This window comes from Leisingera sp. ANG-S5, assembly GCF_000813925.1.
GTDB lineage: Bacteria > Pseudomonadota > Alphaproteobacteria > Rhodobacterales > Rhodobacteraceae > Leisingera.
This window is the reverse complement of sequence record NZ_JWLH01000005.1, coordinates 492,803-548,683: the sequence shown is the minus strand read 5'-3', so window position 1 is coordinate 548,683 and position 55,881 is coordinate 492,803. Positions and strand designations below refer to the sequence as shown.

General features: G+C 59.0%; 56 protein-coding genes, 3 tRNA genes and 1 pseudogene (1 of these 60 running past the window's edge). 32 read left to right on the top strand and 28 right to left on the bottom strand.

Annotation, left to right across the window (positions count from 1 at the left end):
* Positions 1 to 62: 62 nt before the first annotated feature.
* Together RA25_RS10945 and RA25_RS10940 are read left to right on the top strand one after the other, a co-directional pair.
* Entirely contained in the window at positions 63 to 755 is a 693-nt protein-coding gene (locus RA25_RS10945) for a helix-turn-helix transcriptional regulator (RefSeq protein ID WP_019295192.1), read from the top strand.
* A 98-nt stretch (positions 756 to 853) separates the two neighbouring features.
* Entirely contained in the window at positions 854 to 2,182 is a 1,329-nt protein-coding gene (locus tag RA25_RS10940; protein ID WP_039172164.1) for a lytic murein transglycosylase, read from the top strand.
* A 94-nt stretch (positions 2,183 to 2,276) separates the two neighbouring features.
* On the opposite strand, the pseudogene RA25_RS10935 reads toward RA25_RS10940, so the two are convergent.
* The 6 genes and pseudogenes from RA25_RS10935 to RA25_RS10910 form a co-directional block, all read right to left on the bottom strand.
* Positions 2,277 to 3,122: pseudogene (locus tag RA25_RS10935) on the bottom strand (ABC transporter permease); the annotation flags it as partial.
* Between the two features lie 14 nt (positions 3,123 to 3,136).
* Entirely contained in the window at positions 3,137 to 4,408 is a 1,272-nt protein-coding gene (locus tag RA25_RS10930) for an ABC transporter permease (protein ID WP_019295195.1), read from the bottom strand.
* An 80-nt stretch (positions 4,409 to 4,488) separates the two neighbouring features.
* Positions 4,489 to 5,589, bottom strand: coding sequence for an extracellular solute-binding protein (locus RA25_RS10925; RefSeq protein WP_019295196.1), 1,101 nt, complete (start codon positions 5,587 to 5,589; stop codon positions 4,489 to 4,491).
* An 80-nt stretch (positions 5,590 to 5,669) separates the two neighbouring features.
* Positions 5,670 to 6,770: an ABC transporter ATP-binding protein gene (locus RA25_RS10920; protein WP_019295197.1), complete on the bottom strand. Its 1,101-nt coding sequence runs from the start codon at positions 6,768 to 6,770 to the stop codon at positions 5,670 to 5,672.
* 353 nt (positions 6,771 to 7,123) lie between these two features.
* Positions 7,124 to 8,518 carry an aspartate aminotransferase family protein gene (locus RA25_RS10915; RefSeq protein ID WP_039172162.1) on the bottom strand — a complete coding sequence of 465 codons (1,395 nt, stop codon included), beginning with the start codon at positions 8,516 to 8,518 and terminating at the stop codon, positions 7,124 to 7,126.
* A gap of 66 nt (positions 8,519 to 8,584) precedes the next feature.
* Positions 8,585 to 9,271, bottom strand: a complete 687-nt coding sequence (locus tag RA25_RS10910; RefSeq protein ID WP_019295199.1) for a GntR family transcriptional regulator — start codon at positions 9,269 to 9,271, stop codon at positions 8,585 to 8,587.
* A 142-nt stretch (positions 9,272 to 9,413) separates the two neighbouring features.
* On the opposite strand from RA25_RS10910, the gene RA25_RS10905 reads away from it, so the two are divergent.
* The 5 genes from RA25_RS10905 (at position 9,414) to RA25_RS10885 (ending at position 14,761) form a co-directional block, all read left to right on the top strand.
* Complete coding sequence (locus tag RA25_RS10905) at positions 9,414 to 10,502, top strand: polyamine ABC transporter substrate-binding protein (protein ID WP_029204720.1); 1,089 nt, start codon at positions 9,414 to 9,416, stop codon at positions 10,500 to 10,502.
* Between the two features lie 119 nt (positions 10,503 to 10,621).
* Positions 10,622 to 11,749, top strand: a complete 1,128-nt coding sequence (locus tag RA25_RS10900) for an ABC transporter ATP-binding protein (protein ID WP_039136963.1) — start codon at positions 10,622 to 10,624, stop codon at positions 11,747 to 11,749.
* Positions 11,749 to 12,630, top strand: coding sequence for an ABC transporter permease subunit (locus RA25_RS10895; RefSeq protein ID WP_019295202.1), 882 nt, complete (start codon positions 11,749 to 11,751; stop codon positions 12,628 to 12,630). Before RA25_RS10900 ends, RA25_RS10895 begins: the two co-directional genes overlap by 1 nt.
* Positions 12,627 to 13,442, top strand: coding sequence for an ABC transporter permease (locus RA25_RS10890; RefSeq protein ID WP_019295203.1), 816 nt, complete (start codon positions 12,627 to 12,629; stop codon positions 13,440 to 13,442). Before RA25_RS10895 ends, RA25_RS10890 begins: the two co-directional genes overlap by 4 nt.
* Positions 13,442 to 14,761, top strand: a complete 1,320-nt coding sequence (locus tag RA25_RS10885) for an NAD(P)/FAD-dependent oxidoreductase (RefSeq protein WP_193747972.1) — start codon at positions 13,442 to 13,444, stop codon at positions 14,759 to 14,761. The genes RA25_RS10890 and RA25_RS10885 overlap by 1 nt, the downstream gene beginning before the upstream one ends.
* Here RA25_RS10885 and RA25_RS10880 read toward each other — a convergent pair.
* From RA25_RS10880 to RA25_RS10870, 3 genes are all read right to left on the bottom strand, one after another.
* Positions 14,734 to 15,510 carry an aminoglycoside phosphotransferase family protein gene (locus tag RA25_RS10880; RefSeq protein ID WP_082023060.1) on the bottom strand — a complete coding sequence of 259 codons (777 nt, stop codon included), beginning with the start codon at positions 15,508 to 15,510 and terminating at the stop codon, positions 14,734 to 14,736. The genes RA25_RS10885 and RA25_RS10880 overlap by 28 nt on opposite strands.
* A gap of 148 nt (positions 15,511 to 15,658) precedes the next feature.
* A complete protein-coding gene (locus tag RA25_RS10875) occupies positions 15,659 to 16,336 on the bottom strand; it encodes a flagellar hook capping FlgD N-terminal domain-containing protein (RefSeq protein WP_019295206.1) in 678 nt (225 codons plus the stop codon).
* Positions 16,337 to 16,340: 4 nt separating this feature from the next.
* Entirely contained in the window at positions 16,341 to 18,083 is a 1,743-nt protein-coding gene (locus RA25_RS10870) for a flagellar hook-length control protein FliK (RefSeq protein WP_082023059.1), read from the bottom strand.
* A 106-nt stretch (positions 18,084 to 18,189) separates the two neighbouring features.
* On the opposite strand from RA25_RS10870, the gene RA25_RS10865 reads away from it, so the two are divergent.
* From RA25_RS10865 to flbT, 5 genes are all read left to right on the top strand, one after another.
* Positions 18,190 to 18,504, top strand: coding sequence for a rod-binding protein (locus tag RA25_RS10865; RefSeq protein WP_019295208.1), 315 nt, complete (start codon positions 18,190 to 18,192; stop codon positions 18,502 to 18,504).
* Positions 18,497 to 18,856: a flagellar export chaperone FlgN gene (locus RA25_RS10860; RefSeq protein ID WP_039147648.1), complete on the top strand. Its 360-nt coding sequence runs from the start codon at positions 18,497 to 18,499 to the stop codon at positions 18,854 to 18,856. The genes RA25_RS10865 and RA25_RS10860 overlap by 8 nt, the downstream gene beginning before the upstream one ends.
* Positions 18,857 to 19,059: 203 nt before the next feature.
* The gene (locus RA25_RS10855; protein WP_039172153.1) at positions 19,060 to 19,869 is read left to right on the top strand and encodes a flagellin N-terminal helical domain-containing protein; all 810 of its coding nucleotides are present in this window, start codon (positions 19,060 to 19,062) and stop codon (positions 19,867 to 19,869) included.
* A 78-nt stretch (positions 19,870 to 19,947) separates the two neighbouring features.
* Positions 19,948 to 20,319, top strand: coding sequence for a flagellar biosynthesis regulator FlaF (gene flaF / locus RA25_RS10850; protein ID WP_039172149.1), 372 nt, complete (start codon positions 19,948 to 19,950; stop codon positions 20,317 to 20,319).
* A gap of 2 nt (positions 20,320 to 20,321) precedes the next feature.
* Positions 20,322 to 20,726, top strand: coding sequence for a flagellar biosynthesis repressor FlbT (gene flbT, locus RA25_RS10845; RefSeq protein ID WP_019295212.1), 405 nt, complete (start codon positions 20,322 to 20,324; stop codon positions 20,724 to 20,726).
* Between the two features lie 799 nt (positions 20,727 to 21,525).
* On the opposite strand, the gene RA25_RS10840 is transcribed toward flbT, so the two are convergent.
* Positions 21,526 to 22,854 carry a FliI/YscN family ATPase gene (locus RA25_RS10840; protein WP_039172148.1) on the bottom strand — a complete coding sequence of 443 codons (1,329 nt, stop codon included), beginning with the start codon at positions 22,852 to 22,854 and terminating at the stop codon, positions 21,526 to 21,528.
* An 88-nt stretch (positions 22,855 to 22,942) separates the two neighbouring features.
* On the opposite strand from RA25_RS10840, the gene RA25_RS10835 reads away from it, so the two are divergent.
* Genes RA25_RS10835 through RA25_RS10795 form a run of 9 tightly spaced genes read left to right on the top strand, consistent with a single transcriptional unit; the run spans position 22,943 to position 27,518 of the window.
* Positions 22,943 to 23,332, top strand: coding sequence for a FlgB family protein (locus RA25_RS10835; RefSeq protein ID WP_039147821.1), 390 nt, complete (start codon positions 22,943 to 22,945; stop codon positions 23,330 to 23,332).
* A gap of 12 nt (positions 23,333 to 23,344) precedes the next feature.
* A complete protein-coding gene (flgC, locus tag RA25_RS10830; protein WP_019295215.1) occupies positions 23,345 to 23,737 on the top strand; it encodes a flagellar basal body rod protein FlgC in 393 nt (130 codons plus the stop codon).
* A 22-nt stretch (positions 23,738 to 23,759) separates the two neighbouring features.
* A complete protein-coding gene (gene fliE, locus RA25_RS10825) occupies positions 23,760 to 24,062 on the top strand; it encodes a flagellar hook-basal body complex protein FliE (protein ID WP_019295216.1) in 303 nt (100 codons plus the stop codon).
* A 3-nt stretch (positions 24,063 to 24,065) separates the two neighbouring features.
* Positions 24,066 to 24,338 (top strand): flagellar biosynthetic protein FliQ, encoded by a 273-nt coding sequence (locus RA25_RS10820; RefSeq protein WP_019295217.1) that lies wholly within the window; start codon positions 24,066 to 24,068, stop codon positions 24,336 to 24,338.
* Positions 24,338 to 25,054, top strand: coding sequence for a flagellar hook-basal body complex protein (locus RA25_RS10815; protein WP_039172145.1), 717 nt, complete (start codon positions 24,338 to 24,340; stop codon positions 25,052 to 25,054). Before RA25_RS10820 ends, RA25_RS10815 begins: the two co-directional genes overlap by 1 nt.
* Before the next feature lie 10 nt (positions 25,055 to 25,064).
* Positions 25,065 to 25,850, top strand: a complete 786-nt coding sequence (gene flgG / locus RA25_RS10810; protein WP_019295219.1) for a flagellar basal-body rod protein FlgG — start codon at positions 25,065 to 25,067, stop codon at positions 25,848 to 25,850.
* A complete protein-coding gene (gene flgA / locus RA25_RS10805; protein ID WP_019295220.1) occupies positions 25,850 to 26,272 on the top strand; it encodes a flagellar basal body P-ring formation chaperone FlgA in 423 nt (140 codons plus the stop codon). Before flgG ends, flgA begins: the two co-directional genes overlap by 1 nt.
* On the top strand, positions 26,272 to 27,012 hold the full coding sequence (flgH, locus tag RA25_RS10800; RefSeq protein ID WP_019295221.1) for a flagellar basal body L-ring protein FlgH: 741 nt from the start codon (positions 26,272 to 26,274) through the stop codon (positions 27,010 to 27,012). The genes flgA and flgH overlap by 1 nt, the downstream gene beginning before the upstream one ends.
* A gap of 8 nt (positions 27,013 to 27,020) precedes the next feature.
* Complete coding sequence (locus RA25_RS10795; protein ID WP_039147646.1) at positions 27,021 to 27,518, top strand: flagellar basal body-associated FliL family protein; 498 nt, start codon at positions 27,021 to 27,023, stop codon at positions 27,516 to 27,518.
* A gap of 75 nt (positions 27,519 to 27,593) precedes the next feature.
* On the opposite strand, the gene RA25_RS10790 is transcribed toward RA25_RS10795, so the two are convergent.
* From RA25_RS10790 to RA25_RS10750, 9 genes are all read right to left on the bottom strand, one after another.
* Positions 27,594 to 27,992, bottom strand: a complete 399-nt coding sequence (locus RA25_RS10790) for a hypothetical protein (RefSeq protein ID WP_019295223.1) — start codon at positions 27,990 to 27,992, stop codon at positions 27,594 to 27,596.
* Positions 27,989 to 29,080, bottom strand: a complete 1,092-nt coding sequence (gene flhB, locus RA25_RS10785; protein ID WP_039172142.1) for a flagellar type III secretion system protein FlhB — start codon at positions 29,078 to 29,080, stop codon at positions 27,989 to 27,991. Before flhB ends, RA25_RS10790 begins: the two co-directional genes overlap by 4 nt.
* A complete protein-coding gene (locus RA25_RS10780) occupies positions 29,077 to 29,856 on the bottom strand; it encodes a flagellar biosynthetic protein FliR (RefSeq protein WP_039172139.1) in 780 nt (259 codons plus the stop codon). Before RA25_RS10780 ends, flhB begins: the two co-directional genes overlap by 4 nt.
* On the bottom strand, positions 29,853 to 31,886 hold the full coding sequence (gene flhA / locus RA25_RS10775; protein WP_446720193.1) for a flagellar biosynthesis protein FlhA: 2,034 nt from the start codon (positions 31,884 to 31,886) through the stop codon (positions 29,853 to 29,855). Before flhA ends, RA25_RS10780 begins: the two co-directional genes overlap by 4 nt.
* Positions 31,887 to 32,379: 493 nt before the next feature.
* On the bottom strand, positions 32,380 to 34,863 hold the full coding sequence (locus RA25_RS10770) for a hypothetical protein (RefSeq protein ID WP_193747971.1): 2,484 nt from the start codon (positions 34,861 to 34,863) through the stop codon (positions 32,380 to 32,382).
* Positions 34,860 to 35,729, bottom strand: coding sequence for a flagellar motor stator protein MotA (gene motA, locus RA25_RS10765; protein ID WP_019295228.1), 870 nt, complete (start codon positions 35,727 to 35,729; stop codon positions 34,860 to 34,862). Before motA ends, RA25_RS10770 begins: the two co-directional genes overlap by 4 nt.
* 78 nt (positions 35,730 to 35,807) lie before the next feature.
* On the bottom strand, positions 35,808 to 36,422 hold the full coding sequence (locus tag RA25_RS10760; protein WP_019295229.1) for a MotE family protein: 615 nt from the start codon (positions 36,420 to 36,422) through the stop codon (positions 35,808 to 35,810).
* Positions 36,422 to 36,868, bottom strand: a complete 447-nt coding sequence (locus RA25_RS10755) for a hypothetical protein (RefSeq protein ID WP_019295230.1) — start codon at positions 36,866 to 36,868, stop codon at positions 36,422 to 36,424. Before RA25_RS10755 ends, RA25_RS10760 begins: the two co-directional genes overlap by 1 nt.
* A 9-nt stretch (positions 36,869 to 36,877) precedes the next feature.
* A complete protein-coding gene (locus RA25_RS10750) occupies positions 36,878 to 37,402 on the bottom strand; it encodes a flagellar basal body-associated FliL family protein (RefSeq protein WP_019295231.1) in 525 nt (174 codons plus the stop codon).
* Positions 37,403 to 37,521: 119 nt separating this feature from the next.
* On the opposite strand from RA25_RS10750, the gene fliF reads away from it, so the two are divergent.
* The 4 genes from fliF to fliP are packed head-to-tail and all read left to right on the top strand — an operon-like array spanning position 37,522 to position 40,826.
* Positions 37,522 to 39,198 carry a flagellar basal-body MS-ring/collar protein FliF gene (gene fliF, locus RA25_RS10745; protein WP_029204724.1) on the top strand — a complete coding sequence of 559 codons (1,677 nt, stop codon included), beginning with the start codon at positions 37,522 to 37,524 and terminating at the stop codon, positions 39,196 to 39,198.
* Entirely contained in the window at positions 39,198 to 39,797 is a 600-nt protein-coding gene (locus RA25_RS10740) for a hypothetical protein (RefSeq protein ID WP_019295233.1), read from the top strand. The genes fliF and RA25_RS10740 overlap by 1 nt, the downstream gene beginning before the upstream one ends.
* The gene (locus RA25_RS10735; RefSeq protein ID WP_019295234.1) at positions 39,790 to 40,086 is read left to right on the top strand and encodes a FliM/FliN family flagellar motor switch protein; all 297 of its coding nucleotides are present in this window, start codon (positions 39,790 to 39,792) and stop codon (positions 40,084 to 40,086) included. Before RA25_RS10740 ends, RA25_RS10735 begins: the two co-directional genes overlap by 8 nt.
* Positions 40,083 to 40,826, top strand: a complete 744-nt coding sequence (gene fliP / locus RA25_RS10730; RefSeq protein ID WP_019295235.1) for a flagellar type III secretion system pore protein FliP — start codon at positions 40,083 to 40,085, stop codon at positions 40,824 to 40,826. The genes RA25_RS10735 and fliP overlap by 4 nt, the downstream gene beginning before the upstream one ends.
* Before the next feature lie 404 nt (positions 40,827 to 41,230).
* On the opposite strand, the gene RA25_RS10725 is transcribed toward fliP, so the two are convergent.
* From RA25_RS10725 to RA25_RS10705, 5 genes are all read right to left on the bottom strand, one after another.
* On the bottom strand, positions 41,231 to 42,337 hold the full coding sequence (locus RA25_RS10725; protein ID WP_019295236.1) for a flagellar basal body P-ring protein FlgI: 1,107 nt from the start codon (positions 42,335 to 42,337) through the stop codon (positions 41,231 to 41,233).
* A complete protein-coding gene (locus RA25_RS10720; protein ID WP_019295237.1) occupies positions 42,334 to 43,341 on the bottom strand; it encodes a flagellin in 1,008 nt (335 codons plus the stop codon). Before RA25_RS10720 ends, RA25_RS10725 begins: the two co-directional genes overlap by 4 nt.
* 3 nt (positions 43,342 to 43,344) lie before the next feature.
* Complete coding sequence (gene flgK, locus RA25_RS10715) at positions 43,345 to 44,793, bottom strand: flagellar hook-associated protein FlgK (protein WP_039147637.1); 1,449 nt, start codon at positions 44,791 to 44,793, stop codon at positions 43,345 to 43,347.
* 48 nt (positions 44,794 to 44,841) lie between these two features.
* Positions 44,842 to 46,149 (bottom strand): flagellar hook protein FlgE, encoded by a 1,308-nt coding sequence (locus RA25_RS10710; protein WP_019295239.1) that lies wholly within the window; start codon positions 46,147 to 46,149, stop codon positions 44,842 to 44,844.
* 124 nt (positions 46,150 to 46,273) lie between these two features.
* Positions 46,274 to 47,110, bottom strand: coding sequence for a flagellar motor protein MotB (locus tag RA25_RS10705; RefSeq protein WP_039172136.1), 837 nt, complete (start codon positions 47,108 to 47,110; stop codon positions 46,274 to 46,276).
* Here RA25_RS10705 and RA25_RS23100 point away from each other — a divergent pair.
* The 3 genes from RA25_RS23100 (at position 47,109) to RA25_RS10695 (ending at position 49,401) form a co-directional block, all read left to right on the top strand.
* Positions 47,109 to 47,321, top strand: a complete 213-nt coding sequence (locus RA25_RS23100; RefSeq protein ID WP_206539686.1) for a hypothetical protein — start codon at positions 47,109 to 47,111, stop codon at positions 47,319 to 47,321. The two genes, RA25_RS10705 and RA25_RS23100, sit on opposite strands and share 2 nt — an antisense overlap.
* 85 nt (positions 47,322 to 47,406) lie before the next feature.
* Positions 47,407 to 48,531: a copper-containing nitrite reductase gene (gene nirK / locus RA25_RS10700; protein WP_019295241.1), complete on the top strand. Its 1,125-nt coding sequence runs from the start codon at positions 47,407 to 47,409 to the stop codon at positions 48,529 to 48,531.
* Between the two features lie 75 nt (positions 48,532 to 48,606).
* On the top strand, positions 48,607 to 49,401 hold the full coding sequence (locus RA25_RS10695; RefSeq protein ID WP_039147632.1) for an SUMF1/EgtB/PvdO family nonheme iron enzyme: 795 nt from the start codon (positions 48,607 to 48,609) through the stop codon (positions 49,399 to 49,401).
* Positions 49,402 to 49,724: 323 nt separating this feature from the next.
* On the opposite strand, the gene hemN is transcribed toward RA25_RS10695, so the two are convergent.
* Positions 49,725 to 51,080, bottom strand: a complete 1,356-nt coding sequence (gene hemN / locus RA25_RS10690) for an oxygen-independent coproporphyrinogen III oxidase (protein WP_039172134.1) — start codon at positions 51,078 to 51,080, stop codon at positions 49,725 to 49,727.
* A gap of 217 nt (positions 51,081 to 51,297) precedes the next feature.
* Between hemN and RA25_RS10685 the strand changes: the two genes are divergently transcribed.
* Positions 51,298 to 51,384 (top strand) — tRNA-Leu (locus tag RA25_RS10685).
* Positions 51,385 to 51,479: 95 nt separating this feature from the next.
* On the opposite strand, the gene RA25_RS10680 is transcribed toward RA25_RS10685, so the two are convergent.
* Entirely contained in the window at positions 51,480 to 52,967 is a 1,488-nt protein-coding gene (locus RA25_RS10680) for a flavin-containing monooxygenase (protein WP_039172132.1), read from the bottom strand.
* Positions 52,968 to 52,978: 11 nt separating this feature from the next.
* Entirely contained in the window at positions 52,979 to 53,422 is a 444-nt protein-coding gene (locus RA25_RS10675; protein ID WP_039172131.1) for a cupin domain-containing protein, read from the bottom strand.
* Positions 53,423 to 53,548: 126 nt separating this feature from the next.
* Between RA25_RS10675 and RA25_RS10670 the strand changes: the two genes are divergently transcribed.
* Together RA25_RS10670 and RA25_RS10665 are read left to right on the top strand one after the other, a co-directional pair.
* Positions 53,549 to 54,556: an AraC-like ligand-binding domain-containing protein gene (locus RA25_RS10670; protein ID WP_039172128.1), complete on the top strand. Its 1,008-nt coding sequence runs from the start codon at positions 53,549 to 53,551 to the stop codon at positions 54,554 to 54,556.
* Between the two features lie 71 nt (positions 54,557 to 54,627).
* A tRNA-Thr gene (locus RA25_RS10665) sits at positions 54,628 to 54,703 on the top strand.
* Between the two features lie 165 nt (positions 54,704 to 54,868).
* Here RA25_RS10665 and RA25_RS10660 read toward each other — a convergent pair.
* A tRNA-Arg gene (locus RA25_RS10660) sits at positions 54,869 to 54,945 on the bottom strand.
* A 145-nt stretch (positions 54,946 to 55,090) separates the two neighbouring features.
* Here RA25_RS10660 and RA25_RS10655 point away from each other — a divergent pair.
* A protein-coding gene (locus RA25_RS10655) for a LacI family DNA-binding transcriptional regulator (RefSeq protein WP_019295247.1) crosses the window boundary here: on the top strand, positions 55,091 to 55,881 show its 5' portion. Its footprint extends 235 nt past the window's final position; the window shows 791 of its 1,026 coding nt (coding positions 1–791); its start codon is at positions 55,091 to 55,093; the stop codon falls past the right edge of the window.

The window sequence follows — 55,881 nt, the reverse complement described above, 5'->3', positions numbered from 1 at the left end:
CTCGCCTTTCTCTAAACCCGCCTGATGACAGATAGTGTCATCAGGGCATAGGATGATCAGGCATGTCCCGAACTCACCGCCTCTTTCAGCTGATGCAGGCCCTGCGCCTGGGGCCCGGCCCGCATACCGCGGCGCGGCTGGGGGAGGAATTGGGCGTGTCAGCCCGCAGCATCCACCGCGACATCGCGACTCTGCGCGAGATGGGGGCGGTGATTGATGGCGAGGCGGGGTACGGCTTTACCCTGATTGAGGACAATGCGCTGCCGCCGATGGGTTTCCGGGACACGGAACTGGAGGCACTGGTGCTTGGCCTGCGCGAGGTTGAGCTGATCGGCGACCCGGAGCTGGCCACCGCAGCCTCTGAAGCATTACGCAAGCTGCAGGCGCGACTGCCTCCAAGGCAGGCACACCGGCTGCGCCACGCGGTGCTGGCACCTTACCGGTTTGAGCGCCCGATCCCGCCAGCAATCTCGGCGCAGGACCTGCGCCAGGCTGCCTGGGACGAGGTCGAGGTGCGTTTCGGCTATACAGACGGGTATGGCGCGGTGACCGAGCGGCAGGTGAAACCGCTGAGCGTGGTGTACTTCGACCGCTCGACCGTGCTGATCGCCTGGTGCTGCCTGCGTCAGGCGGTGCGGGTGTTCCGGCTGGACCGGATGCGCGGCCTGCAAGTGACGGATCAAAGCTTTCGTCCGCACCGGGTGCCCATGCTGCGCGACGCCCTGGACCAGCTGCGCCAGGAGCACCGGCAGTAGCGATGGCAGGCGGCGCCCCGCACACGCCGGGACTGACCTCTTTACCCGGTTCGCGCTGCCGCTAAACTGGAGCTGGGCAGTGAATAACGAGGTGCATCATGCGCAAATGGATGGCTGTATCGCTGGTAGCAGGCAGCGCAATGGCGGCAGAGGCCGCGACGGACAACTCCTTGAGGCCCGCCGAGCGGCCCGGGGCCGCGAAACAGGAGGGGCTAGGTGAAAGCTATTTGCTGGCGTCTGCCACAACTTTGAGACCGGTCGCTAGGCCAGCCGCGCTCCAGCAGGCCGCGGTGGAACAGGCAGCAGCCGAAGTAAGCTTCAAAGACTGGATTGCGGCATTCAAAGACCGCGCAGGGGCACAAGGGATCAGCGTGCCGGTGCTGGACAGTGCCTTTGACGGTGTGAGCTATGACCCCGAAGTGATCCGCCGCGACCGCAACCAGTCGGAGTTCACCAAGACGATCTGGGACTACCTGGACAGCGCGGCGTCGGACCTGCGGGTGAAGAACGGCAAGGCAGCGCTGCGCGACCAGCAGGCGCGGCTGGATCAGATCGAGGGCAAATACGGCGTCGAGAAAGAGATCGTGGTGGCGATCTGGGGGCTGGAAAGCAGCTATGGCACCTTCCGCGGAAAGATGGATGTGGTCCGCTCGCTTGCGACCCTCGCCTTTGACGGGCGGCGCGGAGAGTTCTTTGAGGGTCAGCTGTTTGCGGCGCTGAAGATCCTGCAGGCAGGCGATGTTGCCGCCCGCAAGATGACCGGCAGCTGGGCCGGGGCGATGGGACATACCCAATTCATCCCTACGTCCTATCTGGACTATGCGGTGGATTTCACCGGTGACGGCAAGCGGGACATCTGGTCGGACAACCCGGCTGATGCGCTGGCCTCAACCGCCGCGTATCTGAAGCAGTTTGGCTGGGTGAAAGGGCAGCCTTGGGGGGTGGAGGTGACCCTGCCCAAGGGGTTTGATTACACCCTGGCTGATCGCGACATTGAGAAATCGCCCGCCGACTGGGCGGCTTTAGGCATCAAGGGGCTGGATGGGCGTGCGGTGAAGGATCACGGGCCCGCCTCAATCCTGCTGCCTGCGGGCAGCGAGGGTGCTGCGTTTATGATCTTCCAAAACTTCGCTGTACTGGAACGCTATAACACGGCAGATGCCTATGTGATCGGCGTCGGGCATTTGGCGGACCGGATCAAGGGTGGTTCGCCGATCAAGGCGAATTGGCCGCGCGGTGACCGGGCGCTGACGCTGTCCGAACGGGAGGAAATGCAAGAGCGGCTGACAAGCGCTGGTTTCGACACAGACGGTATCGACGGCAAGATCGGGCCCAAGACCATCGGGGCAGTGCGCGCCTATCAGGTGGCAAACGGGCTGACGCCGGATGGCTATGCCTCGCTGCATCTGTTGCAGCGGCTGCGGTAGAACCAAGGGAGCGAGCCGTCTCCCTTTTGACCCGGCTTCAAGCAAAAGGCCCCGCAACGCGGGGCCTCTTTGTGTCTGGCAAAGCGGGTACTGTTTAGCCAGGAGACATCCCGCGCAGGCGCTCGGAGCGGCGGCGCAGCATTTCCACCGTCGCCAGCAGCATGATGGAGATCGCTACCAGGATTGTCGCCACCGCCAGGATGGTCGGCGAGATCTGCTCGCGCAGGCCGATGAACATCTGCCAAGGCAGCGTCTTTTGCCCGGCCGAGCCGACGAACAGCACCACAACCACTTCGTCGAAGGACGTGATGAAGGCGAACAGGCCACCCGAGATCACCCCCGGCAGGATCAGCGGCATCTGCACCCGGAAGAAGGTGGTCACAGGGTCTGCCCCCATGTTGGCCGCGGCGCGGGTCAGCGAGCGGTCAAAGCCCACCAGCGTCGCCGTCACCGTGATGATCACGAAGGGAATGCCCAGCGCGGCATGCGCCAGAACCACGCCAATGTAGGTCCCCTGCAGGCCGATGCGGCTGTAAAAGAAGTACATGCCCGCCGCGGAGATGATGAGCGGCACGATCATCGGCGAAATCAGGATCGCCATGATCGCACGGCGGAACGGCACATGCGGCTGGCTGAGGCCGATGGCGGCCAGCGTGCCGAAGGTGACTGAAACGATAGTCGCCATCGGCGCGATCTTGAGCGAGTTCCACATCGCAGACTGCCAGGAGTCATTGTTGAAGAAATCGCGGTAGTGCTTCAGCGAGTAGCCTTCCGGGTCCAGCCGCAGCATTTCCGGCGTAAAGGTGAAGAAGTCCTGCGCGTTGAAGCTGAGCGGGATAATCACCACGATCGGTGCGATCAGGAAGAAGAAGACCAGACCGCAGATCACCCGGAAGGTATAGTGCCAGGTGCGCTGGCCAACGGTCGCATAAGGAGGAAGTGCGCTCATATCGGTTATCCCAGCTTAACGTTGTCGATGCCGACGACCTTGTCGTAGACCCAGTAGAGGAGCAGGACGACCGCCAGAAGAATTGCGCCCAGCGCCGCACCCAGGCCCCAGTTGCCCGACGTCGAGATGTGGTAGGCAATCAGGTTGGAGATGAAGGTGCCTTTGGTGCCGCCGACAAGGGCCGGAGTGATGTAGTAACCAACGGCCAGTATGAAGACGAGGATCGAGCCAGCGCCGATGCCCGGCACGGTCTGCGGGAAGTAGACCCGCCAGAAGGCGGTCCAGTCGGTGGCGCCCAGTGACTTGGCGGCGCGCAGATAGGACGGGTTGATGGTCTGCATCACCGAGTACATCGGCAGGATCATGAACGGCAGCAGGATGTGCGTCATCGCGATGATGGTGCCCAGCTCGTTGTTGATCAGAACCAATCGGTTGGCATCATCCACAAGGCCGATCCAGACAAGGGTGTCGTTGATCACGCCCTGCTGCTGCAGCAGGATTTTCCAGGCTGATGTCCGCACCAGCAGAGAGGTCCAGAAGGGCAGCAGCACCAGGATCAGCAGCAGGTTCGCCTTGCGTGCCGGCAGGTTGGCCAGAATCCACGCCACCGGATAGCCCAGCAGAATGCAGCTGAAGGTGATGATCAAGGACATCCGCATCGTGCGGACAAGCATGGTGTTGTAGATCCGCTCATTCTCGGGCCGGATCTCCGGGCCTTCCGCGCCCAGCTGCATGTCAACGGCGTTCAGGAAGTAACCGGACGTGAAGGACCCGGAGTAAGTCTTGATGGTGCGCCACAGTTCAACGTCGCCCCAGCCATCGTCAATTTCGATTAGTTTTTCCCGGAACGGACCGTCGGTCGCGAGGTCCCATTTGCCGACTTTGCGGCCCGATTTACGGAACACAGAGGACACGCCCGGGTTTTCATAGTTCAGGCGCTTGGCGACTCTAGTGTGTGTCTTTTCTTTGGCGGCAATCTGGAGGTCCGCGGCCATCGCGGCAAACACGGCCTCTTCGGGCAGTTGCCCCGAAGCGGGATCCCAATCCGCCAGCGCTTCAACCGTTCGGGGCAGCGTGTCCTGGACAATCCGGTTCTCCACCGAGCGGAACAGCATGTCCGCCACCGGCAAGATGAAGGTCACAAGGATGAACAGCAGAAGCGGCGCAATCAGCATCAGCGCGCGCAATTTCTGCATCCGCAATGCCCGCGACAGGCTGCGCTTCAGCGGTGTGCCGTCCGCGGCCAGCACAGGGCCGGATTGGCTAATGTCAGTCATAGGGTTCCCCGTCGGGTCTTTATATTTTTGGGCAGGGGGCCTGGACGCAGCAGGCCCCCTGCAATCTTGGAAGGGTCAGATTAGTTTGCCAGCCATGCCTGGAACTTGGCGTCCAGATCATCGCGGTTGTCTGCCCACCATTCGTAGTCATAGACATGCACGTTGCCGGCGTTGGCCGGATCGGTCGGCATGTGCGGGGCCATGTCGATGCCCAGTTCGGCGTGCTTGCCAACCAGCGGTGCCGAGGAGGCACGGGCAGGGCCATAGGAGATATAGGCAGCTTGGTCAGCCAGACGCTGGGTGTCGGTGGCGAACTTCAGGAAGTCCATCACGCGCGCCTTGCGGTCCGCGGGCAGGCCTGCCGGAACAACCCAGCCGTCGAGGTCAAAGGACTGCATGTCCCAGAGCATGCCGATCGGCTGGCCCTGTTCGGCAATTGCAGAGAACAGGCGGCCGTTGAAAGTCGAGCCCATAACCACTTCGCCGTCAGCCAGCAACTGCGGAGTTTCCGCGCCAGCAGTCCACCAGACCACCTGGTCCTTGATGGTGTCGAGCTTGGCCAGAGCTTGCGCCACACCTTCGTCGGTGCCCAGAACGTCGTAGATCTCATCCTTTGCCACGCCGTCGCAGTAGAGGGCCCACTCCATGTTGTCGATCGGACGTTTCTGCAGCGAGCGCTTGCCCGGGTACTTCTCGGTGTCGAAGATCGCGCAAACCGAATCCGGCTGGTCGATCAGGTCGGTGCGGTAGCCGAAGGTGGTCGAGTAAACGATCTGCGGCACGAAGCAGTCGCTGACGATCAGGTCGCCGAAGTCTTCGGTGGCCGCAGTGCCATCCGGTGCCGCTGCCAGGTCCTCGTCATGGTTGATTTCTTCCGCCAGACCTTCGTCGCAAAGACGCATGGAGTCGGAGGCCACAACGTCAACCAGGTCCCAGGTGACATTGCCGGCTTCGTTCATGGCGCGGATCTTAGCCACGGCTTCTGCCGAGCTTTCATCCCAAACCACTTTCACATCAGGGTTGGCCGCAATATAGGGCTCAACATAAGCCTTGTGCTGGCTGGTCTGATAGGCACCGCCCCAGGACACCAGAGTCAGCTCATTGGCCATTTCTTCGGCAAAGGCCGAAGGGGCGCAAAGGGCGGTGGTCATCGCCAGTGCAGACAGTTTGCTGAGTTTCATAGAGAGTCTCTCCTTGTTGAAATTCACAGATGTGAGATTCCCCCCGGTCGTTCTTCTGCCGGGGGTTCGGCGCGCGCGGATCAGGCGTCCAGCGCGCGGCAGTCTTCCGGCAGCCAGCCGATTTCGATCTGCTGACCGGGCTGAAGACGGACTTGGTCCGGGGCATTCCGGGTCTTGATGATGAATTCATCATTGCCGGCCACCCGCAGACGGGTGCGGAAGATGTCGCCCATGTAGATGAACTCCAGAACTTCCGCCTTGAGCGTATGGACGCCTGCTTGCAGGCGGTCCTTGTTGTATTCCACCCGTTCGGGGCGGATTGAAACGCGGGTGCGCTCGCCGGGTTGCGAGACATTGACCGGTTTGCAGTCAATCAGCTCGCCATCGTCCAACTGCACCAGCGCGATACCGTTGTTGATTTCCTTGACGGTGCCTTCGAGCGTGTTGTTTTCGCCGATGAACTGGGCCACGAAGCTGTTTTCCGGGCTTTCATACAGCTGGTCCGGCGGCGCGATCTGCTGGATGCGGCCGTCGTCAAAGACCGCAACACGGTCGGACATGGTGAGCGCTTCGGTCTGGTCGTGGGTCACATAAACCACGGTGATCCCCAGACGGTGTGCCAGATGGGTGATCTCGAACTGCATCTTCTCGCGCAGCTGCTTGTCGAGCGCGCCCAGCGGTTCGTCCATCAGAACCAGCTCGGGCTCGAACACCAGCGCGCGGGCCAGCGCGATCCGCTGCTGCTGACCGCCCGAAAGCTGCGCCGGGCGGCGGCCGCCGAAGGCGCCCATTTCCACCATGTCCAGCGCCCGTTTCACTTTTTCCTCGCGCTCGGATTTGCCCATCTTGCGGACTTCCAGCGGGAAAGAGAGGTTTTCCGCAATCGTCATATGCGGAAACAGCGCGTAGTTCTGAAACACCATGCCGATGCCGCGCTTGTGCGGCGGGATGTTGTTGATCGACGTCCCGTCCAGACGGATATCGCCATGGGTCGCGGTCTCGAAACCAGCCAGCATCATCAGGCAGGTTGTCTTCCCGGACCCGGACGGGCCAAGCATTGTCAGGAATTCACCTTTGGGCATGGTGAGGTTGAGGTCTTTGACAACGAGATTTTCGCCATCATAGCTCTTTTGGACACGTTCGAATTCAACGAACGCATCAACGTTTGACGCATCAGCCAAAGCAGGCTCCCCGTAGTTTTGTCATTCCGGCAGATTTGCTCTGCACTTGTTTGAAGTTAATCACACCAACGCTATCCTGCGCTAGATATGAAAAAAATATTCTTTCACCGGTGAACGTACGAAATTCATACTTCGAACCACTTCAAGCGGACAAAGAATACCTTGATTGAACCCTAGTCATGTTCCGCGTCCTTTGATCGGACTTTTTGCGACGCCTCTATGACATTTTGCGCCGCAGAGTTTGTATTCCCAGCCAAAAACCGACTCTTTCACCTCCGGAAACGAAGAAAAGGCCCGGCAATATTATTGCCGGACCTTGGTGAGTCGCCCCATGCCGGGGTGGGAAAATGGAATCAGGCGCTGTGCAGCAGATCCTTTTCTTTCAGTTCAGCGTAGCACTCATCCAGCGACTTCACGGCGCGCTCGATCAGCACGTCGATCTGTTCCGGCGTGATCACCAGCGGCGGTGAGATGATCATCCGGTCGCCGACATGGCGCATCACCAGATTATTGGCAAAGCACCGCTCGCGGCAGATGTAGCCGACGGTGCCTGCATCGGAGGCAAAAGCAGCGCGAGTTTCCTTGTTGGGAGTCAGCGCAATCGATCCCATCATGCCGACGATCTTGGCTTCGCCGACCAGCGGGTGGTCGGTCAGTGCTTCCCATTTCTGTTTCAGATAGGGGGCCGCCACGTCGCGCACATGGCCAAGGATGTTTTCCTCTTCCAGAATGCGCAGGTTTTCCAAGGCAACCGCCGCTGCGACCGGGTGGCCGGAATAGGTGTAACCGTGGTTGAACTCATCACTTGCGATAACCGAAGCGACCTCATCACTCACAATCGACCCGCCGATCGGTGCATAGCCGGAGCTGAGGCCCTTGGCGATTGTCATGATGTCAGGCCGGATGTTCAGGGTTTCGCTGCCAAACCAATTGCCGGTGCGCCCAAAACCGCAAATGACTTCGTCCGCGATAAGCAGGATTTCATACTTGTCGCAGATGCGCTGGATTTCCGGCCAGTAGCTGTCCGGCGGCACGATTACCCCGCCTGCTCCCTGCACCGGCTCAGCGATGAAAGCCGCAACGCGCTCCTCGCCCAGTTCCAGGATCGCCTCTTCCAGCTCACGCGCGCGCTGCAGTCCGAATTCTTCCGGCGGCATGTCGCCGCCCTCCGCCCACCAGTTCGGCTGATTGATATGGTGGATATCCGGGATCGGCATTCCGCCCTGGGCATGCATGCCGCTCATGCCGCCCAGCGAGCCGCTGCCGACCGAAGACCCGTGATACGCGTTCTTTCGGCTGATGATGACGGATTTGGTCGACTTGCCCTTCAGCGCCCAATAGTGGCGCACCATACGGATGTTGGTGTCATTTGCTTCAGACCCGGAACCGGCAAAGAACACATTGTTCAGGTCGCCCGGCGCCAGCTCTGCAATTTTGGCCGCCAGCGCGATGGCCGGCACATGGGTGGTCTGGAAGAAGGTGTTGTAATAGGGCAGCTCACGCATCTGGCGGGCGGCGACTTCCGCCAGCTCCTCGCGGCCGTAACCGATGTTGACGCACCAGAGGCCCGCCATCGCGTCGAGAATCTGGTGACCTTCGCTGTCGGTCAGGTGCACGCCATCTGCGCGGGTGATGATGCGTGCGCCTTTCTGCGACAACTCACCATTTGCGGTGAACGGATGCATGTGGTGGGCGGCGTCCAGCGCCTGCAACTCGGCCGTCGGCATGTGATTGGTGATAACGGTCATGAGACTCGCTCCTGAGAATGACTGATTGGCACCAGAATATGATCAAATTCTCAGGTGTCAATCGAATCAGTTAGCGGCCTTCAATCCCTGAACCACATGTTCCATGCCCTCAAAAACATCGCGCTCCATTGCCAAAGCAGCCATTTCCGGGTCCTGACGCCGCAGCGCATCAAGGATGTCCTTGTGGCGGTCCGGAAAGCTTTGAGTGCCAAGACGACCGCTGACCACCCTCAGCGAAGGTCCGAAACGCAGCCACAGACGGTCGGCAATGTCGCTGAGAATCGGCGCGTTTGCGTGCGCGTACAGAGCTGTGTGAAAGCTGTAGTTCTGCACCAGATACCCTGCGACATCGCCGGTCGAGATCGCTTTGTCCAGCGCGTTATCGATAGTCACAAGCTCCTCGATATCTGTTGCACAGATCTGCAAAGTTGCCCGGCGTGCAAGCTCGCATTCTATTGTTTTTCTTGCGAAAATCAACTCTTCAAGTTCCTGCGGGCCAAGCAGAGGCACCGACACACGGCGGTTGCCCTGGAACATCAGAGCTCCGTCCGAGATCAGCCGCCGGATCGCCTCTCGTACCGGTGTCATGCCGGCCTCCAGCGCCTCGACCAAGCCTTGGATCGTTACCGCCTGCCCGGGCACCAGCTCGCCGAACAGAACCTGTGCCCTCAGCTTCTGGTAAACGATCTCATGCGCAGGCAATTTTGCGGGGTTTTCCTGCGCCGCTGCGGGGGGCGAAGTGGTCTCTGTCACCTGGGGTTTTCCTCCTCGATTTTGGCCAGCTTGCACCATCCTGAGCCAAGTGAAAACATAAAGAGTATTGCCGAACGCCTCAAAACTTGATCAAATCTATTTGCAGCCGGACCTGGAAGCCGGCACCCACAGGGAGAAATTCATGACACTTAAAACGTTGACCATGACCGCTGTCGTCGCTCTTGGTACCGCTGCGGCCGCAACCGCGGAAGAAGTGCGCGTCTATAACTGGTCGGACTATATCGACGAAGGCCTGCTGGAGAAATTCGAGAAAGAAACCGGCATCGACCTGATCTATGACGTCTTCGACAGCAACGAGGTTTTGGAAACCAAAATGCTAGCAGGCGGTTCCGGCTATGATGTGGTGGTGCCGACCGGCTCATTCATGGCGCGCCAGATCCAGGCCGGTGCCTTCCAGAAGCTGGACCCGTCGAAACTTCCAAACAAAGGAAACATGTGGGACGCAATCGAGGAGCGTACCGGAAAATATGACCCCGGCAACGAATACTCCATCAACTACATGTGGGGCACCACCGGCATCGGCGTGAACGTCGCCAAAGTGAAGGAAGTCCTGGGTGATGACGCCCCGATCGACTCGCTGGAGCTAGTGTTCAACCCAGCCAACATGGAAAAGCTCTCAAGCTGCGGTGTGCATTTCCTCGATGCCCCGGATGAAATGATCCCGGCAGCGCTCAAGTACATCGGCGAAGATCCCAACAGCATGGACGCGGATGTGGTCGCCAAGGCTGAGCCGGTTCTGTTGGGTGTTCGCCCCTATATCACCAAGTTCCACAGCTCCGAATACATTAACGCCCTGGCCAACGGCGATATCTGCGTGGCCTTCGGCTGGTCCGGCGACATTCTGCAGGCGCGTGACCGCGCGGCGGAAGCCGAGAACGGTGTCGAGATCGAATACAACGCGCCCAAGGAAGGCGCGCTGATGTGGTTCGACCAGATGACGATTCCGGTTGATGCCCCGAACCCGGAAGGCGCCCACAAGTTCCTGAACTTCATCATGGACGCGCAGAACATGGCCGCCGCGTCCAACTACGTCTATTACGCCAACGGCAACAAGGCCTCCCAGGAATTCCTCGAAGAGGATGTGATTGGCGATCCCGCTATCTATCCGAACGAAGAAACCGTCCAGAACCTGTACATCAAGGAAGGCTACCCGCCGAAAGTACAGCGCAAGGCCACCCGCATGTGGACCAAGGTCAAGTCCGGCACCTGATCAGCCGTTGCCTGACCCGCGGGGCGCGCTCCAGCCGCCCCGCCTATCGTAACGCGCCTGGGTCCTCCAAGCGCGCCCATCCCATACATCCGCGTGATATTTCGCAGAAGAGGCCCGGCTTGACTGCTTCCGTATTCGAACCCTGGAACGATCCTGAGGCTAAGCCCTTGATCCACTTCCAGAACGTCACCAAACGCTATGGTGAGTTCACCGCCATCGACAATCTGACCATCGACATCTACGAGCGGGAATTCTACGCGCTTCTGGGCCCATCCGGCTGTGGCAAGACCACGCTGATGCGGATGCTGGCCGGGTTCGAAACCCCGACCGAGGGCAAGATCTTTCTTGCCGGACAAGACATTGCGCCGGTTCCGCCGAACAAGCGCGCGGTGAACATGATGTTCCAATCCTATGCGCTGTTCCCGCATCTGTCGATCTGGGAGAACATCGCCTTTGGCCTGAAGCGCGAAAAGATGCCCAAGCACGACATCAACGACCGCGTTGAAGAAATGCTACGGCTGACCCGGCTGGAGAAATTCGCCCGCCGCAAGCCGCATCAGATTTCCGGCGGCCAGCGCCAGCGCGTTGCCCTCGCCCGTTCGCTTGCGAAACACCCGAAGCTGCTGCTACTCGACGAACCTCTGGGCGCGCTGGACAAAAAGCTGCGCCAGGAAACCCAGTTCGAACTGATGGACATTCAGGAAAAGACTGGCACTACCTTTGTGATCGTAACCCACGATCAGGAAGAGGCGATGACTGTCGCGTCTCGCGTGGCAGTTATGGACCACGGCAAGATCATCCAGGTGGCGACGCCCGACCGGATCTATGAAAGCCCGAACTCCGTCTATGTGGCTGATTTCATTGGCGACGTGAACCTGATTGAAGGCACCGCCAAGCTCAATGGCAGCGAAGCCTACGCCATGTCCTGGCACGAGGGCCACGAACCGTTGACTGTCAAATCGCCGAACGCGTTTTCCGACGGGCAAAAGTGCCATCTGGCGATCCGGCCAGAGAAAGTGGCGATCAGCGCCGAAAAGCCGGCCGACGCGGACAACGCCGTTCAGGGCCGCATTCTGGATATCGCCTATCTCGGCAATATTTCCACCTATCATGTGGAACTGCCAACCGGTGCAGTGATCAAGGCGCAGACCGCCAACCCCCGCCGCATCGCCCGCCGTGCCTATACTTGGGAAGACACTGTCTGGCTGTCCTGGACCGCCACGGCAGGCGTTCTGCTGGCTGACTGATGCGCCGCTTTGTCCTGATCGCCATCCCCTATGTCTGGCTGCTGGCCCTGTTCCTGGTGCCATTTGCCATCGTTCTGAAAATCTCGCTGTCGGACGCAGCGATTGCCCGCCCGCCCTATTTCCCGCAGTTCGACTGGGCTGAGGGCATCGCCGCCTTCATCGCAGAGCTGGATTTCGAGAACTTTGTCTGGCTGACTGAAGATGACCTCTATTGGAAGGCCTACCTCAGTTCCCTGAAAATTGCGGTCATCTCGACCTTCTTTACACTGCTGGCCGGCTACCCCATTGCCTATGGCATGGCCCGCGCACCTGAGGAGTGGCGCCCGACCCTGATGATGCTGGTGATCCTACCTTTCTGGACGTCCTTCCTGATCCGCGTCTATGCGTGGATGGGGATCTTGTCGAACGAGGGGTTCCTGAACCAGTTCCTGATGTGGATAGGAGTGATCTCTGAACCGCTCATCATCCTGAACACCAATTCCGCAGTCTATATCGGCATCGTCTACACCTACCTGCCGTTCATGATCCTGCCGGTTTATTCGGCGCTGGAACGGCTGGACGGCTCGTTGATTGAAGCGGCAGAGGATCTTGGCTGCTCGCGCCTCACGGCCTTTTGGCTGGTGACCATTCCGCTGTCTAGAACCGGCATCATTGCAGGCAGCTTCCTGGTTTTCATCCCGGTGCTCGGTGAATTCGTGATCCCGTCGCTGCTGGGCGGCTCTGACACGCTGATGATCGGCAAGGTTCTGTGGGAGGAGTTCTTCTCCAACCGCGACTGGCCCGTGGCATCCGCAGTGGCAGTGGTTCTGCTGCTGCTCCTAGTGATCCCGATCGTGCTGTTCCAACGCAACCAGCAAAAACAGCAGGAGGCAGAGCAATGAACCGCATGAGCTGGTTTAACGCCGTATCGCTGACCCTTGGCTTCGCCTTCCTCTATATCCCGATGGTGATCCTAGTGATTTTCAGCTTCAACGAAAGCAAGCTGGTCACCGTTTGGGCCGGGTTCTCGACCAAGTGGTACGGCGAATTGCTCCAGAATGAGGCGTTCCTGAACGCCGCCTGGGTGACCATCAAGGTGGCGGTGTTCTCCTCAACCATGGCCACCGTTCTGGGCACCATTGCGGCCTATGTGCTGGTGCGCGGCGGGCGGTTCATGGGGCGGACGCTGTTCTCCGGCATGATCTATGCGCCGCTGGTGATGCCCGAGGTGATCACCGGCCTGTCACTGCTCCTGCTATTCATCGGCATCGGTCTGGACCGCGGTGTATTCACCATCGTTCTGGCCCATACCACATTCGCGATGTGCTATGTCTCGGTGGTGGTGTCCTCTCGTCTGGTGACATTCGACCGCTCGCTGGAGGAAGCCGCACTGGACCTGGGCTGTTCACCCGCTGAAGCGTTCCGGCTGGTGACCCTGCCGATCATTGCTCCCGCGGTGATTTCCGGCTGGCTGCTGGCCTTCACCCTGTCGCTGGATGATCTGGTGATTGCCTCCTTCACTTCCGGTCCTTCGGCCACCACCCTGCCGATCAAGATCTTCTCCGCCGTGCGCCTGGGCGTCAGCCCTGAGATCAACGCTCTGTCGACGATCATGATCTCGATCGTCACCGTGGGCGTCATCACCGCCTCGCTGGTGACCAAGCACCAGGTGGCCCGCCAGAAGCGCGAGGAACAGGCCGCGGAGCGGGCCTGATGCGCCGGATCTTCTCCGGCTACGCCTATGGTCCCGGCCCGCGCAGCAACTGCTGGTGGGACGAAACCGCCTCAGCACCGGACTGGCCGGTTTTTGAAGGGGAAGCTTCTGCCGATGTAGCAATCATCGGCGGCGGCTTCACTGGAATGTCAGCGGCCCTGCATTTGGCTGAAAGCGGTGCCTCAGTAGTCCTGCTGGAAGCAGAAACTCCCGGCTGGGGCGCCTCCGGGCGCAATGGCGGGTTCTGCTGTCTAGGCGGTTCTAAATTGTCCAGCGGCACGATGCGCAGGGTATTCGGCAAGCCCGCCGCTGACACCTATGACGCCAGCGAAGTGGCCGCCGTGCGCCTTGTGAAGGAACTGCTGGAAACACACGGTATCGGCGCCGACACCCATTCGCGCGGGGAAACCCAACTGGCCCACAATGAGAAAGCCGCGCGCCGTCTGTCAGCCCTCGCAGAGGAGTTGCGGAAAACTGGTGAAGAACCGGAGTTCCTCTCTCGTCATCAGCTGGCGGAACACGGGCTGAACGGCCGTTTTCAGGCCGCGCTGACAACGCCGGCGGGCTTTGCGCTGAACCCGCGCAAATACCTGTTCGGCTTGGCATCCGCCGCGGCAGATGCCGGAGCAAGACTGTACCAGCGGAGCCCGGCCCTCTCTGTTCGGCATGTGGGTGGCGGGCATGAAATAGAGACTAATAAGGGTCATCTGAAAGCATCCAAGATCATCATTGCCACCAACGGCTATTCCTCTGAGGATTTGCCAGATTGGCTGGCCGGGCGGTACATGCCGGCACAATCCACAGTCATGGTAACCCGCCCCCTGACGGACCAGGAACTGCAAGCACAAGGCTGGTTTTCGCATCAGATGGCCTATGATACCCGCAACCTGCTGCATTACTTCCGGTTGATGCCGGACAGGCGCTTCCTGTTCGGCATGCGCGGCGGGCTGCTGGCCTCACCCCGGGCCGAGGCCGGAATCCGGGCCAAGCTGCGGCAAGACTTCGAGGCCATGTTCCCGAAGTGGCGGAATGTGGAAACCACCCATTGCTGGTCCGGCATGGTCTGCCTGTCGCGCAACCTGGTGCCTTTCATCGGGCCGGTGCCCGATCATCCGGGCCTGTTTGCAGGTCTCTGCTATCACGGCAACGGCGTTGCAATGGGCAGCTATGCCGGGCGCCTGCTCAGCGATCTGGTGCAAGGGCGCAGGCCAGAATTGCCCTATTCGCCTGCAGTGCAAAAAATGCCGCGCTTCCCATTTGGCCGCGCCCGGCGGGTATTGATGCCGCCGGCTTATGCAGTTCTGGGCCTGATGGACTGAAGCGCTGCACGCTCCAGTTCAAAAGCCTGCCAGTCCCTTTCCCCGCCGCGTTCCGCCCGCCACAGGCAATACGCTGCCATTCGCCAGTGGAACCACGGTTTCAAGGCCAAAGTTCTGCCCGCAATCCGCGGATCGGGATAGGCCTGCAAAAAGCTGTCTTCCTCCGGCTGCGTCAGCGGCGCACCGCGGTACATCAGCTGCATCGCGGGCGAAAGAAACAGCGACAAGTCTTCTGCCGGATCGCCGATCTGCGGGCATTGCCAGTCGATCAGTGTCAATGTGCCATCATGCGCCAGAAGGTTGCCTGGCACCGGGTCACCATGAATAAGCTGCAGTTGCGACGACGGCGGAACCCGGCCCAAAGGACGCAAGTCGGCCAGCTGCTCGCCATTTTTGCATTCTTGAATAATTGCCTGTGTTTGCGCTTCCAAGGCTATGCTGCCGTTCACGCCTTCCGGCAATCCGGACGGGGCTGCCAGATCATGCAGCCGCCCCAAAAGCCGCGCCACATGGCTGGTGTCTTCCTGCCAGGGGCTGCCATTGACATGAGCATAGCTCAGCCAGCTATGCCCCTCGAAGGTTCCGGTTTGAACCAGCGGCGGCACCATGCCCGTGCCGGACAATGCCGCAAGGATCACTCCTTCCCTCGCCGGGTCATTAGCAAACAGCGGGTTAGCCCCATCTGAGGCATAAAGCTTGATCACCAGCCCCCCAGACCGCCAGACATGATTTGACCGCCCGCCGGTCAAACGCCGGGGGGCGGGCACATGCAGCCCTTTTGCGGATAAATTCGCAAAGAAACGGGCTACAAAGTGATCAGGCAACGGTTGCAGAGCGGTCTCCAGAGTTAAGCCGCCCCGTTCTTAGACAGTTTTTCTGCCTGTTGATACAGCCGGGTTATCCCGCGGGGTCACGCAACGCACTGACGGACGACGCCAAAACGACCGAACCACCTTTTGTGATCAGCCCCACTTCACCGCCTTGCATCCTGGTTTCGTTCACCTTGAAGTAAACTTCGGCATATTCTTCCAGCAGAAGTTCATCGCCTTTCCGGCTTTCAACAACAAAGGAATACTCACCAGCCTCTACTGGGTTTCCATCACCATCCAGCCCATTCCATTCATAAGGCTCAGCCGAGACAGGCAGGGTGACGCGCTGAACTTCAGTACCGCTTGCATTCTTCACAACCAATGTCACCGAATCTGCGGCGGCGGCCGGGTTAGGTGCAATAGTGACAGTGTTACTGCCATCGAAGTAACCAGGAGCCACAGCACGGGCTTCCATCCCCACCCAGCCTGATAGTGCTGCCATGTTCGCCAGCCCAAGCTGCGATTGCAGCCCCTCCAGCAGCGTGTTGCTCTTTGTCTGCTGTTCGACCATCGAGAATTGCGCAAGCTGCGCTGCATACTCCGTCGAATCCATTGGCTCCAGAGGATCCTGGTTTGTTGCCTGGGCTGTCAGCATCTTCACAAATGTCTCGAAATCCGACGTCAGCCCGGACGTTTTCTGGGAGGCCGCCGGCGCTGTATTGGATTGTACTGCCGGGCTGGTCGCGGAGGTAACTGCTGTTGTCATTTGATCAGACCCTCATGTCCACACCGGCGGTTCCGAGCCGGAGATTCTGTGTTGCTTGTTCTGCGACAGGTTCAGTTCCGGTTTGCGAATTTGCCATACTGCCTGCTTGTCCGGTTCCGTCCTCGCCACCGTCTCCTGTGCCGCCACTGCCCGTCTGACCGCCGCTAAATTCGAACGAGATGTCCTCATAGCCCATTCGGCGGAACTCCTCAGCCAGCTCATTGATATGGCGGCGCATCAGATCCCCCGTTTCCGGGCGTTCTGTTTGGATAATCATCGTTATACCCGTCTCGCTGGTCACGACGCGCATTTTTACATGCCCCAGCTCCTGCGGATTCAGGCTCACCTCAACCTTCTGTTCGCCCTTGGCAGCAAATGCCTCTGCTATCTGTGCTGCAATCATTCGCGGCATTTCCGGCCGGTGTGCTGCCTGCGTGCCGATGGAGGCTTCAGTCAAAAGCTGGCTTAGCCCTGGCGCTTCGCCGGTCAGGCCAAGAGCCTGAGAAATCGGATTTGCCTCGCCGGCTGCTTCGGCGAGCCCCGCCGCCAGCAATGGCTGGAACATCGCCGCACCCTGTTGGGCCGCCTGAGGAATTTGCGCGGCTTGAAAATCCCCATTCCGAACCGCTCCTGAACCAGACTTTCCCGCGGCAAAATCTTTGGCCGAATCCTCTTCGGGGACCGTTACGCTGACCGTACCGAGCTCTGCTTTCCCAGCTCCTTCACGAGAGGCCGGCTGACCCGCTGCAAGCACCTGCGCTGCGCCTTGCGTACCAGCTGCAATCGCGCGCGTAACGCCTTCCGGCTGCCGTGAGACAATCTGCTCGACTGCTTTCTCATTTGGAAAACCCGAAACTGTTGTGCCTGCGCCAGGGGCTTTTGTGCTCATTGCTGCCGAAACGCTGCCCTTCGAACCCAAAGCCGCTTGTCCTGCAAACTCCGGCTTGGTGCTGGCGCCGGCGCCTGTTGCAGACCTTTTACCGGCCTCAGCTTCCGGCGCCGCCACCGCACTTTCTGACACGGATTCTGGCGTAGCCTGAAGAGGCTGCCGTTGCGCACCTTGTTCGTTCGTGCCGACCCGTTCATTTCCCTGCCCCCCAACCGTTCCAGCGGGCGAGGCTAGTTTGGACGTATCCCCAAACATGCTTTTCTTGGGAAGGCCGCTTTCGGCTGGGGTCTTGCTCCGGTCCAAAGGCATACCTTGCGTTCCAGACTCCGGTTCGCTGGCAGGCAGTGCCGTTGTCTTGGGTATCTCCTGCGCCCCTGTGACATCTGCAGCCTCTTTGACGCTTGCGTCCTCGTCTGCATCAGCACCGTCCATAGATTGCTTGGCGCTGCCACCGGTGCCTTGACCACCAGTTTTCACCTGTGTTGTTCCGTCTAGTTCGGATTCATCCGTTCCTGCTGTTTCAACCGCTTCCTGACCCAGTAGGGAAACATCCGGTTCTGCTTCAACAGCACTTTCCGGCAACACAGTTTCTTCCGTCGTAGCGTCCGCGCCGGCTGCGTTTCCGTTTTCTCCCGCAATCACGGAAGGGCTCACCGAATCTTCCGTCTCCGCTTTCGGCACGGCAGATTCGCTATCGGTTGAGGAAGGATCACCGGTCACAGTTTCGCGTCCGGCCTCTGCAGCCAAGAAATCCGAAAAGTCATTGGAATTATTCATTTTATTTTGAAGCCTTACGGACGCAGGCGGTGCCTTTCCGCCAGCAGTAGGCTCAATACCAAGGATCGGATTCATCATCATGTTCTGTTCCAGACATTCTATCTCGACCCGGTCAGAGTTACCCCAAAGCGGTTACGGCAATTTTAACCGGTTGCAGGGCAGTCTCGGAAAAGTCGATGGAATTCGAATGCAAACCGGAGAACCGGACATGTCAGATCTATTACCGATCCCGCTTCAGACCACGTCTGCATCCACCCCGGTGCGGCCAGCAAAAAGCGACCCGTTGCGGGAGGCTGCAATCGAACTGGAAGCCTCTTTTCTTGCGGAAATGCTGAAATCAGCTGGCCTGGGTGACGCCAGCGAGGCCTTTGGCGGCGGTGCCGGCGAAGAACAATTCTCCAGTTTTCTCATCCGCGAACAAGCCAACCAGATCGCCCGCGCGGGCGGCATCGGCCTGGCCGAATCACTTTATCACGCACTGAAGGAGACCCAAGGTGAGTAAACCTGAACCGCAGCAGCTCATTGATGAGCTGGATGAGATCCTGGACAAAGAACGCACCGCCCTGATGGCCGGCGACCTTGGTAAGCTGGAAAGTTTGCTTACCAAGAAAGAGAAAATCATCGGCAAGCTGAATTCTGTTTCTGAGCTGGAACGCGAGGCGCTGGAACAGGTGCAGACCAAATTGTCCCGTAATCAGAATCTTCTGGACAGCGCAATGGACGGGATCCGCACCGTTGCCGCCCGGATGGCGGAATTGCGCCGTATCCGCAAAGGCTTGGACGTATATGACCAATCCGGCCGCAGAACCCGCTACGGCACCCGCAACGGCGCCAAGCTGGAAAAACGGGCGTAAAATAAATTTGGGGAAAATTCTAAAAAACCAAATCCGGTCATTAGCACTCCCTTAGCAACTCCTGCGCCAAAGTCGCCTTGCACCTGATGAAGGGTGGCGCGGAAACCGGACGGTGGAACGCACAGTCAGAAAGACGTCACACAGCGCCCCGGAGGGGCAAGTAATTCAGGGGCCAAAGCGCCCCGCAGCTAAAGGAAAAAGCTATGACCAGCATTCTGACCAACAACGGCGCAATGGTTGCACTGCAGACCCTGAAGTCCGTGAACAACAATCTGGAAGAAACCCAGAACCAGATCTCGACCGGTAAAGAGGTCGGCATGGCGAAGGACAACTCCGCTGTCTGGGCCATCTCCAAGACCATGGAATCCGACATCCAGGCTTACGAAGCGGTGGGCGACGCCCTGAACTTCGGCGAAGCAACCGTGGCTGTTGCCTCCTCCGGCATGGAGCAGATCGTTGAAACCCTGAAGGAAATGCGTGAACTGGCAGTTGCCGGCGTTTCGCAGAACGTCGACCACGCCAAGATCGAGGCTGACCTGGCCAAGAAGAAAGAGCAGATCGATTCGATCATCGACTCGGCCAGCTTCAACGGCGCCAACCTGCTGGATACAGCAGTAACCTCGCAGCTCGACGTCCTGGGCGGCATCAGTGCAACTGCCGACGTGATCACCGTTTCCGCGATCGACACCGGCGCTTCCCTGAGCACCGGCACCATCTCAGCGCTGACTTCGGCCAACGCTGACGACGTTCTGACCCAGATCGAAGCGCTGCTGACCTTTGCAATCGACTCCGCTGCCCAGCTGGGTGCGGACAGCAACCGTCTGTCTGACCAGAACGACTTTGTGTCGAAACTGACAGACTCGCTGAAATCCGGTGTCAGCACCATGGCCGACACCAATATGGAAGAAGCGTCGGCCCGGCTGAAGGCATTGCAGACCCAGCAGCAGCTGGCGGTGCAATCGCTCTCGATCGCAAACCAGGCGCCGCAGACCCTGCAGCAGCTGTTCCGTTAACAGCCCTTACCGGGGCGCTGATGGCGCCCCGGTCTTCCCCTCTCAGAGAACCTGAAGAATAATACGTTAGGAAAACACGTGAATGCCCTTCTGAAGGCGAAGAGTGCCTATTCGGCGGCAAAGTCCCCGACCCGGACAGCAAAGAATTTCGAATATGAAGTGATTGCCCGCATTACCCGCAGGATGATCACGGCGACGCAAAAGGGCCGTGGCGGCTTCAATGAACTCGCAACAGCCTTGAATGACAACCGGAAGCTTTGGTCCATTTTCACTGTCGACATCGCTTCGAAAGGCAATCCTCTGCCCGATGATCTCAAGCAGAACTTGTTCGAGCTGGGAGAATTCACAAGACAACACACCACCAAAGTGCTTCAGCGCAAGGCCGATGTCCGGCCGCTGGTGGAAATCAATACGGCCATCATGCGTGGCCTCCGCAGCGGAGCATCCTGAATATGAGCGGACTTGTCCTGAAACTTGCCCCCAAGGAGCGTGTCCTTGTGAATGGCGCGGTAATTGAAAACGGCGACCGCCGCAGCCGCCTGTCCATTGTAACACCGGATGCCAACATCCTGCGTTTGCGCGACGCAATTCATCCGGAAGAAGCCAACACTCCGGTACGCCGCGTGTGCTATGCCGCACAACTGATCCTGTCAGGTGATGCGGATCCCGAAGAGGAACGCCTGCCGATGTTGCGCCGGATCGAGGAACTGAGTCAGGTTTTCACCGACCCGGACAGCCGGTCATCAATTGCTGAAGCAACCGATGCCCTGATCAGCAACAACCATTACCGCTGCCTGAAAGCTTTGCGCACATTGCTACCGCGGGAAGACCGGTTGTTTGCGGTCCGGCCATCATAATCGTCCGCCCGCCTGGCCTATCGAGGCAAAGGCGGGCTGAACTTGCCTAATGAACGCCATGACTGCTTTCCTGCCGTCTTTCGGGATTAGGCTGTGCCGATAGCGCCTGCTCAAGCTTCCGGTATCCTCACACCCCGCTGAACATCCTGGTTTTCACGTCAAAGCCGGTAAAAACCCGCGTGAAACAGAGTATTCAGAAAGTTCTTTTCTCTGCCGAAACACTTGCTGTGGCCAGGTTGCAAGTTATCCCATTCGCAAGAGAGACTTCTTGATAAGAATAAGGCGCAAAACTTAACTCCTGAAGTTAAGTATCAGCTTGAAAACAAGTGATTGCCAGCCGAGTGACCGTCTGCTGCGGCGGCCTACTGTCATCATGCGACAACGGCCAAACTTACCGGAAATGATGGAAACATTCTCCTTCAGCAGTGCAAAATCGCAATCTATTGATGCTCCAGAGACACCTCCGGTGTTTACAAACCGGCGCACCGCAGCTTGACTGCATACTCGTTGAGGCCAGCAACCTGTCCTCGTCAACCTTGCCCAGAAGATCCGCAGACGGCAATTCACAGAAAGCGGGTTATGTCTCCTGCTTACGGAAACCTTTGTCCTTAATCCACGGGCAGCGGACTAGCTGGATGGCACTGCCCTTTTGCAGAAAGGAGCCCCGCACAGCCAAGCGGCTTAATGAGTTTTGCTGAAGCAACCCTGTTAGGCAGCCGAACACGGGCAGAACAGCGCGGCTAAGGCATCAGCTTGCTACCTTTGCGGATTCCACCTCATCGTATCTTCGTAATTGGTTTCAACGCCCAGCCTTGGCCCGGCGCAACATCAGGAGCAGGCGATTGAAACTGCTGGTAATGCCCTCCGGGTCCTCACGTCCGAAGAACGCATCCAGTTCTGGCCACAATTTTACTGCCTGATCCAGCACTGCGTCATTGCCTTCGGCGTACAGCCCAGCCCTGATCATCACCTCTGACTGCTCATAAGCGCCCAGGTATTTTCGCACATCTTTGATCGCCTCGTTTTCATCAGCAGAGGCAGCCGCAGGCAGACTGCGTGACACCGAACGTGAAACGTCGATCGCGGGAAACCGGCCGCGTTCGGCGATTTCGCGGTTCAGGACAATGTGCCCATCCAGAACACCGCGTAGAATATCCGCAATCGGTTCATCCATATCGGATCCGGCGACAAGAACACTGAAAACGGCTGTAATATCGCCCTGCCCTTCGCCCCCAGGCCCGGCCCGTTCGCAGAGCCCGGTAATCAGCGGTGTCACTGAAGGCGGGTATCCGCGCAGCGCAGGTGCCTCGCCGGAGGCCGCGGAGATTTCCCGGTGCGCCTCAGCAAAACGGGTGACGGAATCAGCCAGGAAAAGCACGTTTTTGCCTTGATCTCGGAAGTGTTCCGCCACCGTCATGGCCGCCCAAGCGCACCGGCGGCGCACCAGTGCGGACTGGTCGGACGTCGCAGCCACCACAACGGCCCGGCGCATGCCCTCAGGCCCCAGCACCTGTTCGACAAAGTGATTCACCTCTCGCCCGCGCTCGCCAATCAGTGCCATTACCACCACATCGGCTTCCATGCTTTGCGCCAGTTTTGCCAGAAGCGAAGACTTCCCGACCCCGGAGCCGGCAAAAAGACCAACCCTCTGCCCGCGCACAATCGGGAGAATCGTGTTCAGGACTGCCTGCCCGGTGGCCAGCCGCTCACCCATGGACCGGCGGCCTGCAGCCTTGGGGGGCGGTGCCATCAGATCGCGCGGTGTGCTGCCCGGCAGCATTGGGCGGCCATCCAGCGGCTCGCCAAACGGATCAATAACGCGGCCGATCCAATGGTCGCTGGGGGAAAACTCCGGTGACGGGTGCAGCAAAACCGGATCCCCGATCGCAGCACCATCCGGAGACCGGTCAGGCAACATACTGATATTGCTACCATTAATCTTCAGGACTTCGCCATGCAACGCGTCCTGCGGCCCACGGCGCAGCACCAGCCGATCACCGATTCGCGCCGCCTCGGCCAGCCCGCTGATTTCGATTTCCCCGCCCGAGATCCCTGTCACCCGGCCGACCTGGGTTACCAGCCGTTTTCCGGCAATTTGACGGGTCAGTGCTTGCAGCTCTGCTTTCATCGCAGCGGCCTCCCTTGGTGTCCTGAAAACAATTTCTAAAGGAATCGGGGTTAAGCCTTGATTGAAATCGATCAAGGGAGAAGCCCTGGTGTTCACAGAATTGAACGTATTCAAAATCGCCTATTCCATGGCGACCCATGCCGGCAAACGCCAGGCTCTGGTTTCCCAGAATATCGCCAATGCCGATACACCGGGTTACCACGCCAAGGATATCAAACCCTTCAAAGAAGTCTTCGCTGCCGGTGCCCGCCCGGCCAGCATGATCGCGTCCCGCGGCAGCCATCTGAATGGCACCGCTGGCAGCGGCATGGACTGGGCTGTCACCTCAACTGATGCCGGCAGCGATCCCAATGACAATTCGGTTTCTGTCGAGACCGAACTCCTGAAAGGGGTGGAGGTCGCCCGTCAGCACAAGCGCGCCATGGCGATCTACAAATCCTCCATGAACATTTTGCGCACCAGCCTGGGCAAGAACTGAGGAGGATAAGCGATGAGTGAGTTTTCCAGAGCCCTTTCCGTCACTGCCAGCGGCCTCAAGGCCCAGGCTTCGCGGCTGCGGCACGTGTCCGAGAACATTTCCAACGCCGACACCCCGGGCTACCGCCGCAAAACCGTACCATTTGAAGCCGTGCGCGAGCTGCAAACGGACGTGGAGCATGTGCGCACCGGCAAGGTCACCCTGGACCGGCGGGACCTGGAGGAGGTCTATGACCCCTCCCATCCGCTGGCGGATGAAAGCGGGCATTATGAGGGCTCGAATGTCGATCTGATGATCGAGATCGCCGATGCCCGCGAAGCACAGCGCAGCTACGAGGCCAACCTGAAAATGTTCGAGCAGACCCGCTCGATGTCGGCCTCCTTGATGGACCTTTTGAGACGATAACTGAAATTTTTGGAGATCCAGAATGGATATTCGCAGTCTTTCCGCCGCCAGCGGCTATGCCGCCGCCCGGCCCGCCACCAAAGTCGACCCCAATCATGACGCCGCTGGCGCGGGGGCAGGCGCACGTCTGAAAGAAAGCTTCGAGAGCTTCGCAGCAACCCTTCAGAGCAGCGAGCAGGTTTCCGTGCAAGCAATGACCTCTCAGGCTGACCCGCATGCACTTGTGCAGGCACTCGCCCAAACCGAGCTGGCGGTCGAGACCGCCGTCACCGTGCGCAACAAGGTTGTAGAGGCCTACCAGGAAATCCTGAGGATGCCGGTCTGAGCCATGATGAGCGAGAGCCTCTTCTATGACACCCTGCGCCAGGCCATGTGGGCGGCTGTCACCATGTCGACTCCGATTCTGGTTGTCGCCCTGGTTGTCGGCCTGTCCATCGGCCTGTTCCAGGCGCTGACCTCGGTGCAGGAGATGACCCTGACATTCGTGCCCAAGCTGACAGCAATCATAGTCGTGTTCTGGATGACCATGGGCTTCATGACACAAACACTGGTGGCCTTTTTTAATGGCCACGTCATTCCGATGATTGCGGGAGGCTCGTAATGGAAACTGCAGGCTACGCTACACTTTCCCGCCAGTCGGGGCTGATGCGCGAAATGCGTGTCATTGCAAACAACATCGCCAACTCAGCGACAACAGGTTACCGGCAGGAAGGGCTGATCTTCTCAGAATTCGTGAAGTCCTCTCAGGGGCAGCAATCACTGTCGATGTCGCGTGCGAACATTTTCAACACTTCCATGGAGCAGGGTCAGCTCACAGAAACCGGCGGAAACTTTGATTTCGCAGTTGAGGGTGACGGCTTCTTCATGGTCGAAACACCCCAGGGTGAGCGGTTGACCCGCTCCGGTGCATTCTCTCCTAATGCCGCAGGCGATCTTGTGACCATGGATGGTTTCCGGGTCCTGGATGCTGGCCGCGCGCCAGTCTTTGTCCCGCCGGACGCAGGCAAGATTGAAGTGGGTGCTGATGGCTCCATCAGCGCAAACGGACGGTTGCTAGGGCAGCTGGGGCTTTTCAAGCCTGTGGAGAGCCACACGCTGGTGCGTGAGGACGGGGTAATGTTCCGCGTCGATGGGGAAATTGAAGAAACATTGGACGCAAAAGTCCTGCAAGGCTTCCTCGAAGGCTCCAACGTGAACGCGATATCCGAGGTGACCCGGATGATCGAAGTGCAGCGCGCCTATGAAATGGGCCAGAGCTTCCTCCAATCGGAAGACGAGCGCATCCGCAACGCCATCAAGAACTTGATCAAGACCTAGGAGAATCCAGATGCGTGCCCTGAAGATCGCCGCGACCGGCATGAGCGCCCAGCAGCTGCGGGTGGAGACCATCTCCAACAACCTCGCCAACATGAACACCACCGCCTACAACGCACGGCGCGCCGAATTTGCCGACCTGCATTATCAGCAGATTTCGCGGGCTGGTACCGTGAATGCTTCCGACGGCACGGTGCTGCCAACCGGCGTCCAGGTGGGGCTCGGTGTGCGTGCGGCTGCCGTCTCGGTGCATCTGGCACAGGGCGCGCTGCAACAGACCAACAACGACCTGGATGTCGCCATCGACGGCAAAGGGTACCTGGAGGTGACCCTGCCGTCCGGCCAAAGCGCCTATACACGCGATGGCGCGCTGAAACGCACGGCAGAAGGGCTGATTGTGACTTCGGACGGGTTTGCGGTTTCGCCTGAAATCACCATCCCCGACGACGCCACCAGCATCTCGATTAATGCCGAGGGCGAAGTCTACGGGTATTTCAACGAAACCACCGAAGGCCAGCTTTTGGGCCAGCTGTCCCTGGCCAGTTTCACCAATCCCAAAGGGCTTGAGGCAATCGGCAGCAACCTGTTCACCGAGACAGAGGCTTCCGGAAATGCGGCGGTTTCCACGGCGGGCGAGGACGGACTGGGCACTTTCCGCCAGGGTTACCTGGAAGCCAGCTCGGTTGATGCGGTGCGTGAAGTCACCGAGCTGATCGAAGCACAGCGCGGCTACGAAATGAATGCCAAGGTCATCTCGGCTGTCGACCAGATGATGGGTGCAACCACACAGGTGCGCTGATGAAACTTGCCCTTGCCTGCCTGACTGCCGCTGCGCTTTGTACCCCGCCTGCTTGGGCGGAGTACTTGGTTCCGCTGCGCACAATCCGGGCAAAAGCTATCGTGAACGCAGAGGATCTGGCTCTGAAAAAGGGCGAAATTCTTGGCGCGCTATCAGATCCTTCAGACGTGATCGGCATGGAAGCACGCGTGGCGCTTTATGCAGGCAGGCCTATGCGACCGGGCGATATCGGCCCGCCTGCCATTGTCGAACGTAATGACCTTGTGACTTTGATATTCCGCCAGGGCGGTCTGACCATCGCAGCCGAGGGCCGTGCCTTAGGCCGCGGCGCTGCAGGCGAAGCTCTCCGGGTCATGAACCTTTCTTCCCGCACAACCGTCACCGGGCGGATCACCAACGACGGCTCCGTAGAGGTAAACTGATGTCTAAGAAATTCTCCCCCGTAAAACCGCTTCTCTTTGGACTGGCCCTTCTTGGGGCCTGCGGCCGGATGGATCATCTGGGCAAGGCGCCGTCCTTCACCCCGGCCAATGAATCGCCTGAGCATGTTGCTATGCTTTACCAAGGCCTGCCGACGCAAACCCAGACACGGCGCACCGTCGATGGCTCCTCGCTTTGGAGCGGCTCTCAGCAGTCGCTGCTCGGCGACCGCCGCGCCATCAAGCGCGGCGACATCCTGACGGTGGTGATCGAAATCGACGAAGAGGCGGAAATTTCAAACGACACCCAGAGGTCGCGCTCGGGTTCCGAGACCCTGAACATGCCGCAGCTTCTGGGTCTGCCGCAACGGCTTGACCGGAAACTGCCGGAAGGCGCCTCCTCGGCTGACGCAGTAGAACTTGGCAGCTCCAGCGCCTCCGGCGGTAAGGGATCTGTCAAGCGCAGTGAGAAGCTGGAGTTGCGGGTCGCAGCAACAGTTGTCGACGTGCTGCCCAACGGGGTGCTGGCAATCAGCGGCACCCAGGAACTGCGCGTGAATTTCGAACTGCGCGAGCTTCTGGTTACGGGTTATGTCCGGCCTCAGGATATCAGCCGCCAAAACGAAATTACGTATGACAAGATCGCTTCTGCCCGTGTGTCCTATGGCGGCCGCGGTCAAATCACCGATGTGCAGCAGCCACGCTACGGCCAGCAGCTGCTTGATGTTGTCCTGCCGTTCTGAGGATTGCCATGCTTTCGAAACTCCTGCCAGTCATTCTGCTGATCCTGGGAACCGGGGGCGGCATCGGCGCCGGCATCATGCTGGCGCCAGCACCTGAGGAAAACCACGCCGCGTCCGGAACGGACCCAAGCCATGTCCCCGCAGCGGTTGCCGAGGATCCCTCTGAAGAAAGCGAAGAGGACCTGCGCGAATACATCAAGATCAACAACCAGTTCGTGGTGCCGGTTGTTGATCGCGACCAGCTGACTTCACTGGTGGTCATTTCCCTAAGCCTGGAAACTGCAAAGGGAACCAGCGAGAAGGTGCGTGCCTATGAGCCCAAGCTGCGCGATGTCTTCCTGCAAGTATTGTTCGATCATGCGAATATGGGCGGCTTCCGTGGCGCCTTCACCCGTTCGGACGTGCTGGAGCCGCTGCGCACCGCCCTGCGCGAAGCCGCACAGAAGCATGTCGGTAAGGGAATTTATGATGTGCTGATCATGGAGATATCCCGTCAGGACGTCTGACCAGGCAGGAACGTGTTAAGCACGAAGGCCGGTCCATAGGGACCGGCCTTTTCCGTCTGCCCGAAACCGCACGCTTCAACCTTCCAGAAGTTTGTCCATAAAGGCCTTGTTCTGCGCGGTCTTTTGGCGTTTACGCTCTGCGGCGGCCATAGTTTCAACAGCATGCTTCCGCCCGAATGCCTTGCGCAACTGATCCATCATCCGCAGTTTTTGCGCTGTAGCCTTAGCAAGATCCATGTTCAGCTGGCGCCGTGTGCGTGTATGCCAACCCTGCCAAAGAAGATCCGCACCCATAGCTTTCATAGCGTGGTCGCCATCTGCTTGTTCCCGGGTGGCCTGCACTTGTTCATTGAGCTTGGCCAGCTGGCCGCGCAGTTCTGCTTCACGCGCAAGTGCCGGCTGGATTTTGGCATGCTCCTGCATGTACTGCGCAGCAGTCACTGCCGCCATTTGGTCGAGCATCTTTTGCTTCATGTGATTTTTCCTTTGGCGCGCTTACGCATTTCCTCGGCAAAACGGATTGCCGCAGCCACTGGCGCATAGTGTTCTTCCAGGATTTCGTCGCCAATTTCGATTGTGGCATGCAACGCACGGGCGGTTGGCGGGTCGCTGTGGATCGGGACGGCATTTTCATTGGCCACGCGCCGGATTGCTGCGGCAACTTCATCAACCCCTTTGGCTATACAAACCGGCGCGGCACCCTGCTCTCTGCTCCATTTCAGGGCAACTGCGTAATGGGTTGGGTTGACGATCACCACATCCGCATTCGGCACCTCGGCCATCATCTGGCCCAACGCGATCTCCTGGCCACGCTGACGCCGCTTGCCTTTCATATGGGGATCCCCTTCGGCATCCTTCATTTCGTCCTGGATTTCCTTGCGCGACATCATGTTTTTACGGCGGTGTTCAGCATGCTGGAAGACAGCATCCACAACTCCGATCGCCAAAGAAATCACCAGTGCAAGGAACAGAAACTCCAACGCCAGTTGCGACAGCATCAGCACGACCGATTGCGGCCCGGTGCCAGACGACGAAATCATGTCAGGCAGCCGATGGCTTAAATAGACACCCAAGCATATCGAATAGAGCATCAGCTTCAGAAAGCTTTTCAGGAATTCGAACAGGCCCGACCTGCCGAATTTGTTCTTGGCATTGGAAATAATTGAGACACGCGACAGTTTCGGCTCCAGCTTACTGGGGGCAAAAACCAAGGCGCGCTGACCGACGATCGACAGAAGAACAAGAGCAAATGGCACTAGGAACCACGGCAGAATTGGCCGCAGCACGCTGCTGGCAAAGCCCCCCACTGGTGCCGCCGCGGACCCGCCATCAAAGAACAGCGGCGCCAGTCTGTCGGGCTGGTCCAGAAAAGCCATCAGAGCGGTACCGGTCCCTTCAACACTACTGCTTCCGGCCGCATAAAATGCTACGATTAGCCCAAGGTAAGCCGCGGCCACAGACAGGTCGGTGGATTTGGCAACTTCGCCCTTCTCCCGGGCCTTCCGGAGCTTCTGCTCCGTCGGCTCGAATGACTTGTCAGAGTCGTCGTCCTGGCCGCTCATGGCATTCCTGCTCCTGGATTTGCCAGAAAAGTCATCAAGGCCCGGGACCAGACATCCAGAATCATCGGACTGCCGACCATCAGGATGAACAATCCAAAGAAGGTGATGACCGGTGCGCCGACCATGGCGACCATCAGCTGCGGCATTGCCCGGTTAATCACCCCAAGCGCCAAGTTGTAGATGACCGCGGTGATGACGAACGGAGCTGCCAGCGTGAAGGCCATCGAAAAGCTCTCCGACACCCGAAACACGCCCCATTCCGTCAGTCCAGCTGCGGCAGGAAACTGGCCGGCGGGAAACATCCGGTAGGATCCGATCAGCAACTCTGCCACCCGGACATGCAGTCCCAGCATCACTGCCAGGGTCACGCCGGAGATCATTAGAACAGCCCCAAGCGCCGGCATCGGTTCAGCTCCGATTCCTCCCAAAACCTGCGACAAGGAGGTACTTTGCGCCGCCATAGTCCCAGCGGTTTGCAGGGCCAGAACAAAAATCCGAGCGCCGATGCCAAGAGCCAGGCCGATGATCGCTTCGGTTACCGCAAACCGGGTATATCCCATGACCCCATCCGGTTCGGGAAAGGGCGGCAATGCCGGGGCAACCACAAATGTAAAGGCAACCGCGATCGCCAGTTTCACGCGGGTGGGAACATAAAGTTCCCCCATCGCAGGCAATACCGAAACCATAGCAGAAACCCGCAGGAAGACTATGGCAGCATGCCAGAATCCTGCCCCCAGCAGCAGTACCAGCTCTGGTGGCAGAAAGTTCATGTTCATGCCTGGACCATCCCAACCAAAGCCGGCCGCGCCTCGAGACCGATTTCCTCGAACGACAGAACTGGGTTGGTGATTCCACGCGATTTCAGAATCGTCTTCAGGTACCTGCGGCGGCGTGTAGAAGTCACAACCGCAGCAAAAATCCCCTGATCGGTGATTGAGCCCAGCTTGTCGCTCAGCCCATCGGCAAGCAGGTTGAACAAGTCAGGCGGCAAGGCGATATCCAGCCCCGCACCCTGCGCGTCCACTTGGTAAGTCGAAAACTTGTCTTCCCACTCCGGCGCCAGCTGGATCAATGGAATGGTGCCGTCCTCGCGCTTCATTTCTGCAACCAGCTGGAACCCCAGACGCTGGCGCACATGCTCGCAGATCAGTTCCGGCTGTGTGGTGTGCATCCGCGCCTCGGCAATCGATTCAAGGATCAACGGCATATTGCGGATCGAAACCCGCTCCTCAAGCAGCAGCCGCAGCACCGCATGCAGTGTATCCATCGGCACCTTTTCCGGCACCAGAGCATCCAGAAGTTTGCGGTTCGCCTCTGCCCGGAAGCCATCGGACAACTGCGTCATCTCGTCGAGCAGGCGGCGCAGTGACTTGAGCGTCAACAGGCGGGAGAAGTTCTGCTTGATAATCTCCAGCAGATGAGTGGCCAGGATTTCCGGCGGGGTGACAACTGTGGCGCCGGCCAGCGCCGCCTGTTCCTGCGACTTAGAAGAGATCCAACGGGCCGGCGCGCCGTAAACCGGCTCAGTCACGTCAGTTCCGGGCGGCAGTGCTTCGTGGTTGTCTGGCATCAGTGCCAGAACCATGTCTGGATGCAGCGTGCCGCGCACCTGTTCAACACCCTGAACTTTGATCACATATGTGCCCCTTTCCAGTTCATGCTGATCCGTAAGCCGGATTTCTGGAAGGATAAGGCCAAAAGTTGTGGCGATATGGGACCGCATATTGGCGATCCGTGCGTCCAGCCCAGTGCCTGCATCCAAAACCATGCTCACAAGATCAGGCGAGAACTCCAGGTGAAGGTCGTCCAGGTCCAGAATATCACCGAGCGGCCGCGATGCCGCAGGATCAGAGGCTTCTTCGATCTTCTCCTCGATCTCAGCCTCGGCATCATTCATCTTTTTCTTGGCCATTCGGAACGCGATGAAACCCAATACGCCACCGCCTGTCACGAAAGGCAGAAACGGCAAACCGGGAACCAGTGCAAACAGAACCATCAAAACCGCAACAGTGGTCAGCGCGGCTGGGTGGCGGCCGAACTGATCGAAAAGTGCGATGTCGGTGGCGCCGGTTGTGCCGCCGCGAGCCAACAGAAGGGCAGCGGCGATGGAGATGATCACTGACGGGATCTGCGACACCAAACCGTCGCCCACGGTCAGAATGGCGTAAGTCTCAAACGCGCTGCCGACCGGCATGCCATGGACCAGAACGCCCATGATCAACCCCATCACAAGGTTCAGCAGAGTGATCAGCAGACCGGCAACTGCATCACCCTTGACGAACTTCGAGGCACCGTCCAGCGAGCCGAAGAACGTGGTTTCCTGCTGATCGCGCTCTCGGCGCTCCTTGGCAGTCTGGTGGTCGATTGCCCCCGCCGACATGTCAGCATCAATCGCCAATTGCTTACCCGGCATCCCGTCCAGAGCAAAGCGGGCGCCCACTTCGGCCATCCGCGCCGCACCCTTGGTGATCACCATGAAGTTAACGATCAGCAATACGCCAAACACCACAAGACCGAGGAAAACACTTCCGCCCATGACAAACTGTGCGAAGCCTTCGATAACGTTGCCTGCCGCATCAGTCCCCGAGTGCCCCTGGCCAATGATCAGCTTGGTTGAAGACACATTCAACGACAACCGAAGCATCAGAGAAGCCAGCAGGATCGTCGGAAACGAAGAAAAATCCAAAGGCCGCTCGATGAACAGTGTGATGGTGAAAATCAAAATTGCCAGTGCAAAGGATGCCGCCAGACCCACGTCCAGCACCCAGGCCGGCATAGGGAGGATCATCATCACAATGATCGCCATCAGCGCCAGCGCCAGGAGGACCGTTGGGCTGAAAAGTTGTTCTGTAGTCAATTTAGGCAATGGTCACGCCCCGCAATTTTGTCCTACTGGATCGGGTGAAGGCGTGGTTTCGCGTTCTGGCCGGCCGGACGGACGGCGTATCGTCAAAACCTCCCAGAAACGCTCTCAGCACAAGCACAGGAAAAATGCTGTTGGCTGACTGCGGCAATAGGCGAGCGGCAAATACAGCCCAGGCAGCCAACCAGGAGTTCTGCAGAATTGCTGTGTAGAGAGTTTGCACATGCGTGCACGCTAAGCCGGTGGCTGCGCCTGCTGCGCGCGGAATCGGCCCATGCGGGCAACTAATATTTTTGTTGTCTGGCATTCTGCCCGTTCCAAGTCAGGATTCACCCGCTTGTGACGTTACCGGCCACCAGTTGACAAAGTGTTAGCAGAATTGTCAGCGGCCGCCCCTGGGTGAGACGGCCGCCGAAATCCATCAAATCTGCTCAGATCACTGATTGTCAGTTGGTTTCTCCAGACCTGTACCGACTTGGTCCAGCAGGTCCGCAATGCCCCCGCGCGTGCCTTCGCTGCTTTCTACCAGTGCCCTAGCGTGAGCCAGCGGCGTCAAACCGACAGGATCCTGTGCAGTCTCTCCGATCTGTGTTGTGACAGATGCAACGGCCCCAAACGGCACAGCAGATTCTTCTTCGATGGTTTCAATGGCGCTCAGGTTTTCTGAATGCCAGAAACCGCGGGCAGCCGCGTCGGCTTCCTCTTCGGCCAGCAGGTACTCACCGGCTCGGCCGTATTCACCGTTCCGCCACAAGGCTTGAGCCCGCATATGATTGGCGGCCGACCCTTCCAACCCCATCAGTTCAACAAGCGCCCGATGCGGTTTTTCCAGCACCAATGCGGCCTCCGCCATCAGCAGGCGGCGGGTTTCATTTTCCGGCTCCAGAGCAAGCTTCGTAAGAAGCTCCTGTGCCTGTTGCGCAAAGCCAAGATCAAGAAGCCGGCGTGACACCTGAGCAGCCACTGGCGCAGCCTCAGCTGGTGTTGCCTGCTTAGCAAAAACCAGAGAGTACTGCAGGAATGTCACATCATCCGCACGTTCAGCCAGCAACAGCATCAACGGCTCTAGCGCCGCTGCGCGCGCATTTGGCCCGTCCCTCTCGGTCACCCCTTGCAGTTCCTGGAACGCTTCGTGGAACTGCCCCATCAATGCCAGGGAGGATACCAGAGAGCGGCGCAGTTCCGCACCAAGCTCCGTTTCGCGGTGTTCGAGCTCATAAGAGGCGATCAGGTCCGGTACATCGGGTGAAAGAGCTTTCCGCTCCTTTACGCTCAGCGCCACCAAGTCAATGAGAGCTTCCGGGGCGTTGCCTGTCCTCTCGGCCACTTCGCTGGTCAGTTCCTCAGCCATCTTCTCGCTGTCGCCTTCCAGCTCTGCAATCGCCGCTTCAGCCAGATTGATCTCCGGAACCTCTTCAACACCTGTCCGGTCAACCGCCCGCAGCACTGCTTCAGCGATGTGGTGGTTCCCAGCTTCGGCAAACATCTTGCTGAGCCGCGGCCCCAGATGCACACGAAGATGGATCGGCAGTTTGGAGAACGCTTGCTGAATGGCGTCGGTATTGGCGCTTTTCTTGACCGCGCCGTCAGCCAAAGCCCCCCACAAGGCGCTGTCCCCTTCACAACCCTGATGGCCGGAAAACACATGATTGACCGGCAACGCGATGCCATCCATCAGCTTCGCCATGGTGTTCAGTACAGACACTTCAGGACTTTCCTGCTGTTCAGGGGGCAGGATGGTCATGATCAAACGGGCCTCGGCCCCGAAGCTGAAAAACAGATAGAGCCTGGCAAGTGCATGAACGCTTGCCGGATTTACATCATCGAATTCCTGGACAAGAGCACTGCGCAACGGCGAGAGTTGGTCCGCAAAGGGACTTTCATTACCCCAAGTCTGGATGGCAACATCCTGATTCTTGAGGCAGTGTGACGCCTCGTTGCTGGCATCAGACAGAGCTGCGATCAGTCCGGTTTCTCGGTCAATTGCCGAGGTTACGGAAATGTGGTCAAGCGGATTGAGCGGCCGGTCAGCACCGCTGAGCGGGTCTAGCCCGGAAGACGTGACCGCAACCGAAAGCTCATCTACCGCTACTGTCAGCAGACCTTGATTGGCCGCCCGGCCAATCTGTTGCAACAAGCGTTGTTCGGATTTGCCCACAACAGCGGCGCGTTCCGACTCCTCCATGTCCAGCAGCAAGGCGGTTTCGGGGAGACCGGCAGGAACCGTTTCAGCCTCAACTACGGCATCTGATTCTGCATCTGCTTTTTCTACGGGTGCTTGACCGCCGTACAAAGGCAGTTCCACATCCATTTGCCCGGCACCGGGCGCCAGTGCAGTGGTAGAGGCCGACCCCGAAACTTCCGGAGCAGATCCATTTTGCGGCGGAGCCAATTGTACTCCGTCCTGTTTCCTGGCTACCGCCGCCGCCAGTTCCAGCGCCAGACGTGCATCCGCAGCAGCCGATTGGGTAAACCCAAACCGGTAGCCGGACTGCGGTGCCGGAGTGGTGAGCGGCAAAACACCTGCGGCAGAACGAAACTGCGGCGTTCGCGCCGGTTTGCCGCCGTCGCGGATATCTACCACCAGATAACCGTCTTTTTGAACGTATGACGTAACAGAGCAATCGCAACCCAACTGCAACCGCAGTGGCTTGCCTGGACCATTTTGAGCTAAAGATTGCAATCTTGTGCGGGGAATAAGATTGAACACTCGAGAGGTGTCAAAAACAGCCTCTGGAGCATCAATATTCACCGTGGCCGTCATGCCGCTTTGCGTCAGCGACCAGTCCGCGCCGTTCGGCAGCCGCATCACCAGGCGCGTGAACCCCTTGTGCTCGCCTGAGCGGGTTACGATTGTTTGCGCTTGGGCAGTGCCTGCCGTCAGAAGAACGGCTGCAATGGCAAATGCTCGCCAGATCATGCTGCGTCCTGTTTCACCGATTTGAGAGCTTCTTCAAGTTCCGAGAAGCCGGGCCGGAAATGCGAGGGCGTATTCTGACGGCCGACCTCGATGCAGATCGCCGCTGCGTGGTTGTGAAGATTGGCAACCAGAACCTCTCGGATCAGCTGATAAAAGTGTGAGTCTTCCTCGACCACGGCCTTCACTTTACCTGCGAAAGGGGCAACAAGGCCGTAAGACAGGAAAACCCCAAGGAACGTGCCAACCAGAGCACCGCCGATCAGCTTACCCAGCACCTCGGGCGGCTGGTCAATTGACCCCATGGTCTTGATCACACCCAAAACCGCCGCAACAATTCCAAGCGCCGGCAGGCCGTCAGCCATAGTTTGCAAGGCGTGGCTTGAGTGCAGCGCATGATGCAGATTTGCTTCCATCCGCTTTTCCAGCACCTCTTCGACCTGATGCGGATCGTCGTAATTCATCGAGGCCGAACGCATTGTGTCGCAGATCAGGTTCACGGCCTCCTTGTCGGCCAGGATCTTGGGGTACTTGTTGAAGACTGAGGAATTCTCCGGATCCTCGATATGCTGTTCCACTTCAACCGGATTTGCCCGGGCGATACGGATCAGAGCAAACAGCAGGCACAGCAGGTCGCGGTAGTCATCCGGCTTCCATTTGGGGCCTTTGAACACCTTGCCGATGTCCTTGAGAGTGTGTTTGACGCCGCCCATGTCATTGGCAATCAGGAACGCCCCGACCGCGGCACCGCCAATCATCATCATCTCAAACGGCAGCGACTTCAGAATGATCGCCATCTTGCCGCCGGCCAGAAGGTATCCGCCGAACACCATGGCAAAGATCACCACAATGCCTACAATCCCGATCATAGGTCCACTCCGAATTTCGTTGGTTTTTATTAGTTTAGGTGAGTCTTCCTAAGGAAAGACTAAGCCCGCGTGCCCAAGTTACTCCTTGGGCACGGAACCGTTGCGGCCGGCCAGCACCACGCTGATAGTATAGGCGGCTTCAGGGCTGAGACCGGCCATGATTCCAGCTGCGGCCTCAGGTTGCATCCGGGCCAGGAAACCAGCCGCAAAGGCCGGGTCCATTTCCTCAAACAACGCGGATGCTTCTTTAGGCTTCATTTGCTCGTAGACCGTGGTCAACCGGGTTACATCCGCCTCTGTCGCACCATCCGCAAGCGCCAAGGTGGCGCGCAGGTTTTCTTCTGCCTGCTCCAGAGCGGCCAGTTTCTTCTCGATTGCCTGATCGGCTATTTCCAGCGCTTTCATCCGGTCCTGGATTTCCGCCTCCCGGGCGGCCAAGACCTCTTCCCTCTGCTGAAACGCAGCCAGCATGGTCTGCAGTTCTGCAGAGGTAGGCATTGCATCACGATGCGGCTCACCTTTGTGCGCGGCCTCTTTCTGGCCACTTTCGTTCAGGCTCGCCACCTCTCGAGCGATAGCCGGTCCTGCTTCAAGCCCCAACCGCACAACAGCAGAGCCCATCAGCAGCAGAGCTAGCATCATCAGCGTTCCGCTGCGCCTGAAGCGTTTGGTCTTCTTTACCGCCTTCGCCATCACGCCACCCGGTTCTGGCTGCGGTTGTGACGCACAAACATCAAGCCGGAAGATTTGGGTTCTTCCTGCGTCTCGGCAGCGGGCTGCGGGTCAGCTTCATAGGCAGTTGCCATCGCCTCGTCCTCCGCTGCAGTTGCGGCCGCAGCCGGTGCAGCGCCTGTGTCGGGAATGTCATGCATGGAAGCCATCATAAGCTCCAACCGCTGGGCCACCGATTCGGCTCGGCCCGTCAGCTGCTGCAGCGCCTTGCTGGATCCGTCCGACACCTGCTGGGCCGATTGCAGCGATTTGTTCAGGTCATCCACCTGTGCGGACAGAACGGCAACCGCACCGCCCACACCTTTTTCCAGGTCATTGAACCGCTTCAGCCGGCGCGACAGCACCAGACAGTAGAATCCGGCGCCCAGCGCTCCGGCTGCAAGCAGGATATCAGCAATAATGTCCATCCTGTCCTCCTAGTTCAGTACGAAATCCATAATCAGCAGATCACGCACCCGGCCCTGGCCGGTGGCAATATTGATCCGCCGCAGCATCTGTGCCCTCAGTTTCGGCAGCGCCATCGGATCAGAAAGATCCTCTAGCTCCAGTGCTCTCAGGTAGCTGTTCAGGACATCGACAACCCGCGGGAGGACTCTTTCGACCTCAGCCTGGTGCGCCAGGCCGACCTCAAGTTGCGCACGGAACCTCAAATGCCTCAAACCGCTGGCTTTGCGCAGGGTAATCACAATCGGGTCCATTTCGATAAAGGCGAGATTGGCGATATCCTCCGCCGTCTCGCCCGTGTCCACGCCTTCTGGCGCCACTTCGGCCGCGTGCACCGGTTCTGGTGCCGCTTTCTGACCAAAGGGAAGAAGGCCTGACTGAACGGCAAAGAATCCGCCGCCCGCGCCCGCCAAAGCCAGCACCGCCCCAATGATGAGGGGCAATTTGCCTTTCTTGGCCGGGGCATCTGCTTCGATATCTACTGCAGCATCTGTCATGGCTATCCCTAAAACGTCGTGCAGCCTCTTCATAACCTGCGAGGAACTAACCGAATGTTAAGGCCGATCCGTCAAAACGGTTGCATGCCGGAGAGAACGCCGGTGCGACGGAGGTTAATGTGCAGCAGATCAAGAATGTCTGGGCAGAAATGGACATGCGGAAGCGTCTGATTGCCGTGGGGGCCACGGTAATCATGATTCTTAGCGTCATCGCCATGTCCCATGTGGCAAGCAAGCCAACAATGACACTGCTCTATGCCGGGCTGGAAAGCGGCTCGGCCGGAGATGTGGTGCGGTCGCTCGAGCAGCGCGGCACTCAATTTGAGGTGCGCGGCGGCTCTATCTACGTACCGTCCACGCAACGCGACGAACTTCGCATGACACTGGCCAGTGAAGGACTGCCGGCCAACGGCGGCAAAGGTTACGAACTGCTTGATTCGCTTAGCGGGTTCGGCACAACCTCTCAGATGTTCGATGCAGCATATTGGCGCGCGAAAGAAGGCGAACTGGCCCGTACCATTGTTGCCAGCCCGCATGTCAGCCAGGCTCGGGTGCATATTGCCAATACCGGATCGAACCCCTTTCAGCGCACTGTTGAACCCACGGCATCCGTATCAATTGTGCCCTTGGGGTCGCCGATCACACCAGCTCAGGCCAATGCAATTCGTTTCCTGGTTTCCTCTGCCGTTACCGGCCTGGCCGTGGACAATGTGGCCGTGATCGACGCCAATGGCGCTCTGATCGGTTCGACGGACGCGACGGCAGCGGCGGGCGCCGGAACGGATGACCGCTCGCAGACGATTCGCGAGCGGGTTTTGAGGCTGGTTGAAGCCCGCGTTGGCCAGGGCAATGCCGTTGTCGAGGTGAGCGTGGAAACCGTCACCGATACCGAATCGATCCGTGAAAAACTGGTGGACCCCAAAAGCCGTGTCGCGGTCAGCACCGATGTCGAAGAACGCGCAGATTCCTCTACCAACCAGTCCGGGGAAGTCACGGTTGCTTCAAATATTCCCGATGGCGACGCCGCGTCGGGCCAGGGATCCAAAGCCAACACCAGCGCGACCCGGGAGCGAATCAACTACGAGATCTCGGAAACTGAAAAAGAAATTCTGCGCGGCCCCGGCGCGATTAAGCGCCTGACCGTTGCCGTTCTGATCAATGGCACCGCCGCCACTAACGACGCAGGGGAAACAGTATTCCAGCCGCGCCCGGAAGAAGAACTCGCAGCAATGCGGGAGCTGATTTCAGCAGCCGTCGGTTTCGATGAAAACCGGGGCGACGTAATCACCCTCAAGTCGATGGAACTGCCTGCCGTGGAACCGCAGGGTGTTGTGGCGACCTCTTCTTTCCTGGACACGCTCAACTTTGACGCCATGTCTCTGGTTCAAATCGCAGCGCTGGCCATCGTTAGCCTGATCCTAGGCCTTTTTGTTGTTCGGCCGATCCTGTCGAACCAGGGAGCATCGGCAGCAGCACTTCCTGCCCCTGGTGCGGGTCCCGATGCCCTGCCTGGCCTTCCCGGAATGGGCGGAGATGGCTTCATGACCGCGCCAGACTTGGGTGCCGGCTTGGCCTTGGATGGCGAAATTGAGAATAACGAAACCGGCCAGTTTGAGCCTCTCGGCGGACTGCCGGCAATGGGTACTGGTGACATGATGGGGGCCGTCGGCCTGCCGGCTCTGGGCGGCAGCACGGATGATCCCGTCGATCGCCTGCGCAGCCTAATCGGTGAACGGCAGGAAGAAACGGTTCAGATTCTGCGCGGATGGCTGGAAGAAAATAAGGAGCAGGCCTGATGACAATTGCACACTTGCTTGAAGATTTCGGAATGAAAACATTGGTGGAGCCAGCTGCACCTGCAATTTCCGAGGAACTCATCGAGGAACAGCGACTCGCGTCTTTCGAGAATGGCTACAGCGCTGGCTGGGATGACGCGGTGACGGCCAAGGATCAGGAGAACACGAGAATTTCTGCCGAACTGGCCAGCTCGCTGGAAGACCTCAATTTCACTTATCAAGAAGCGCAAAACCAGCTGCTCGATTCGCTGGATCCGATGTTTAAGGTGCTAACCAGCGCGGTACTGCCTGACACGATGGCGGCCTCTTTCGGGCACCACATTGTCGACCAGCTAGCAGGCATGGCCAAGGGCCAGACAGACCAGCCGATGCAGATCGTGGTGGCTCCTGGCGAGAGCGCTGCGGTGCGCAGCCTACTACCGGAAAATTTCTCGGTGCCGGTGACTGTAAAGGAGGACGGCGTGCTGTCTGCAGGCCAAGCCTATCTGAGAGTCGGAAGCGCTGAGTGCGAGATCAACTGCGATGCCCTTCTCGAATCGATCCAGGACTCGATTGAGGCCTTTACCTATCACGCAAATGAGGACAGCCACTATGGATGATGCTGCCGATCTCAACATGAAATCCGCTGACGCAAGCAACCCTTTCGTTTCAGTTCCGGTCGAAGTGGTCGTCTCGGTCGGCAAGGCCCGGCCGCTGATCCGCGACCTGGTCAGCCTCGGCGAAAATGCCATCCTGACCTTGGACAAACGCGTCGAAGACCCGGTGGATCTATATGTCGGTGACCGGTTGGTTGCCCGCGGCCAGTTGGAAGAGCTGGAAGGTGACCAAGCAGGCCAGTTGGCCGTGCGCCTGACGGAAATTGCCGATCTGCAAAGCGGTTTGGGATGACACATACGACATTTGTGCGGGCGGCTCTGGTCTCAGTGCTTCTGCTGGCCTTGCCGCACACCGCCCTGGCTCAAGAATTGAGCCTCTCGCTGGCAGACGGGCAGTCAATCTCCGCCCGCTCAATCCAGCTGATCCTTCTGATTACGGTGCTCAGTCTGGCCCCTGGCCTTCTGATCATGATCACTTGCTTCCCGTTCCTGGTGACAGTTCTGTCGATCCTTCGCCAAGGCATCGGCCTGCAGCAGGCGCCCCCCAACATGCTGATTATCAGCTTGGCTCTTTTTCTGACCTATTTCGTGATGGAGCCGGTCTTCACTGAAGCCTGGACCACCGGAATCAACCCGCTTCTGGAAGAGCGGCTGGAACCAGGTGAGGCTATTACCCGCAGTCTGGAGCCGTTCCGGGCATTCATGGCCAACCGGCTGGATCCGGATACTTTCTATGCAATTGCGGATCTCAGGCCGGAAACCCAGGGCCTTGACCCGGTACCGGAAGCGCCACTTTCGGCGCTGGTGCCGAGTTTCCTGCTGTCTGAGATCGCCCGCGCTTTTCAGATCGGTTTTCTGGTTTTTCTGCCTTTCCTCGTCATCGATCTCGTCGTTGCCGCGATCCTGATGTCGATGGGCATGATGATGGTTCCTCCTGCCATCGTCTCCCTGCCCTTCAAACTGGCGTTCTTCGTTGTCGCAGATGGCTGGAGCCTGATCGCCACGGCACTGGTGCGCAGCTATTACCCCTAAGACTTAATAAAATACGACTGGAAATGCCGGGCACCTGCAGTGCCCGGCGATTTTTACGGCCGGAGCAGCAGCACCTGCGGCTTTCTATTACGCCCGTAAACACTCTGCTTGCCAGGGACACTGCTTCCAAGCCAGTAGCCTTCGGGCAAGTTTACCACAGCAGTTCCAGCATGTTGCAGACGTGCGAACCCGGATTCGTCACTCAGTCTCCAACGTCCTTTGGGATAAACCCTGCATTGCACTCTGTCTGCGACATGCCCGAAGTCCCGGTGAGCAATACAGTTCAACTAGCCATTTCCAGCCGGTCTCCTCACCAACTACGGCTGCGTGCGACAGCAGCTGACAATAAAAACCCGGCCCTTTTTGTAAGGGGCCGGGCCAGTTTTCACCTTCAGTACTTTGGGTCAGCGAACCACGAATTCCGCATGCAGGGCTCCGGCCGCCTTCAGGCTCTTGAGAATATCGATCATGTCCCGTGGCGAAACGCCCAAGGCGTTCAATCCTGCAACAACTTCAGACAGTGAAGTAGTCTCCGGAACTTCCGCCAATTGAATGCCTTCCTCTTCCTCAATTGCCGCGCCAGTGCGCGGCACGACTACAGTCTCGCCGTCAGAGAACGGATTTGGCTGCACAACCAGCGGAGTTTCCTCGATCCGCAAGGTCAGATTCCCCTGGGCTACGGCCACACGAGAGATCCGCACATCACTGCCCATCACGATCGTGCCGGAACGCTGATCCACAACGACGCGCGCTTTGCGCTGCGGCTCGACAAGGATGTTTTCGATCCGCCCCACTGCGTGGGCAGTTGAGCGGGTATTAGTGCGGCGGATATCTACCTCAACCGTGCCGGAATCACGCATAAGTGCAACGTTACCGCCAAATTCGGCATTGATTGCCCGCTCGATCCGCCCAGCGGTCGTAAAATCCGGTTCGCGCAGTGCCAGCCTCATTGAGCTGAGCGAAGCCAAATCGAAATCAATCTCCCGCTCAACCCGGGCGCCTGAAGGAATTACACCGGCTGTCGGCACCCCTTGGGTCACACTAGCCGCATCACCTTCGGCAACTGCCCCGCCCGCCAGGATCGTGCCCTGGGAAACCGCGTAAATTTGCCCGTCAGCCGCATTCAGCGGGGTCATGATCAGTGTTCCGCCAAGCAAGCTCTTGGAATCGCCGATAGCGGATACCGTGACATCAATGGTGCTTCCGACACGGGCAAAGGGCGGCAAAGTTGCAGTCACAAACACCGCGGCAACATTTTTTGGCCGGAATTGCTCGCCAGTCACGTTGACGCCGAGGCGCTCCAGAATGTTGGACATGATTTCTTCGGTAAAGGGCGAATTGCGCAAACCGTCACCGGTACCGTCCAAACCGACAACCAAGCCATAGCCGACCAAATCGTTACCACGGACACCGTCAAATTCCACCAAGTCCTTGAGGCGTATGGTGTTTGCCTGTGCCACTGCCGGCAGCAGGAACAGGCAAGCAATAAGGAGACGCAGAATTCCGATCATGAGATATACTTCAGCAGGGAAAGTTGGGAACTGCGCGAGGTTACTGTGTAGAGCCCCTCAAGCTGTGTTTGCGCTTCCTGCAGCCGGGTATATGTCTCATACGGGTCAGCAGAAACCAGGTTGTTCTTGACGATGCTCAGGCTGGTCTTCGAAGCCTCGTTCCGGGTGTTGATCGCATCCAGCCGCCCTTCGATAAAGCCGACATCGGCCTGTACCTTGATCAGCCGGTCTTCGCTTTCAGTCAGCTCGCTGCTGGCCTCGATGACCAGATCGATTTTCACGTCCTCGCTCAGGCCGAGGCTGGGTTCGTCAGCCAGTGCCGTGATGACATAACTTTGCAGCGCGTGCTTAAGGCTGGGATCTGTGGCCTGGATACCCAGCGAGACCTGCTCTCCTTCACCCACCGTTACCGGCTGCAAAGGAGTTGCCGAACCATTGTACATCACCGCGTCAAAACCAGCCGGGTCGTCAAACCAATCCTTGACTGCCTGAATGATGTCATTGGCTGTTGTCAGCCCCGACACTTCCGTCAGAACTGCGCCCATCAGGGTTCCGGAATTGTTGAGCGGTTTGGTATCCGTTGCCGTACCAGCAAAAATGGTACGGCCACCCACAGAAGTGTTCATCAGATTGATGGCGCTGGATATCCTTTGCTTGGCCTGGCTGCCGAACTGTTCGGCGTTATACTCATCCATAGCTGGCGACAGCGTCAGGATATCATTGCGCATGGCCTGAACTTGGCTTTGCACCTTTTCAAGGCTGCCCTGGATAGTGGTGGCAAACAGCTGCACTTCGCTGTTGGTAACCATGTAGCTGTCAAGCCGGTTCAGATTGCTTTCCAGGTCCGCCAGGTAAGTGAAGTCTCCCCCCAGCCGTTCGGTCAAGTTGGAAGTTTTACCTGTGGCAAATTCCTCGGAAAGCGTTGTGACGTTTTCCTTCAGATCAGCGTTGCGGCTGCGGAGAAAGAGGTGCTGCGCCATATCGCCGTAAGAATTAATAATCATGCGTCAGATCCTCAGAAGTGTTTCCATAAGCTCATCGACAACGGAGATCACCCGTGCGTTGGCAGCGTAGTACTTTTCCACCAGCAGCAGATTCTGAAGTTCGGCGTCAGTATCAACCCCGAGTGCGAGTTCCGCCTGGCTCAACTCGTTGAAGCTGGTGGCCGCAAAAGCGGAGCCTCGGGCGGCAGTTTCGTTGTCCTGCGCAAAACGCGATAACAGATTTGCGCTCAATGTACTTGCCGTCAGATCCGACGTTCCGAGACCAACCGATGACACCGTACGGGTGGTGTTGAGCGCATCGGAATAGGCCTGCAGCAGGCTAGAGTCGCCGGGGTCGCCAGGCGCCGCCGCATAAAGCCCATCACGAAAACGCCATGTCTCCGCGCTGCCGGTCAGGGACACCAGATCATTCAATTCGATCCGGTTGGAAATACCGACGGTATTGGAAGCATCAAAGACGCCGCCGTCGTCAGTAAAGATGCCGGCATCGGTCACGCCGATTGTGCCATCCAAAGCCGGGTCCTGAAACCGTTCGATCAGGTCTCGGGCCATCGCATCCAGATCTTCCTGGGCCTCCACGGCGGTCACATCGCGGATCTCGAACTGCGCGGTCAGCGTGCCGCCACGCAGCGGCCCCTCCGGGCTGGTATCGATCAGCCTGCCATTGACCTCAAGACCGGACAGCATACCGTTGCCAAGCGTCATATGCGGCATGATATCCCGCGAAGGATTAAAGCTCAGCTCGGACGCTTTGCCATCCAAGAGCATCACCCCACCGGTAGAGTAGAGCGTCACTTGCCCGTTATCGCGCCGGACAACATTAACTGGAATGATCTTGTTCACTTGGTCGATCAGCTGGTCCCGCTGGTCGTGCATTGAGACAGCATCCATGCCACCAGCTTCCACGACCATGATGCGGGCATTCAGCTTTTCAATTTCCTTTAACGCCTGGTTCACCGTGTCAACCTGGCTGTTGATCGCACTATCAGCGTTTATCCTCAGGCCGCGCAGCCCTTCAGCCGTGCGGGAAATCGAATCCGCCAATGTCTCCGCCTTTACCGAAAGATCGTTCAGCCGAGGCTGTGAATCCGGACGCGATACGACTTCAATCAAGGAAGACTCAAACTCAGATAGCTGGGATGCAAGAGACATCTCGTCATCCACGGTACCAACCAGATCGGACATCCGTTCAAAAAAATCAGCCTGAACCTTGGCCGCGCCAAAGTCCGCTTCGGCAACCCTGCGGTTTGAAATCACTACCGGGTCGTTTAGACGCTGGACGTCACCAATCCGGACTCCGGGAACACCGGAACCGGGACTATTAAGATCCAGAACGCGGCGCGTATACCCCGGTGTCAGGGCATTGGCGAGGTTCTCTGAAACGATCTGCGAAGAGCGGCTGGCCGCAGACAGGCCGCTCATCGCACTGTTTAGGGCGGAGTAAATTGACATTTTTCAGCCTGCTTTCATGAAGCCAGTGTCAGAGGGCCATCAAGCGCGTTAGCGCTTGATGTTGGTGGTTTCCTGCAGCATCTCGTCAACGGTTTGAATAACCTTGGCGTTGGACGAATAGGCCCGCTGGGTCTGGATCATGTCGGTCAGCTCGGTCGCTACGTCGACAGCAGATTCCTCTTGGGCATAGCCCAGGATTTCACCGGTCGGGCCATCGCCAGCATCCCACAGGTAGAACGCCCCGGAGTCATCGGTCGGCTTGTAGGTCTGGGAGTCCAGAGACTGCATGCCGTTCAGGTTCGACACATCCGCCAGCGGAACCTGGTAAATAACTCGGGTGTCACCGGAATCATACTTGGCAATGACTTCCCCGGATTCGTTGATTTCAACGGACACAAAGGAGCCAACTGCAGTGCCGTCCTTCACGGTCGTGCCTGGAACAAACTCGTCGCCCAGCTGGCTCATCCCGTTTTGTTCGCCAATGACGCCGATGTTGATCTCAACCGGGCCGCTGGCAGTGGTGATGGTGACTGAGCCGGCCGTAGCGTCATAGGCGCCGCCGGTCGTGGTGGCCACGCTTTGCAGCGTGCCGGCAGAGGCTGCGCTGTCATCAAATGTCAGTGTGTATTCGCCGATCACTGTTGCACCGGTTGCCGAATCGACGATCTGCATCGTCCATTCATTGGTGCCGGTCGTTGCAGGCGCCACTGCGACCGTTGGCGTGTAAGTAATCGCCAGTTCCTCCGACCGGCCCATATTGTCAAAGTACTGGACAACATGCTCCACCGGGTCCCCGCTTGCACCCGGATCAGTTTCGGAGGCAGGCAGGTTTGCGGTCAGGCTGATCTCAGTTGTTGGCTCCGCCGACAGGCGGTTCAGGTCGATGTGGACAGGCTCCAGAGAGTTACTGGTGTCGCGCGCAACATCAGGGATAGTGCCGTCCGCCAGCGCCGGGAACCCCATCAGAACCAGGCCGGATTCCGTCGAGAGATACCCGTTCGAGTCGGTGCGGAAGGACCCCGTCGAGGTTAGCAGCATAGAAGGGCTGCCGCCGGCTTCCACCTCGGTGATCGAGGCTACAGGCAGCATACCGCGGCCGCGAACCGCCAAGTCGGTGGCATTATTGGTCGAGACCAGCGGGCCGCGCTCGTCAATCAGGCGGACATTAGTGGTGCGAACACCGCCCGCCGAGTAGGTGCCGCCGGACCCGGACAAGACCATGGAGTGGAAGTCAGTTTCAACCCGCTTGTAGCCGCGGGTCGAGGAGTTGGCGATGTTGTCGGAAATGGAAGCCAACCGGCTGGCGTTGGCGCTCAATCCTGAAACGCCCGCGTTCAGCGACGAAGAAATGGTCATAGCACGCCTTTCTGCTGCATCTAATCATTCTGGATGCAACAGCTAGCGCAGGAGCCATTAACGGGCGGCTAACAGATAAAAAATGACTCATCTGCCAGCCGCCGGTTCCCCTGTTTTCAGCGGTTTATTCGCGTAAAAGGATGATTTCTATCCGGTCGTTACGTGCCGCCATCGGGTTTCTGACGGCCAGCTTACGGTCGGCATGGCCAGTCACCCGGTCAATACGTGCCGCCGCCAGCCCACCCGATTCGAGAAGCTGACGGGTCTCATCAGCCCGGTCATGGGACAATTCCCAGACCGGGTTCTTTGCCAGAACCACCGGATGCGAACGGATGTGGCCGCCAACAGCGATATTGTTGGTCACACCTTCGGATACACGCGCAATCATTCTGACCAGATCGCGGAACAAGGCAGTGGGAACAGCCTGGCCTTCTTCGAACAGCGGTGCATTTTCTGCGGCGAACAGCTCAATGATCAGCCCTTCGTCGGTGACGCGGGTGACAATGTGGCGGGCCATCGCAGTCGACACCATGCTTTCACCGCCGCGGCCGGAAAGCTGTTCCTCTATCGCGCGGAACTTGTCGTCGTCCTGCTCCCGCTTATAGTCGGATTCAACTCCGGTATCGCCCTGTGCTTTTTGGGCGTCTGCCGGATTGATGTCCGTTGCCCCAGTGCCGGATTTCGGCTGGATATCCTCGGTGAACATGCTGTCCCCCTGGAAGGCACCATTGCCGCCGCCTGAAATCCGGCTCAGCGGAATCGACGGCGAGAAATAATCCGCCAGCCCTTTGCGTTGTTTCTCTGTCGTCGCGTTCAGCAGCCACATCAGCATAAAGAAGGCCATCATCGCGGTCACGAAGTCGGCATAGGCCACCTTCCATGCGCCGCCGTGATGGCCATCGCCACCACTGACTTTTTTCTTCTTGATGATAATGGGCGCCACATTGCTCTGTGCGCTCATGTCCACCACCACTATTTTCACCCATCCCCGGAATAGCAGGCGGCGCGTTAAACTGACCTTAACAGTTAAATTTGCCGGCAGTTCCCCTGCGGAGTGCGTACTCCTTCACCTGGATTTCAGGCGCTTGCCAGCAATGTCTGGAAATCCCCGCAGCAGTGTTAAAACCTGCATCTTAAAAGCCCCTTATCTCGACATCGAGAAACCTGATTGAAGGTTGATCAAGAGCAATATCCGCCCCCGGCCACAGGCCTAAAGTCCGGGCAACACAGCATATGAGACACCGAAAGGAGAATATCATGCTGACCCGCAGAGCCGCACTGATGGGGGCAGCCGGCGTAGCAGCGCTGCCTGTACTTGCCAAAGCCGCCAAAGCCGAAAGCACCACAGTTCACGAGGCCGCCGCGCCTGTGGACCTGTCCAGCCTGCAGCGTATCAAGCGCGAGCTGGTCGCACCGCCCTTCGTGCATGAGCACGAGCAAGTGGCCCCCGGCGAACCCCGGATCGTCGAATTCGAAATGAAGATCGTCGAAAAGGAAATCGAGGTCGACCAGGGTGCCTACCTGCAGGGCATGACCTTTGACGGCTCCATCCCCGGCCCGATGATGGTGGTGCATGAGGGCGACTATGTCGAACTGACGCTGATCAACCCGCCGGAAAACATGCTGCAGCACAATATCGACTTCCACGCTGCAACCGGTGCCCTGGGCGGCGGCGCACTGACCTTGGTGAACCCGGGCGAAAAAACCGTGCTGCGCTTCAAGGCCACCCGCCCAGGCACCTTTGTCTACCACTGCGCCCCGGGCGGCCCCATGATCCCGTGGCACGTCGCCTCCGGCATGGCGGGCACCATCATGGTGCTGCCGCGCGAAGGGCTGTCGGACCACAATGGCGATCCGGTGAAATACGACCGCGTCTACTACATCGGCGAAAACGAGTTCTACATTCCAAAGGACGAAAACGGCGACTACATCCGCTATGAGGACGTCGGAGAAAGCTATCCGGATACATTGGAAGTCATGAACGGGCTGATCCCCAGCCATGTGGTCTTCAACGGCGCAGTGGGCGCTCTCACTGGCGAAAACGCCATGAAGGCAAAGCAAGGCGAGAAAGTGCTGTTTGTCCACAGCCAAGCCAACCGCGACAGCCGGCCGCACCTGATCGGCGGCCACGGCGACCTGGTCTGGGAAGCCGGCAAATTCAACAACGTGCCGGACCGCGATCTGGAAACCTGGTTCATCCGCGGCGGCTCTGCCGGGGCAGCGCTCTATGAGTTCCTGCAGCCAGGCGTCTATGCCTATGTGAACCACAACCTGATCGAGGCGGTAAACCTTGGCGCAACCGCACACGTGGTGGTCGAAGGCGAATGGAACAACGACCTTATGGAACAGGTGGTCGCCCCGACCGAATACTCCGGCTCCTAAATTTAGGCTGGACGTGAAACTGGACCGGGCGGCTGCGCAATGCGGCCGCCCGTTTTTGCTTGAAGGGACGCTGACATGAAATTTGAGCTGATTGCCGCCGGATTGGCCGCCGCCATTGGCGTTCCGGGCCTTTGGTTTTCGACGGTTAAGGATCCAGCCCCCCTGGCCGAAACTGTGTTCATCGAAGCAGACACAATCGCCTACCGTCCAATCGGGAACTTTCACAGAAACGGGAAAAGTGTGGTGCCACCTGAACAGCAGCGCCAGGTGGCGGCTTTTGAAATCATGAAAGACCAGGTCTCCGGCAGTGAATACGCCGCTTGCGTGACTGCGGGCGCCTGCAAGAAGGCAGACAGAGCACCGGCGGACGGCGGACAGGCGCAGACACACGTCAGCTGGCACGACGCAACCGCCTATGCCCAGTGGTATTCAAAGCAGACCGGCCAGCGCTGGCGTCTGCCGGACGAGGCCGAATGGCAACTCGCCTCAGCCGAAATTTTTGGTGATGAAGCTGTTGAAACGGATAACAGGGACCCGGCCCAGCGCTGGCTGCGCCAATATGCGCGCGGCGTGACCCTGCGCGGACTGCCAGGGCCTGCGCAGGGTCCCAAAAGCGAACCCGGTGCCAATAGCAACGGCCTCGCTGGTCTTGGCGGCAACATCTGGGAATGGACCGACGGCTGCATGCAAAATGGCGAAGTGAACAAGGATGGCAGCCTAGTGCTTGGCGATCCCTATTGCAGCGCCCGCATCACCGGCGGCCGCCACCGGGCGGTGGTTATCGACTTCATCCGGGACGCCAGCGTCGGCGGCTGCGCGGTTGGTCTGCCACCGGATTATCTGGGGTTCAGGCTGGTGAAAGACGGCTGACATCAACGCTGCCGGAGATCTCCCCCGCCAGCAGGTGCACCGGCTGCGCCCGCCCCCTTGGCAACCTTGGGCCCTGCAGCTGCGCTGCGCCTTCTAACGAATATCTCATAGAACCGGGTCTGCCGTGACCAGCCGTTCTTACCGTGATGCAGCCCCACTCCCTAGTGCAATTGGCACCTTCGCCGGGCTGCAAGCCATACTCTCAGCCCTGCGCTAAAAAGCTCCATGCCTGTCCGAGCTGTGCGCCAGCGCAGCGCTAAGCCCAACTTCGAAGAGCCTCCGGCAAGAGGCCCAGGAACAGGCGGGAGCGGCTCGTCTTCAGATTAGGAGGCCCTGCTGTAACGCACGCCTTCGGGCACATGGGCATCGAAGCTGCTGGCAATAATCCGGGTCAGCGGGCGGCCCTCGGGAACGATCTCCAGCGCGTCCTCATCCAGGTTCACCAGATCACCAAACCGGGCTGCAACCTGAGCCAGATCCGCATCGAGACTTCCCGCCAGATCTCCGAACCGCTGCCGCAGCTCTACCCGGTCCAGCCGGAACTCGCACATCAGCATCTCGATGGCACGGCCCCGAAGCAGGTCGTCCTGGCTCATCACATGGCCGCGCGCGCCGGTCAGAAGCCCGGCCTCGACCCGCTGCACATAAGCAGGCGTCGCCGCTGCATTTTGGATGAAGCCGCCGGCAAAACGGGAGATCGAGGACGCACCGAACCCGATCAGCGTCGGGCAGGTATCGTCTGTATAGCCCTGGAAGTTCCGGCGCAGGTGGCCGGTGCGGGCCGCAACCTCCAGCCCGTCACCAGGTTTGGCGAAATGGTCGATGCCGATTGCCGCAAACCCGGCCTCAGCAAATTTCTCCGCTGCCATCCCGGCCAGATGATAGCGCGCCAGATCGTCGGGCAGCGTCTCCTCCTTGATCAGCTTCTGCCGTTTGGCCACCCAAGGCACGTGCGCATAGCCGAACAGCGCCAGCCGGTCAGGGCTGAGGCTCAGCACCTTCTCCACCGTATCCGCCATCCGCGCCTGCGTCTGATGCGGCAGCCCATAGACCAGATCAGCGTTCAGCGAATTGATCCCTGCCGCGCGCAGATCTTCGACACAGGCCTTGGTCACCTCGAACGGCTGCACCCGGCCGATTGCCTGCTGCACCAGCGGGTCGAAGTCCTGGATGCCGATACTGGCGCGGTTCATGCCTTCCGCGGCCAGCGCTTCAATTTTGTCGCGGTCCACCATGGTGGGGTCAATCTCAACAGAGAATTCCCAATCCTCAGTATGCGGAAAAACCGCCTTCACCGCCTGCGCCAGCCGGTGGATCAGGTGGGGCGGCAAAATGGTCGGTGTCCCACCCCCCCAATGCATCCGCCCCATTCGAAGCCCCTTAGGCAAAAACGGGGCTACCAGTTTTAGCTCCTGTTCCAGCGTACCGATGTAGCTCTCGACCGGGCTCAGCGTCTGGGTGCCTTGAGTGCGGCAGGCGCAGAACCAGCACAACCGCTCGCAGAACGGGATATGCAAATAGACCGAGACCGGCACATCTGGATTCAATGCCTGCAGTTCGAGGGCCTGCTCCGCAGCACCAACGGCTGCAGAAAACACCGGCGCGGTCGGGTATGATGTGTAGCGGGGCACCCGGCTGTCGAACAGCCCAAGGGCTTGGAGGCGGTCAATCTGTTTCATGACTTTCCTATGCCTCTTTTGCAGATCCGCCACTTTGCGCAGGATCAAACCGGCACACGGAAATACAGATCGGAGAAATTCCGGCTGAGTTCTCCAATGCACTGGATTTAAATGGGAAAACGGAACTCTTCGCGTTTTCCGGAAAAATTTCCCAAGAGGCAGAATTTCCGTTTGACGCTGCCTGCGACTCCGCTTATACGCCCTCCTCACGACACCTGCCCAGGTGGCGGAATTGGTAGACGCGCTAGCTTCAGGTGCTAGTGTCCGTATGGACGTGGAGGTTCGAGTCCTCTCCTGGGCACCATCCCCCCTCACTCGAATAGCAGCGCATCGCAGCAGTAACTGCGTGACCGCTAAAGCATGTGCGCCCGCCGTTTCCGGCAGGCACAGGGGCGGGCCTCAGGCCGCCTGATATTGCGGCGCCGTCGCCAGAAAGCGGCCATAGGCGCTGGCGTCAGGCGGCGCAAATTGCTCGGCCAGCGGATTCGACCGTTTCCATTGCGTCGCGCCCATATCCATCAGCAGCTCGTCGAAATGCTTGAAATGGAACGGGGCCGAGCACAGCCCTCCATAGATCTGCGCCGCCGGGCGCTCCTTACGGCGCCATTCGAGCATCATCTGGATGTTTTCCTCCATGTCTGCCCGCGACGGCTGCCGTGCCAGCTTGCCGTCGGCATAACGCACCAGCCAGTTCGCCACCATCTCTGCAGACAGAATCGTGCAGAAGCTGGAGTTGAACCCGACAAAACCCATTTCCGGCAGATCCGGGTTCACCGCCAGCCGGTAGGTCCGGTACTGGCCGTCCGCCTCGATCAGCTTATCTAGGTGCTGCTGCGCCAGATAGGGAATACCTAGCTTCCAGCCGACGGCAGAAATCACCAAGTCCGCGCCGATACGCACGCCATTTTCCAGCACGATTTCATCGCGTTCATACCGCGAGAAGGTAGTGCGGTGCGGGAGGATCGAGCCGTCCTTGAAACCCTCGAACAGGCCGGGCGTCACGATCGGCACCGAACACGAGACATCCTTTTCAATCGGAATATCCGGCACCATATCCCATTTTTTCAAGCCCAGCTGCAGCTTCAATAGCGTCTCTAACCCACGGAAGTTCGCCCATATCAGCGGCTTGGCAAGCCCGTAAAATGCCTTATGCAGCCAGCTGCGCCCCCAGCCGTTGAACTGCACTTCTTGCGCCCGCATATAGAGCAGCTTCTTGAAGTTAATGCCGCCGACGAAATACGGCACCCGCCAGACATTCTGCCGGTAGACCAGATGCACCTGCCTGGCGCCGTTCTGCGCCGCATTCACCGCCACGTCGGTCGCGGATTTGGAGCCGCCCAGCACCACCACCCGCTTGCCGCGCGCGTGTTCGGGATCCAGGTACTCCGAGGAGTGCATCACCTCCCCGCCCTGCGCGGTGAAGGCCTCCTGCCCAGGATGGGTCAGGATGTTCTTCTCGGAAAACTGCCCGGTGCAGATCACCGCGAAATCGACGTCCTGCACCCGGGTCTCGCCGCCTGTCTCGATCACCAGCCGCCAGCCCGGCTGACCGTCCAGGCGCCGGTCCATCTCCAGCACGTTGGTGTTCAGCTGGAACAGGCGGTGCAGATCGTGCTTGTCCGCATAGGAATGCAGATAGGCATGCACCTGCGGCCCCTTGGGCCATTCCGGATACTCCTCCGGCATCGGATGGTCAGTATAGCAATACAGGTCCTTGGGCGATTGCGTTTGCACCCCTGGGTAGGATCGCGAAGGCTCCCACACCCCGCCCAAGTCGTGACTGCGCTCAAACCCCAGAACCTGATGCCCCTTTTCCGCAAAGGCCTTGGCCGCGGCCAGCCCGCTTACCCCGCCGCCGATCACGGCGATCGTTTTTTGCTTCACCATGTCCGCCTCCCTTATTCCGCCGGCGGCGGCAGGAAGTCGACCTCATGCAGAGCCGACAATCGCACCAGTTCTTCCGGGTCGGTCACGCCGTCCAAGGCGCAGAAGAGGTCATATAGCTTGCGTGAAGGCGCTACGCCGAAAACACAGGACGCAGTAATGCCGGAGCGGTTGAAGATCCCATGCGCAACGCCCATCGGCATCCGCACGGTGTCACCCGGCCCCGCCTGGTAAACATCGCCGCCAAATTCCACGTCCAGCGTGCCCTTCAGCATGGTTATCCATTCATCCTGTGTTGGATGCACATGCGGCGGCACGAAGGTGCCGTCTGGAATTACTGCGTGCCAGATAAAGGCGTTCCCACTGTGCAGCTTGGGCGTATAGGTGTGACCAACCACATTCCAGGACGTACCGCCCAATCCGTCGGCGGCCTTGGTGATTCCCTGATCCAGAGCCATTTGTTCCTCCCTTATCAGCTCGTCCCCAAAGCCTATGGGCAGTGCTGGAAAAGGATTATCCAAAATGCGCAAATAAGCGCAGCCCGGCGTGATTGCCTGAGTTGCAAACCGTGCTAGGCTGCGGAAATGACAGCACCGCAGTCTTCAGGAGCACGCGAGCCGCTGCGCGCATGGCGGCAGTTCCACAGCCGCGACATCGACGAAGTGCGCACGCTGGTGGCGCAAAAGTTCTGCGACCACAGTCTGCAGCCAGCAGGTCCTTCCCGAGGAACCGGTGCCCGCCACAACTATGTGCGCGGTCAGGCCCTGTCACTCAATTACCTCAGCTACGGATCCACGGTGCAGATCGACCCGGGCGAGTTGCAGGATTTTTACCTGGTGCAGATGCCGCTCAGCGGCCGGGCTCTGGTGGCCAATGGCTCCACACCGGTGGCATCTGACCGCCACACCGCCACCGTGCTCAACCCGACCCGGGATTCCCGGATGATGTGGCACGCCGATTGCCGGATGCTGCTGCTGCAAATCAGGCGGAGCGACCTGCATTCACTTGCCGAACAGGCTGCCGGCTTGTCCCTGCGCGAGGCTGTTGTCTTTGACACCGCGCTCCCCGTGTCCGGCGGCGCCTTGCAGGGCTGGGCACGCCAGTTCGCAGCCTGTGTCAACGCCACGGAAAACCAGGCCGGCTTTGGCAGCTGGAGCGCAATACAGCAGCAAGTGATCGAAGAGCAGCTGATCCTTGGCCTGTTAACCCATCAGCAAAGCAATATTCGCCACTTGCTGGCATCCCGCTCATCCGGGAGCAGCAGCCAGATCCGGCGCGCCCGCGATTACATCCACGCCAATATCGGCGAGCCGCTTTCCGTCCCGGCCATAGCTGCTGCCGCAGACTGCAGCATCCGGTCACTGCAGGCCGGGTTCCGCAAGCATTTTGGCCTTACACCGATGGAATACGTGCGCGACTTGCGGCTCGACCTGGCACGCTACCTGATGCTGTCGCGGAGCCCGCAAACACCGGTCTGCAGCATTGCCTATGACTGCGGGTTCTCCCACCTTGGCCGGTTTTCCCAGCTTTACCGCGCCCGCTTTCGTGAACTGCCCAGCGCCACGACGGGCCTTCCAGTTTTTTCGGTGTGATCCACACTTGCGCGGCAAATGCGCAAAGTTTAAATGAGCATCACTTGCCACGCTTCGAGCGCAAGGCCGGTGCCGCTGTAGCTCAGCTGGTAGAGCACGTCATTCGTAATGATGGGGTCGGGGGTTCGAGTCCCTTCAGCGGCACCACCGTATACCACAAAAATGCCTAGTAAAAATCTATCCGGATGCGGCCGGATAGCATCCCCTTAACTAGCATCCATGCCCTCCTGCCTCGCACGAGCCGCCCGTGCAAACATGATCCGATAAAGTACGGAAAAACGGAACGCGCAGCCTGTTTCCTCGCCAGAACTCTGGCGACCCCGGCAGGATTCGAACCTGCAACCTGCCCCTTAGGAGGGGGCTGCTCTATCCAGTTGAGCCACGGGGCCGTGTCTTTCCGCGATAGCAAATCCCACCTGCGATCACAATGGGATGGGGACAGGCCAAAGCCGATTTGCCGCGCGCAGTTTCCATTGTGCAGCAAGTCATGTCTGCGCTAACGTTAGGGGCAGACAAAACAAGAGGCTCAGGAACGTGACCACGGACAGCAAGCGCCCGCTCACCCTTCGCGATGTATCCGAAGCAACCGGTGTTTCCGAAATGACTGTGAGCCGGGTTCTGCGCAACCGCGGCGACGTCTCGGAGAAGACCCGCACCAAGGTGCTGACTGCCGCCAAGGAACTGGGCTATGTTCCCAACAAGATTGCCGGCGCGCTGGCCTCGAACCGGGTGAACCTGGTGGCAGTGATCATTCCCTCGCTTTCGAACATGGTGTTCCCCGAGGTGCTGACCGGCATCAACAAGGTGCTGGAAAACACTGAGCTTCAGCCCGTCGTCGGCGTGACTGACTATCAGCCTGAGAAGGAGGAAAAAGTCCTCTACGAGATGCTCTCCTGGCGCCCTTCGGGAGTAATCATCGCAGGCCTGGAACATACGGACGCCGCCCGCGCCATGCTGAGCAGCGCCGGGATACCGGTGGTGGAGATCATGGATACTGATGGCAAGCCGGTGGACGCTATGGTCGGTATCTCCCACCGCCGCGCTGGCCGCGAAATGGCCAAGGCTATCCTCAAGGCCGGGTACCGACACATCGGCTTCATGGGCACCAAGATGCCGCTGGACCACCGCGCACGTAAACGCTTCGAGGGTTTCACCGAGGTGCTGGCCAAGGAAGGCGTAGAGATCGAGGACCGGGAGTTCTATTCCGGCGGCTCGGCGCTTGCCAAGGGGCGTGAGATGACCCAGGTCATGCTGGATCGTTCCCCTGAGCTGGATTTTCTCTATTACTCCAATGATATGATCGGCGCAGGCGGCTTGCTGTACCT

Excerpts from the sequence above, each read along its gene's own strand:
- RA25_RS10945 (WP_019295192.1), top strand. The coding sequence starts at position 63 with ATGTCCCGAACTCACCGCCTCTTTCAGCTGATGCAGGCCCTGCGCCTG.
- RA25_RS10940 (WP_039172164.1), top strand. The coding sequence starts at position 854 with ATGCGCAAATGGATGGCTGTATCGCTGGTAGCAGGCAGCGCAATGGCG.
- RA25_RS10930 (WP_019295195.1), bottom strand. The coding sequence starts at position 4,408 with ATGACTGACATTAGCCAATCCGGCCCTGTGCTGGCCGCGGACGGCACA.
- RA25_RS10925 (WP_019295196.1), bottom strand. The coding sequence starts at position 5,589 with ATGAAACTCAGCAAACTGTCTGCACTGGCGATGACCACCGCCCTTTGC.
- RA25_RS10915 (WP_039172162.1), bottom strand. The coding sequence starts at position 8,518 with ATGACCGTTATCACCAATCACATGCCGACGGCCGAGTTGCAGGCGCTG.
- RA25_RS10905 (WP_029204720.1), top strand. The coding sequence starts at position 9,414 with ATGACACTTAAAACGTTGACCATGACCGCTGTCGTCGCTCTTGGTACC.
- RA25_RS10895 (WP_019295202.1), top strand. The coding sequence starts at position 11,749 with ATGCGCCGCTTTGTCCTGATCGCCATCCCCTATGTCTGGCTGCTGGCC.
- RA25_RS10890 (WP_019295203.1), top strand. The coding sequence starts at position 12,627 with ATGAACCGCATGAGCTGGTTTAACGCCGTATCGCTGACCCTTGGCTTC.
- RA25_RS10885 (WP_193747972.1), top strand. The coding sequence starts at position 13,442 with ATGCGCCGGATCTTCTCCGGCTACGCCTATGGTCCCGGCCCGCGCAGC.
- RA25_RS10875 (WP_019295206.1), bottom strand. The coding sequence starts at position 16,336 with ATGACAACAGCAGTTACCTCCGCGACCAGCCCGGCAGTACAATCCAAT.
- RA25_RS10870 (WP_082023059.1), bottom strand. The coding sequence starts at position 18,083 with ATGATGATGAATCCGATCCTTGGTATTGAGCCTACTGCTGGCGGAAAG.
- RA25_RS10865 (WP_019295208.1), top strand. The coding sequence starts at position 18,190 with ATGCAAACCGGAGAACCGGACATGTCAGATCTATTACCGATCCCGCTT.
- RA25_RS10855 (WP_039172153.1), top strand. The coding sequence starts at position 19,060 with ATGACCAGCATTCTGACCAACAACGGCGCAATGGTTGCACTGCAGACC.
- flbT (WP_019295212.1), top strand. The coding sequence starts at position 20,322 with ATGAGCGGACTTGTCCTGAAACTTGCCCCCAAGGAGCGTGTCCTTGTG.
- RA25_RS10840 (WP_039172148.1), bottom strand. The coding sequence starts at position 22,854 with ATGAAAGCAGAGCTGCAAGCACTGACCCGTCAAATTGCCGGAAAACGG.
- flgC (WP_019295215.1), top strand. The coding sequence starts at position 23,345 with ATGAGTGAGTTTTCCAGAGCCCTTTCCGTCACTGCCAGCGGCCTCAAG.
- fliE (WP_019295216.1), top strand. The coding sequence starts at position 23,760 with ATGGATATTCGCAGTCTTTCCGCCGCCAGCGGCTATGCCGCCGCCCGG.
- RA25_RS10820 (WP_019295217.1), top strand. The coding sequence starts at position 24,066 with ATGATGAGCGAGAGCCTCTTCTATGACACCCTGCGCCAGGCCATGTGG.
- RA25_RS10815 (WP_039172145.1), top strand. The coding sequence starts at position 24,338 with ATGGAAACTGCAGGCTACGCTACACTTTCCCGCCAGTCGGGGCTGATG.
- flgG (WP_019295219.1), top strand. The coding sequence starts at position 25,065 with ATGCGTGCCCTGAAGATCGCCGCGACCGGCATGAGCGCCCAGCAGCTG.
- flgA (WP_019295220.1), top strand. The coding sequence starts at position 25,850 with ATGAAACTTGCCCTTGCCTGCCTGACTGCCGCTGCGCTTTGTACCCCG.
- flgH (WP_019295221.1), top strand. The coding sequence starts at position 26,272 with ATGTCTAAGAAATTCTCCCCCGTAAAACCGCTTCTCTTTGGACTGGCC.
- RA25_RS10795 (WP_039147646.1), top strand. The coding sequence starts at position 27,021 with ATGCTTTCGAAACTCCTGCCAGTCATTCTGCTGATCCTGGGAACCGGG.
- RA25_RS10790 (WP_019295223.1), bottom strand. The coding sequence starts at position 27,992 with ATGAAGCAAAAGATGCTCGACCAAATGGCGGCAGTGACTGCTGCGCAG.
- flhB (WP_039172142.1), bottom strand. The coding sequence starts at position 29,080 with ATGAGCGGCCAGGACGACGACTCTGACAAGTCATTCGAGCCGACGGAG.
- RA25_RS10780 (WP_039172139.1), bottom strand. The coding sequence starts at position 29,856 with ATGAACATGAACTTTCTGCCACCAGAGCTGGTACTGCTGCTGGGGGCA.
- flhA (WP_446720193.1), bottom strand. The coding sequence starts at position 31,886 with ATGGCGATCATTGTGATGATGATCCTCCCTATGCCGGCCTGGGTGCTG.
- RA25_RS10770 (WP_193747971.1), bottom strand. The coding sequence starts at position 34,863 with ATGATCTGGCGAGCATTTGCCATTGCAGCCGTTCTTCTGACGGCAGGC.
- motA (WP_019295228.1), bottom strand. The coding sequence starts at position 35,729 with ATGATCGGGATTGTAGGCATTGTGGTGATCTTTGCCATGGTGTTCGGC.
- RA25_RS10760 (WP_019295229.1), bottom strand. The coding sequence starts at position 36,422 with ATGGCGAAGGCGGTAAAGAAGACCAAACGCTTCAGGCGCAGCGGAACG.
- RA25_RS10755 (WP_019295230.1), bottom strand. The coding sequence starts at position 36,868 with ATGGACATTATTGCTGATATCCTGCTTGCAGCCGGAGCGCTGGGCGCC.
- RA25_RS10750 (WP_019295231.1), bottom strand. The coding sequence starts at position 37,402 with ATGACAGATGCTGCAGTAGATATCGAAGCAGATGCCCCGGCCAAGAAA.
- RA25_RS10740 (WP_019295233.1), top strand. The coding sequence starts at position 39,198 with ATGACAATTGCACACTTGCTTGAAGATTTCGGAATGAAAACATTGGTG.
- RA25_RS10735 (WP_019295234.1), top strand. The coding sequence starts at position 39,790 with ATGGATGATGCTGCCGATCTCAACATGAAATCCGCTGACGCAAGCAAC.
- fliP (WP_019295235.1), top strand. The coding sequence starts at position 40,083 with ATGACACATACGACATTTGTGCGGGCGGCTCTGGTCTCAGTGCTTCTG.
- RA25_RS10725 (WP_019295236.1), bottom strand. The coding sequence starts at position 42,337 with ATGATCGGAATTCTGCGTCTCCTTATTGCTTGCCTGTTCCTGCTGCCG.
- RA25_RS10720 (WP_019295237.1), bottom strand. The coding sequence starts at position 43,341 with ATGATTATTAATTCTTACGGCGATATGGCGCAGCACCTCTTTCTCCGC.
- flgK (WP_039147637.1), bottom strand. The coding sequence starts at position 44,793 with ATGTCAATTTACTCCGCCCTAAACAGTGCGATGAGCGGCCTGTCTGCG.
- RA25_RS10710 (WP_019295239.1), bottom strand. The coding sequence starts at position 46,149 with ATGACCATTTCTTCGTCGCTGAACGCGGGCGTTTCAGGATTGAGCGCC.
- RA25_RS23100 (WP_206539686.1), top strand. The coding sequence starts at position 47,109 with ATGTCCACCACCACTATTTTCACCCATCCCCGGAATAGCAGGCGGCGC.
- RA25_RS10705 (WP_039172136.1), bottom strand. The coding sequence starts at position 47,110 with ATGAGCGCACAGAGCAATGTGGCGCCCATTATCATCAAGAAGAAAAAA.
- nirK (WP_019295241.1), top strand. The coding sequence starts at position 47,407 with ATGCTGACCCGCAGAGCCGCACTGATGGGGGCAGCCGGCGTAGCAGCG.
- RA25_RS10695 (WP_039147632.1), top strand. The coding sequence starts at position 48,607 with ATGAAATTTGAGCTGATTGCCGCCGGATTGGCCGCCGCCATTGGCGTT.
- hemN (WP_039172134.1), bottom strand. The coding sequence starts at position 51,080 with ATGAAACAGATTGACCGCCTCCAAGCCCTTGGGCTGTTCGACAGCCGG.
- RA25_RS10680 (WP_039172132.1), bottom strand. The coding sequence starts at position 52,967 with ATGGTGAAGCAAAAAACGATCGCCGTGATCGGCGGCGGGGTAAGCGGG.
- RA25_RS10675 (WP_039172131.1), bottom strand. The coding sequence starts at position 53,422 with ATGGCTCTGGATCAGGGAATCACCAAGGCCGCCGACGGATTGGGCGGT.
- RA25_RS10670 (WP_039172128.1), top strand. The coding sequence starts at position 53,549 with ATGACAGCACCGCAGTCTTCAGGAGCACGCGAGCCGCTGCGCGCATGG.